Annotated in this window: 58 protein-coding genes and 1 tRNA gene (2 of these 59 cut by a window edge); 33 read left to right on the top strand and 26 right to left on the bottom strand. The window is 70.7% G+C overall.

Annotation, left to right across the window (positions count from 1 at the left end; translation table 11 throughout):
* Window positions 1-16, top strand: the final stretch of a protein-coding gene (gene mscL / locus QP089_RS14570; protein ID WP_285912113.1) for a large conductance mechanosensitive channel protein MscL. It extends 398 nt beyond the left edge of the window; only the last 16 of its 414 coding nucleotides appear in the window; the start codon falls outside the window, past its left edge; it ends in the stop codon at window positions 14-16.
* A gap of 4 nt (window positions 17-20) precedes the next feature.
* On the opposite strand, the gene QP089_RS14565 is transcribed toward mscL, so the two are convergent.
* Window positions 21-1052: a D-alanyl-D-alanine carboxypeptidase family protein gene (locus QP089_RS14565; protein WP_285912112.1), complete on the bottom strand. Its 1032-nt coding sequence runs from the start codon at window positions 1050-1052 to the stop codon at window positions 21-23.
* 81 nt (window positions 1053-1133) lie between these two features.
* Window positions 1134-1571 (bottom strand): hypothetical protein, encoded by a 438-nt coding sequence (locus QP089_RS14560; RefSeq protein WP_285912111.1) that lies wholly within the window; start codon window positions 1569-1571, stop codon window positions 1134-1136.
* A gap of 177 nt (window positions 1572-1748) precedes the next feature.
* Here QP089_RS14560 and QP089_RS14555 point away from each other — a divergent pair.
* A tRNA-Arg gene (locus tag QP089_RS14555) sits at window positions 1749-1821 on the top strand.
* Window positions 1822-1929: 108 nt separating this feature from the next.
* Here the strand turns inward: QP089_RS14555 and QP089_RS14550 are convergent.
* On the bottom strand, window positions 1930-3399 hold the full coding sequence (locus QP089_RS14550) for a site-specific integrase (protein WP_285912110.1): 1470 nt from the start codon (window positions 3397-3399) through the stop codon (window positions 1930-1932).
* Window positions 3396-4196 carry a hypothetical protein gene (locus QP089_RS14545; RefSeq protein WP_285912109.1) on the bottom strand — a complete coding sequence of 267 codons (801 nt, stop codon included), beginning with the start codon at window positions 4194-4196 and terminating at the stop codon, window positions 3396-3398. Before QP089_RS14545 ends, QP089_RS14550 begins: the two co-directional genes overlap by 4 nt.
* A 118-nt stretch (window positions 4197-4314) precedes the next feature.
* Between QP089_RS14545 and QP089_RS14540 the strand changes: the two genes are divergently transcribed.
* The 19 genes from QP089_RS14540 (at window position 4315) to QP089_RS14460 (ending at window position 13371) form a co-directional block, all read left to right on the top strand.
* Window positions 4315-4566 carry a helix-turn-helix transcriptional regulator gene (locus QP089_RS14540; RefSeq protein WP_285912108.1) on the top strand — a complete coding sequence of 84 codons (252 nt, stop codon included), beginning with the start codon at window positions 4315-4317 and terminating at the stop codon, window positions 4564-4566.
* Window positions 4563-4817 (top strand): hypothetical protein, encoded by a 255-nt coding sequence (locus QP089_RS14535; RefSeq protein ID WP_285912107.1) that lies wholly within the window; start codon window positions 4563-4565, stop codon window positions 4815-4817. The genes QP089_RS14540 and QP089_RS14535 overlap by 4 nt, the downstream gene beginning before the upstream one ends.
* On the top strand, window positions 4814-5005 hold the full coding sequence (locus QP089_RS14530; protein ID WP_285912106.1) for a hypothetical protein: 192 nt from the start codon (window positions 4814-4816) through the stop codon (window positions 5003-5005). The genes QP089_RS14535 and QP089_RS14530 overlap by 4 nt, the downstream gene beginning before the upstream one ends.
* Before the next feature lie 96 nt (window positions 5006-5101).
* Entirely contained in the window at window positions 5102-5386 is a 285-nt protein-coding gene (locus QP089_RS14525) for a hypothetical protein (RefSeq protein ID WP_285912105.1), read from the top strand.
* Between the two features lie 114 nt (window positions 5387-5500).
* Window positions 5501-6373, top strand: coding sequence for an LvrA C-terminal domain-related protein (locus QP089_RS14520; protein WP_285912104.1), 873 nt, complete (start codon window positions 5501-5503; stop codon window positions 6371-6373).
* Window positions 6370-6942, top strand: coding sequence for an ATP-binding protein (locus tag QP089_RS14515; protein ID WP_285912103.1), 573 nt, complete (start codon window positions 6370-6372; stop codon window positions 6940-6942). The genes QP089_RS14520 and QP089_RS14515 overlap by 4 nt, the downstream gene beginning before the upstream one ends.
* Complete coding sequence (gene dnaB, locus QP089_RS14510) at window positions 6939-8336, top strand: replicative DNA helicase (RefSeq protein ID WP_285912102.1); 1398 nt, start codon at window positions 6939-6941, stop codon at window positions 8334-8336. The genes QP089_RS14515 and dnaB overlap by 4 nt, the downstream gene beginning before the upstream one ends.
* Window positions 8333-8770, top strand: a complete 438-nt coding sequence (locus tag QP089_RS14505) for a hypothetical protein (protein ID WP_285912101.1) — start codon at window positions 8333-8335, stop codon at window positions 8768-8770. The genes dnaB and QP089_RS14505 overlap by 4 nt, the downstream gene beginning before the upstream one ends.
* The gene (locus QP089_RS14500) at window positions 8757-8957 is read left to right on the top strand and encodes a hypothetical protein (RefSeq protein WP_285912100.1); all 201 of its coding nucleotides are present in this window, start codon (window positions 8757-8759) and stop codon (window positions 8955-8957) included. The genes QP089_RS14505 and QP089_RS14500 overlap by 14 nt, the downstream gene beginning before the upstream one ends.
* 2 nt (window positions 8958-8959) lie before the next feature.
* Window positions 8960-9292 carry a hypothetical protein gene (locus QP089_RS14495; RefSeq protein ID WP_285912099.1) on the top strand — a complete coding sequence of 111 codons (333 nt, stop codon included), beginning with the start codon at window positions 8960-8962 and terminating at the stop codon, window positions 9290-9292.
* A gap of 75 nt (window positions 9293-9367) precedes the next feature.
* Complete coding sequence (locus QP089_RS14490; protein WP_285912098.1) at window positions 9368-9805, top strand: M50 family metallopeptidase; 438 nt, start codon at window positions 9368-9370, stop codon at window positions 9803-9805.
* Entirely contained in the window at window positions 9805-10020 is a 216-nt protein-coding gene (locus tag QP089_RS14485; RefSeq protein ID WP_285912097.1) for a hypothetical protein, read from the top strand. The genes QP089_RS14490 and QP089_RS14485 overlap by 1 nt, the downstream gene beginning before the upstream one ends.
* A gap of 86 nt (window positions 10021-10106) precedes the next feature.
* Window positions 10107-10655 (top strand): hypothetical protein, encoded by a 549-nt coding sequence (locus tag QP089_RS14480; RefSeq protein WP_285912096.1) that lies wholly within the window; start codon window positions 10107-10109, stop codon window positions 10653-10655.
* Entirely contained in the window at window positions 10645-10896 is a 252-nt protein-coding gene (locus tag QP089_RS14475; RefSeq protein ID WP_285912095.1) for a hypothetical protein, read from the top strand. Before QP089_RS14480 ends, QP089_RS14475 begins: the two co-directional genes overlap by 11 nt.
* Window positions 10862-11344, top strand: a complete 483-nt coding sequence (locus QP089_RS48800; RefSeq protein WP_353070585.1) for a helix-turn-helix transcriptional regulator — start codon at window positions 10862-10864, stop codon at window positions 11342-11344. The genes QP089_RS14475 and QP089_RS48800 overlap by 35 nt, the downstream gene beginning before the upstream one ends.
* 3 nt (window positions 11345-11347) lie before the next feature.
* Entirely contained in the window at window positions 11348-11698 is a 351-nt protein-coding gene (locus QP089_RS14470) for a hypothetical protein (protein ID WP_285912094.1), read from the top strand.
* Window positions 11698-12249, top strand: coding sequence for a hypothetical protein (locus QP089_RS14465; RefSeq protein WP_353070584.1), 552 nt, complete (start codon window positions 11698-11700; stop codon window positions 12247-12249). The genes QP089_RS14470 and QP089_RS14465 overlap by 1 nt, the downstream gene beginning before the upstream one ends.
* The gene (locus QP089_RS48795; RefSeq protein ID WP_353070583.1) at window positions 12135-12710 is read left to right on the top strand and encodes a helix-turn-helix domain-containing protein; all 576 of its coding nucleotides are present in this window, start codon (window positions 12135-12137) and stop codon (window positions 12708-12710) included. The genes QP089_RS14465 and QP089_RS48795 overlap by 115 nt, the downstream gene beginning before the upstream one ends.
* On the top strand, window positions 12655-13371 hold the full coding sequence (locus QP089_RS14460) for a hypothetical protein (RefSeq protein WP_285912092.1): 717 nt from the start codon (window positions 12655-12657) through the stop codon (window positions 13369-13371). Before QP089_RS48795 ends, QP089_RS14460 begins: the two co-directional genes overlap by 56 nt.
* 54 nt (window positions 13372-13425) lie before the next feature.
* On the opposite strand, the gene QP089_RS14455 is transcribed toward QP089_RS14460, so the two are convergent.
* The 7 genes from QP089_RS14455 to QP089_RS14425 form a co-directional block, all read right to left on the bottom strand.
* On the bottom strand, window positions 13426-13632 hold the full coding sequence (locus QP089_RS14455; protein ID WP_285912091.1) for a hypothetical protein: 207 nt from the start codon (window positions 13630-13632) through the stop codon (window positions 13426-13428).
* Between the two features lie 170 nt (window positions 13633-13802).
* Complete coding sequence (locus tag QP089_RS14450) at window positions 13803-14357, bottom strand: hypothetical protein (protein WP_285912090.1); 555 nt, start codon at window positions 14355-14357, stop codon at window positions 13803-13805.
* A gap of 73 nt (window positions 14358-14430) precedes the next feature.
* Window positions 14431-14718, bottom strand: a complete 288-nt coding sequence (locus QP089_RS14445; protein ID WP_285912089.1) for a hypothetical protein — start codon at window positions 14716-14718, stop codon at window positions 14431-14433.
* A 271-nt stretch (window positions 14719-14989) separates the two neighbouring features.
* Window positions 14990-15205 (bottom strand): hypothetical protein, encoded by a 216-nt coding sequence (locus tag QP089_RS14440; protein WP_285912088.1) that lies wholly within the window; start codon window positions 15203-15205, stop codon window positions 14990-14992.
* Window positions 15202-15396, bottom strand: a complete 195-nt coding sequence (locus tag QP089_RS14435) for a hypothetical protein (RefSeq protein WP_285912087.1) — start codon at window positions 15394-15396, stop codon at window positions 15202-15204. Before QP089_RS14435 ends, QP089_RS14440 begins: the two co-directional genes overlap by 4 nt.
* A complete protein-coding gene (locus tag QP089_RS14430; RefSeq protein ID WP_285912086.1) occupies window positions 15393-15611 on the bottom strand; it encodes a hypothetical protein in 219 nt (72 codons plus the stop codon). Before QP089_RS14430 ends, QP089_RS14435 begins: the two co-directional genes overlap by 4 nt.
* Window positions 15608-15874 carry a hypothetical protein gene (locus QP089_RS14425; protein ID WP_285912085.1) on the bottom strand — a complete coding sequence of 89 codons (267 nt, stop codon included), beginning with the start codon at window positions 15872-15874 and terminating at the stop codon, window positions 15608-15610. Before QP089_RS14425 ends, QP089_RS14430 begins: the two co-directional genes overlap by 4 nt.
* Before the next feature lie 144 nt (window positions 15875-16018).
* On the opposite strand from QP089_RS14425, the gene QP089_RS14420 reads away from it, so the two are divergent.
* Both QP089_RS14420 and QP089_RS14415 read left to right on the top strand, forming a co-directional pair.
* Window positions 16019-17287, top strand: coding sequence for an NsdA family TPR-like regulatory protein (locus QP089_RS14420; protein WP_285912084.1), 1269 nt, complete (start codon window positions 16019-16021; stop codon window positions 17285-17287).
* A 5-nt stretch (window positions 17288-17292) separates the two neighbouring features.
* Entirely contained in the window at window positions 17293-17601 is a 309-nt protein-coding gene (locus QP089_RS14415) for a 4a-hydroxytetrahydrobiopterin dehydratase (protein WP_285912083.1), read from the top strand.
* A 139-nt stretch (window positions 17602-17740) separates the two neighbouring features.
* Here QP089_RS14415 and QP089_RS14410 read toward each other — a convergent pair whose 3' ends face one another.
* The 3 genes from QP089_RS14410 to QP089_RS14400 form a co-directional block, all read right to left on the bottom strand.
* Window positions 17741-17983 (bottom strand): hypothetical protein, encoded by a 243-nt coding sequence (locus QP089_RS14410; RefSeq protein WP_285912082.1) that lies wholly within the window; start codon window positions 17981-17983, stop codon window positions 17741-17743.
* The gene (locus QP089_RS14405; RefSeq protein WP_285912081.1) at window positions 17980-18261 is read right to left on the bottom strand and encodes a hypothetical protein; all 282 of its coding nucleotides are present in this window, start codon (window positions 18259-18261) and stop codon (window positions 17980-17982) included. Before QP089_RS14405 ends, QP089_RS14410 begins: the two co-directional genes overlap by 4 nt.
* 89 nt (window positions 18262-18350) lie before the next feature.
* Window positions 18351-18761 carry a hypothetical protein gene (locus tag QP089_RS14400; RefSeq protein ID WP_285912080.1) on the bottom strand — a complete coding sequence of 137 codons (411 nt, stop codon included), beginning with the start codon at window positions 18759-18761 and terminating at the stop codon, window positions 18351-18353.
* Between the two features lie 113 nt (window positions 18762-18874).
* On the opposite strand from QP089_RS14400, the gene QP089_RS14395 reads away from it, so the two are divergent.
* Entirely contained in the window at window positions 18875-19126 is a 252-nt protein-coding gene (locus tag QP089_RS14395) for a hypothetical protein (RefSeq protein ID WP_285911577.1), read from the top strand.
* Between the two features lie 223 nt (window positions 19127-19349).
* Here QP089_RS14395 and QP089_RS14390 read toward each other — a convergent pair whose 3' ends face one another.
* The 8 genes from QP089_RS14390 to QP089_RS14355 all read right to left on the bottom strand — a co-directional run bounded on the left by QP089_RS14390 (window position 19350) and on the right by QP089_RS14355 (window position 24326).
* Window positions 19350-21317, bottom strand: coding sequence for a helix-turn-helix domain-containing protein (locus QP089_RS14390; protein ID WP_285912079.1), 1968 nt, complete (start codon window positions 21315-21317; stop codon window positions 19350-19352).
* A 2-nt stretch (window positions 21318-21319) separates the two neighbouring features.
* Complete coding sequence (locus QP089_RS14385) at window positions 21320-21679, bottom strand: TraA-like protein (RefSeq protein WP_285912078.1); 360 nt, start codon at window positions 21677-21679, stop codon at window positions 21320-21322.
* Window positions 21676-21939, bottom strand: a complete 264-nt coding sequence (locus QP089_RS14380; RefSeq protein WP_285912077.1) for a hypothetical protein — start codon at window positions 21937-21939, stop codon at window positions 21676-21678. Before QP089_RS14380 ends, QP089_RS14385 begins: the two co-directional genes overlap by 4 nt.
* Window positions 21936-22112, bottom strand: coding sequence for a hypothetical protein (locus QP089_RS14375; RefSeq protein WP_285912076.1), 177 nt, complete (start codon window positions 22110-22112; stop codon window positions 21936-21938). The genes QP089_RS14380 and QP089_RS14375 overlap by 4 nt, the downstream gene beginning before the upstream one ends.
* A gap of 141 nt (window positions 22113-22253) precedes the next feature.
* Complete coding sequence (locus tag QP089_RS14370) at window positions 22254-23033, bottom strand: DUF2637 domain-containing protein (protein ID WP_285912075.1); 780 nt, start codon at window positions 23031-23033, stop codon at window positions 22254-22256.
* Window positions 23030-23521: a DUF1707 SHOCT-like domain-containing protein gene (locus QP089_RS14365; protein ID WP_285912074.1), complete on the bottom strand. Its 492-nt coding sequence runs from the start codon at window positions 23519-23521 to the stop codon at window positions 23030-23032. The genes QP089_RS14370 and QP089_RS14365 overlap by 4 nt, the downstream gene beginning before the upstream one ends.
* Window positions 23518-23715, bottom strand: coding sequence for a hypothetical protein (locus tag QP089_RS14360; RefSeq protein WP_285912073.1), 198 nt, complete (start codon window positions 23713-23715; stop codon window positions 23518-23520). The genes QP089_RS14365 and QP089_RS14360 overlap by 4 nt, the downstream gene beginning before the upstream one ends.
* A complete protein-coding gene (locus QP089_RS14355; protein ID WP_285912072.1) occupies window positions 23712-24326 on the bottom strand; it encodes a DUF6907 domain-containing protein in 615 nt (204 codons plus the stop codon). Before QP089_RS14355 ends, QP089_RS14360 begins: the two co-directional genes overlap by 4 nt.
* Before the next feature lie 1984 nt (window positions 24327-26310).
* On the opposite strand from QP089_RS14355, the gene QP089_RS14345 reads away from it, so the two are divergent.
* A complete protein-coding gene (locus QP089_RS14345) occupies window positions 26311-29619 on the top strand; it encodes an RHS repeat-associated core domain-containing protein (protein WP_285912071.1) in 3309 nt (1102 codons plus the stop codon).
* Window positions 29620-30156: 537 nt separating this feature from the next.
* Here the strand turns inward: QP089_RS14345 and QP089_RS14340 are convergent.
* Window positions 30157-31332, bottom strand: coding sequence for a hypothetical protein (locus QP089_RS14340; RefSeq protein ID WP_285912070.1), 1176 nt, complete (start codon window positions 31330-31332; stop codon window positions 30157-30159).
* 530 nt (window positions 31333-31862) lie between these two features.
* Here QP089_RS14340 and QP089_RS14335 point away from each other — a divergent pair.
* Window positions 31863-32108, top strand: coding sequence for a hypothetical protein (locus QP089_RS14335; protein WP_285912069.1), 246 nt, complete (start codon window positions 31863-31865; stop codon window positions 32106-32108).
* 24 nt (window positions 32109-32132) lie between these two features.
* Here the strand turns inward: QP089_RS14335 and QP089_RS14330 are convergent, their stop codons facing one another.
* On the bottom strand, window positions 32133-32396 hold the full coding sequence (locus QP089_RS14330; RefSeq protein WP_285912068.1) for a hypothetical protein: 264 nt from the start codon (window positions 32394-32396) through the stop codon (window positions 32133-32135).
* Window positions 32397-32458: 62 nt separating this feature from the next.
* On the opposite strand from QP089_RS14330, the gene QP089_RS14325 reads away from it, so the two are divergent.
* Entirely contained in the window at window positions 32459-33121 is a 663-nt protein-coding gene (locus QP089_RS14325; RefSeq protein ID WP_285912067.1) for a 4'-phosphopantetheinyl transferase family protein, read from the top strand.
* Here QP089_RS14325 and QP089_RS14320 read toward each other — a convergent pair.
* Both QP089_RS14320 and QP089_RS14315 read right to left on the bottom strand, forming a co-directional pair.
* Window positions 33087-33707 (bottom strand): acyl-CoA-like ligand-binding transcription factor, encoded by a 621-nt coding sequence (locus QP089_RS14320; RefSeq protein WP_285912066.1) that lies wholly within the window; start codon window positions 33705-33707, stop codon window positions 33087-33089. The two genes, QP089_RS14325 and QP089_RS14320, sit on opposite strands and share 35 nt — an antisense overlap.
* A gap of 5 nt (window positions 33708-33712) precedes the next feature.
* A complete protein-coding gene (locus tag QP089_RS14315) occupies window positions 33713-35257 on the bottom strand; it encodes a DHA2 family efflux MFS transporter permease subunit (protein WP_285912065.1) in 1545 nt (514 codons plus the stop codon).
* A 161-nt stretch (window positions 35258-35418) separates the two neighbouring features.
* Here QP089_RS14315 and QP089_RS14310 point away from each other — a divergent pair, with 161 nt between their 5' ends.
* From QP089_RS14310 to QP089_RS14285, 6 genes are all read left to right on the top strand, one after another.
* Window positions 35419-36609 carry a cytochrome P450 gene (locus tag QP089_RS14310; RefSeq protein WP_285912064.1) on the top strand — a complete coding sequence of 397 codons (1191 nt, stop codon included), beginning with the start codon at window positions 35419-35421 and terminating at the stop codon, window positions 36607-36609.
* Between the two features lie 10 nt (window positions 36610-36619).
* Window positions 36620-38191, top strand: coding sequence for an FAD-dependent monooxygenase (locus QP089_RS14305; RefSeq protein WP_285912063.1), 1572 nt, complete (start codon window positions 36620-36622; stop codon window positions 38189-38191).
* A 46-nt stretch (window positions 38192-38237) separates the two neighbouring features.
* Entirely contained in the window at window positions 38238-38633 is a 396-nt protein-coding gene (locus QP089_RS14300; RefSeq protein ID WP_285912062.1) for an allene oxide cyclase barrel-like domain-containing protein, read from the top strand.
* A 9-nt stretch (window positions 38634-38642) separates the two neighbouring features.
* A complete protein-coding gene (locus QP089_RS14295; RefSeq protein ID WP_285912061.1) occupies window positions 38643-39884 on the top strand; it encodes a cytochrome P450 in 1242 nt (413 codons plus the stop codon).
* A gap of 218 nt (window positions 39885-40102) precedes the next feature.
* Window positions 40103-54100, top strand: a complete 13998-nt coding sequence (locus tag QP089_RS14290; RefSeq protein WP_285912060.1) for a type I polyketide synthase — start codon at window positions 40103-40105, stop codon at window positions 54098-54100.
* A 44-nt stretch (window positions 54101-54144) separates the two neighbouring features.
* Window positions 54145-56414: the 5' end (the start) of a type I polyketide synthase gene (locus QP089_RS14285; protein WP_285912059.1), read on the top strand. The gene runs 8530 nt beyond the window's last position; only the first 2270 of its 10800 coding nucleotides appear in the window; the start codon lies at window positions 54145-54147; the stop codon falls past the right edge of the window.

Here is a 56414-nt window from a genome sequence, read left to right as displayed (position 1 = left end):
GCAGATGCCGTCGTGACGGGTCAGTACTCGCTCTCGGTGCCGTACTCCCAGTGCCAGGGCTCGAACGGGTTGCTGTAGGCCCACGCCGGGTGGAACCACCCGTACTTCTTCGAGTTGGCCTTCAGCCAGTTGAACTGCACCGAGCCCTGGTTCTGCACGCCGCCGCAGACGTCGATGGCCTGCCCCTTGCCGTGGTTGCTGGTTCCGGGCACGGCCGCGAAGCCCGGCCGCCTGGCGTAGACGGACTGCTGCTCGGCCAGGCTCCGGTAGGAGTCCGTCAGGCACATGTCGCGGCCGAACTGGCGCTTGTACGCGGCGTTCAGCTTGTAGAAGGCCAGCGCCGCGTCCGCGCGCAGCTCGCGGCCCTTCTGGGGCAGCGGGCACAGGTACTTCTGCGGGATCAGCCCGTTGGGGAACTTCTTGGCGTCGGCGGCAAGGCTCTTGTCGCACCCGAGCTCCAGCCGCTTGCCCTCTGGCAGCTTCTTGAGCATCGCGCTCAGCTGGTCGGTGAGCTGCGCGGACCGCTGCTTGAGCCCGTCGATGTCCTGCTGGACGCGCGTCTGCGCGATCGCGTTGCGCGACTGCAGGTCCTGCGCGGTGGACGCCAGCTGCTGCTTGCGCCGCTGCAGCGCGTCGGCACGGTCCACAAGCTCCTGCTGCGAGCGGGCGAGCATGCTCACGTCGGCGGTGGCGCGCAGCGCCTCCTCGGGGTTCCCGCCGCCGAACACCGCCATCGACCCGGCGGCGCCGGGCTGCTGGTAGGAGGAGTTCGCCAGCCGCGCCAGCGGCTGCCGGATCTGGTTGAGCTGCGCCTCGGCGTCCGCGAGGTCCTTCAGCGTCGCCTTGAGCTTGCTCTGCGAGGCCGCGAGGTCCTTCTTGCGGCCCTCCATCTCCTTGGTGGCCGACTCGAGTTCGTCGCGGGCCTTCGCGGCGGCCTCGCGCAGGGACTTCACGTCGTCCCCGCCTTCGGCCGCCCTGCCGGCACCCTGCGGCACTAGCGTCGCCATCACCAGGACGGCCGCGGCCAGCGCAGCCGACCGGGGGTTCGGCACGGTGGTTTTCCTCCTGATGCCCGAATGCGAACAGCGGCAGCACGCTACTACAGGTTCACCGGTGAACTGGGCGTAACCGGCTCAGCGGCCCATGTGACGATGACGATGGCACCACCGGTCGAAGAACGGCACATCCGACCACGGGCAGGGCGGCCGCGACTCCGGCGGCCGCGTCGGCGCCGGCGACGGCCTCCTGCTCGGCTCCGCCGACGGCCTGGCGGCCCGCGCGGGCGCCTTCGTCTCGGCCTGCGGCCTGCTCGCCGGCGGCACGTACTGCCCGAACGTCGGCTCGGCCGAGGGCGAGACCCGCGCGGCCTTCGGGGTCGGCGTGGCCGCGCCGTCCGGCCCGTCCACGGGCTCCTCGCGTAACGCGAACGCCACCACGGTCGCCAGCACGACGGGCAGCAGGAAGGCCCCCGCGATCACCGCGCCCCGCCTCCGGCTCAGCCGAGGCGCGCGCTCCTCCGCGGCCTCGCCGGTCTCCCGGTCCCTCGGCCGCCCGCGATGCCGACCCGTCACGGCACCGAAGCGTACCCACACCGGGCCCACCCGGCCTAGAGCGCACGCGCCCCGTCTCCCACGGCCTTCCGGCACTCTCACGAGCACCCCGCCCCCCTATAACGGGGAGCGCTCAGTGCGCCCCTTCCCCTACCCTGTAGGTGCCGTCCGCTACGCTCTTCCGGCAAGCGACGACACGCCTCCGTAGCTCAGGGGATAGAGCACCGCTCTCCTAAAGCGGGTGCCGCAGGTTCGAATCCTGCCGGGGGCGCCGAGATCGGAACGCGCTGACCAGCCGAAACACACCGGCCGGGAGGCGCGTTCGTCGTTCCGGGAGATCATCACCGGGCCTCGTTGGCACATTGATGGCACCATCCGCCTACGCCCGGTTCCGGCGCGGCACGAACGCCGCGATCTTCGCCGCCGCGTCCTCGGCGAGTTCCTCGGCCACCACCGCGTACACGTCGGAGGTGAACGCCGCGGACGCGTGCCCGAGGATCTCCGACACCACCTTCATGTCGACGCCTGCGGCGAGCAGCATCGTCGCCGACCCGTGCCGCAGGTCGTGGAGCCGGACGGGCGGAAGCGCCGGCCCGGCGAGCGCCACCTCTACCTCGTGCTCGGTGACGCGCGACCGCTTCACGATCTGCTCGCGCGTCCAGCCGTCCGCGTGGTGCTTCCGGATGGCGTTGTACCGGCGGATGAGCCGGGCGAAGTGCTGCGACACCGACTCCGGCCGGAGCGCCTGGCCGTCCTCGCGGGTGAACACCCGGCCGGAGTCCGTCCACGCCTCGCCCCACGCGACGCGCTCCTCGAGCTGCTGCTTGCGCCAGACCTTCAGGACGTCGGCGGTGGCCTCGTCGAACACGACGATGCGGGCGGAGTCCTCGGACTTCACGTCGTCCAGCTCGTCATCGGGCTGAGCCTGCAGCACGTGCAGGCGGCGCCGCTCGAGGCTGACGTCGGGCCAGTCCAGGCCGACCATCTCACCGCGGCGCATGCCCCAGTACGCGCCGAGGTGCCACAGCGGGTACAGGCGGTCAGCCTCGGCGAAGTCCAGGAACGCGCCGCACTGCGCGGCAGTCCACACCATCACCCGGGCGGGGATCTTCTCCGTCTTCTCCCAGTGCGCGACGCGCTCGGGCGTCCACAGCAGCGGCTTCGCCTTGCCCTTCCGGCCGGCGCCGCCCTTGCTGCGGAACACTCCGGCGGCCGGGTTGGCCAACAGCAGCTTGGACACCATCACGGCATCGTTGAGCGCGGCGTTCAGCACGATGTGTACGCGCTTGATCCGCGACTCCGAGACGGGTCGATTGGAGTAGCGCGTTCCGTGCTTGACGGCGCGGGCCTCGAGCAGCCGGCGCAGCATCTCGGACAGCTGCTTGCCCTCGGCGTCACGGTTGATCTGCCGCATCGCGGTGTACAGGTCGCGGATGTGGTGGTCACGCAGGTCCACCAGCTTCACATGGCCGAGGCCCGGCTTGAGGTACAGATCGATGATCTCGCGGTCGGTCGCGAGGGTGGAGCGTTTCAGACCACCGCCAGTCTCGGCCTCGGACACGCGCCATTCGTGCCGCTTGTCCAGGTAGGTGCCGGTCGTCATCTTGCGGTCGTCGACATGGCCGGTCTTCCCAACCTGTCCGAGGACCTCAGCCAGCGCGGCCTTGCACTCCTTCTCGGTCTCGAACGGACCGATGCGCGGCTGGCGGCGCTTCCCGTCCGCGGTGCGCGGCGCCTCATAGCGGGCGTACCACTTACCGTGATGACGCTTAGCGAGGTCAGGGCACTTGCTGTAGAGCGGCTTCCCGGTCTCGGGGTCCCGGCAGGAACACGCCTTGTACGGCTTCATCGCTCCTCGTCTCTCAGCTGCTGCTCAGTCTTCCGACGTCCGCGGGGCTTGGCCGGCGGCAGCATCCCTCGCTCGCGCGCTTTGCCCAGGAGGCGCCCGACGTGGGCAGGGTGGTACTTCAGACGCTCGGCAACAACAGCTCTCGGAGCTCGTACTCCCCGTGCGACAGCGTCCTTGTACTCGGCGACCACGCGGTTGAGTAGTTCCTCGGCCTCCTCTCCTCTGGCTCGCTGGCCCGTCTGGCTGGTGTGGAAGTTGGTCAGGGTCTCAAGCGTGCTGCGCAAGGCGTCTTCCTGACTCGCATGCAGCCGGGCAAGATCGTCGAGCAGCTCTGGAGGTGCGGACTGCACCATCTCCGGAATGATCTCTTCTCCAAGACCTTGCGCGTACCGCCGTAGCGCCTCTTGGAACTCATGGCCGACCGCGGCCCATCGTTTGATGATCGATACTGCAGGAACAGCCTTGATCAGCTTTTGGGTGATGCCATCCCCCTGCGGCACCTCGGGCGTCGGCTTGTCCTCCCGAACGGCGTCCACGACCCTCCAGAGGATCCGGTCCAACTCTTCGACGCCGATCTTCGGACGTGCCGCATACCTCAGGTGGATGAGCCGGCCATCCCTGACCTCCCCTTCCACGCGGAAGGGAAGGCGTGGGTCTTCGACGGTGACGGACTGATAGTCCACATCGAGCATCGACGCGAACCCCAGCTTCACTCTGACCCGCGCATGCCTGGTCTCGTCTACCTCGTAGGTGACCTGGAAGGCGTGATCACTGGGCTCCTGCATCTCCTCTGTCACCTACCGAACGTAATCATGGCGCTATAAGGCCGTCAAGCAGTTGAAGCACTAGCGACCCTACATCTAGCTCTACGAGTTAGTGCTACAAAACTGGAATTGTGTTGTAGCGTTACGTCCCATGGAGATCAGAGATCTCAAGCGGCTCCACTACGTCCGCGCGGCGGCGGCGAGCGGACGAGCCCGGCAGACACGCGTCGCCGCCGAACTAACGCAAGGCGAGATCGCCAAGGCGGTCGGCGTTGCACAGCCCACCGTCGCGCAGTGGGAGAACGGGAACCGCACCCCCCGCGGCGCCGCAGCGCTTCGCTATGCGGCCGTCCTAGAGTCGCTCGAGCGCACGCTCGCGGCGGCAGCCAAGGACGCCGGATGAGCGAGGAAGCCGTTCAGTCTGGGCGCTCAGAGGAGAAGCCCAAGGCGGCCTGGACGCTCGAGGCGCTGGAAGCACTCGGCCCCGTGACGGACGTGTCGACCACGGCATCGGTCGTTGACGTCAGCGAATGGACGGTCTACGAGCGGATCCGGCGCGGCGAGTGGCAGCTCACTCGGGTCCTTCGGATCGGCCGGAAGATCAAGATTCCGACGCAGGACTTGATCAGGCTCTTGTACGGAGAAGGGGCGTGACCGCGCCCCGCGCCGTGGCGACGCCGCTTCAGCTGGTCGGCCGCCGCACGCAGACGTGGTTCATGTACGAGTGCCCGCACTGCGACGGGATCCACCTCGACCGGACCCGCGACCCCGACGCGCTCCTCAGCGCACGGCGCGGCAGCTGCGGCCGCCTGGTCGACGTGGTGATCAGCGATGCGCCCTGAACAGCGAAGCGGCTCCCAGGCCAGCCCGCCCGGAAGCCGCTCGAACACTCAGGTCGCCGCCAGCGACCCCGACCCAGCCCCCACCAGGAGCAGGAAGTGATCCTGATGCTAGCCGAACCCCCCGGCCCGCACGGCAGCCCCACGTGGAACCGCTACAGCGCTGGCCTCGCCCGGTTCGCCGTCGAGCTGGCCGCCCTCGTCCAGCAGGCCGCCGTCGCAGAGGTCGGCGGAGACCCGGCCGACCTCGCCGAGCGCCTCGAGCTGCTCCGCGCGCACCTGCACCAGGAAGTCGACAAGGCGATCGACGCCGAGGCGGTCCGGCACCCGTCCCCGCGGCGGCTCATCTTTCGCGCCCGCCACTACTTCCGGGAGAGCGCGTGACCCCGCCAGCGCCCGGGGCGCGGGCCAGCCCGCGACGCTAACGGGCCTGCCGGTCCACAGTCTGACCAGCGGCGTTCATCGCCGCGCAGCGCACTTACACGAGAGGCAACGCACGTGGAGGACAGGTACGGCGACGCGCCGTGGGTCAGCGTGCCCGCGGTGGCCTGGGTGATCGACGACGCCCCCGTCCCTGCCGACCTCATGGCGACCCTGGTCGTGATCGCCCGGCGCTGCGACCGGCACGGGCGCGGCTCTTATCAGTCGATGCCAACCATCGCCGAGAAGACCGGCAAGTCCCCGGACCAGGCCCGGCGGGACGTCAAGCGGCTGCGCGATCTCGGCCTGCTGCTGCTCGGCGACCAGACGCTGCCCGCGCAGCACGGAGTACCGGCCGGCCAGCGGCCGCCTGTGTACGACCTGCCGATGCATCTGAGGGGCCCGAAGCCGCGCAAGGGGTCCAAGAACCCGTCGGGGAAGAAGGCGACCCCTGGCATGGATGCAAGGGGTGGCATGGATGCAAGGGGTGGCATGGAAGCCCCCTTGACCCCTGGCATGGATGCCGGGGGACCCCTTGCATGGATGCCACCCAAAGAAGACCTACAACCCAAGGAACAACACCACCCCCCTACGCCCCCCGCGACGCAGGATGAAGGGGTGGGTGAGCCGCGACGCCGTCCGGGCCAGGAACACCCCGACTTCGCCGACTGGTACGCCGCCTATCCCCTGCGCCAGGCCCGCGCCACCGCCCTGAAGGCGTACGCCAAGGCCGTGCAGAAGACAGACCCGGCCACCCTCCTCGCCGCCGCCAAGCGCTACTGCGACGACCCCAAGGTCCTCCGCGGCTACGCCATGAAACCCGCCAACTGGCTCGACGGAGAGTGCTGGCGCGACGAGCCCACGCCGCCGCGCCATGACCCGCGCTACGCGCCCGGCACAGGCTCCCAGGTGCCGCCGCGTGGCTCCTACCGAGAGGACGACCCGCTGTGACCACGTTCGACGACGAAGCCGACCGCGAGCACGAACGCGACCAGCGCGAGGCGCGCGTCGCCGCTGTCCGCCGCGCCCGCCCGGAACGGTTGCGGACGCCCGGCGTTCTTCACCCCAAAGTCGCCGCGTGGGTCGACCGGCTCGCCCAGGGCAGCGCCGAGAACCTGCTGCTGCGCGGCGAAGTCGGCACCGGCAAGACGTGGTCGGCATGGGAAGCGCTCGAGCGCGCCGCCGTCTTCTGGCGCAAGAGGTGGGAGTTCGTAAGCCCGGCCGACTGGCAGGAAGTCATCGACCCGCCGACCGTCCAGGCCGACCGCGACGCGCTCCGGCGGTGGCGGGACGTCCCGCTGCTGATCCTGGACGACCTCGGCGCCGCGCAGGTGAACGAGTGGGAGCGCAAGTGCCTGCACAAGGTGGTCGATGAACGGTGGGCGCACGCCCGCCCGACGGTGGTCACCTACAACCTGCAGTCGCTCGAGACCGCGTACGGCGAACGGATCGGCTCCCGCCTGACCGGCGGCGCGACCAGGGTCGACTTCGCCGGCCCGGACCGCAGGAGGACCCGGTGACCGAGCAACTGGTCGACGACGACCTCAGCGACCCGTCCGACTACCGGCCCCCCCGTCACGATCTGGCCGCCGAGAAGGGCGTGCTCGGCGGGATGATGCTCGCGCAGGACGTGATCGCCGACGTCCTTGAGACCGGGCTTCGCCCGAAGCACTTCTATCGGCCCGGCCACCAGATGATCTATAACGCGATCCTGGACCTGTACGGCCGCGGCGACCCCACCGACGTCTTTGCCGTCGGCGGCGAGCTGGACAAGCGCGGCGAGCTCATGAAGGTCGGTGAAAGCGCCGACCGCGGCGCCTCCTATCTGCACACCCTGGTGTCCACGGTGCCCGTCGGCCACAGCGCCAGCCACTACGCCCGCACCGTGGAGACCTGGGGAAGGCTCGCCCTGCTGGCGCAGACCGGCACCCGGATCGTGCAGATCGCCCGCACTGTGACCGACGCCGACGACGCCGCCGACCTGGCGAACAAGACGCTGGAGGAGGCGACCCGCGACACCACATCGACCACCGCCCGGCCCGTTTCCGAGCTCATCAGCGACTACCTCGACCACCTCGAGAACGGCTCGGGCGACGCCTGCCTCGAGACCGGCTGGACGGATCTGGACTCGCTGCTCGGCGGTGGTCTCCGACCCGGACAGATGGCCGTGATCGGCGCCCGTCCCGGGATGGGGAAGTCCGTGGTGATGCTGAACGCCGCCTACCACGCCGCCATCAAGAACGGCCTGCCTGTGCTGTTCGCGTCGCTGGAGATGAGCCACCAGGAACTCATGGACCGGATCGTGTCCCGCGCCGCGAAGATCAGCCTGCACAAGCTCCGTACCCGCGGCCTGGACGAGGACGACTGGAGACGCTTCGCCGAGGTCATGCCCAAGCTGGGCGCCAGCCGGACGCTGCTGCTCGACGACGACCCCGGCACGGGCATCACTCAGCTGCGGACCAAGCTCCGGGCGATGCGCCGGGCCGGCGCCCCGGCTGCGCTGCTGGTCGTCGACTACCTGCAGCTGATGACGTCCGGGAAGCGGACGGAGAACCGGCAGATCGAGGTGTCCATGCTCGCCCGGTCGCTGAAGCTGCTGGCCAAGGAGTTCACCGTCCCGGTGGTCGTCGGGTCGCAGCTCAACCGGGGCGTGGAGAACCGCAACGACAAGAAGCCGCTGCTGGCCGACCTACGCGAAAGCGGTGCCGTGGAACAGGACGCGGACATCGTGATCCTGCTTCACCGGGAGGACGCCTACGACAAGGAGTCTCCGCGGGCGGGCGAGATCGACCTGATCGTGGCCAAGCACCGCAACGGCCCGACCGCGACCGTGACGCTGGCCTGGCAGGGCCACTACCAGCGCGCATCCAACCTCGGATACGAACCCGAGACCTACACGCAGGGGGCTCTGTGATCACCGTCAACACGATCCAAGCTGGCTCGCCGCACCTCAGCGAGGCTGCAGCGCAGTACCTCACCGACCTGTGGAACACCGCCTACCCGCACATGCGTACCGACCTGACCGAGGTCATCGCCGCCCACCGGAACGCCTCGCTGCGGCGCCCCGGCCGGCAGCGCACCGAGACCGCCAAGGAGATCCGGCGATACGAGAGCGTCCGCCGCGAACTCGGGCAGCTCGACCGCGGCACGCACCGCCCTTGCAGCCGGAGCGAGCCGCGCTTCTCGCTCTTCGCCGCCACGAACGCCGTCCGTCACGCCCTCGACGCCCTGCCGGTCGACAGCCCGCACGCAGGTGACATCTACCGCCTCGCCGCCGAGCTCAGCGACCTGAGGACGGCCGAGATGACCCGCATCAAGCAGGGGGAGGCCGACCATGCCGAAGCGTGATCCGGAGACCGGAGACCTCATCAACAACCTGAGCGCGACCGTCCACCTGCGCGGGCAACTGCTGCCCGGCCTCGTGGAGGTGCGCGACTGGCCCGCGATGCGCCGCTGGCTCGCCGGCGCCGAGTTCAAGGCCCTCGCCGACCGGGTCACCTCGATCACGATCACCAACCACGACATCAAGGAGTGACCATGCCCGACAACGACCTGCGCACCATCTACGAAGACACCTACCTCGCCATCCGCGCCAAGTACGGGCACCCGGACGAGCCGGTCAGCTACCGCGGGCGGCTCGGCGCCGTCGAGACCCTCCCGCCGAAGGACTGGAGCAAGACCAAGTACGCGGCCTACTTCGACGAGGTGATGCGGCTCGGGCGCTGGTTCAAGGCAGCGTCCAAGTACGCGGCCAAGAAGCGCAAGACTCACGCCGACCGCACCGCCTACCTGGAGGCATGCGACCGGTACGGCGTCGCCGGACACGACCTGCTGTTCGCCGGCGAACCCGCGCAGACGGCTCTCATCTAGTCCCCGCCCGTGAACACCGACAGCACGACGGCCGGGCGCGTCCCTACCGCGCCCGGCCTGGAGGGAAAGGTATCGATGCCGACCATCGAAGAGCGCACTCACCACGAGGCCGCGCACGGAGTCATGGCCCACTGCGTCGGCGGCCGGTTCCGCTACATCACCATGAACCCCCGCACGGACAAGGCCAACGCCCTCACCTACGGCGTCACCGTCCCCGGACAGCTCGCCATGGTCTACGTCCTGCTGGCCGGCCCACTCCTGGAGTCGGCGATCGGCGGGAAGCCGATCGGGGACGTGCTCACCCAGCCCAGCGGGTGCAGCGACTTCCTGAAGGCCGCCGCCCTCGTCGAGCAACTACCCGGCGTGGACCTCGGCGCCACGATCGCCGACATTGACCGAAGGTTCGCGACACCTACCCGCATCCGAGCGATTCAGGTCGTCGCCAAGGCCCTGCTCACCCGCACGCGCGCCCTGACCTACCGCGAGTTCGTCGAGCTGGTGGGGGCGCTGTGATGCCCGCCCGATACCTGTTGCGCGGGCAGCCCGTACGCGTCCTGGTGAAGTTCGCCCTGCCGTCCAAGCGGAACCCTGCCGTCCCGGTGCCCGCGTGGCTCTGCTGGCACACCGCCCCGCCCGGTGCACCCCGCAACGCCCTCGTCGAACGCGAGGACGGGACCCGCTTCGTCCGGCCGTTCCGCGGCCTGCGCCGCGACCTAACCGCTACCTGAAACCCGAGCGGGCCCGGCCGGTACACGCCGGCCAGGCCCGCTCTCTCCGGCCACAACTTGTCCGACAAGCAGAGGACCACGAGATCATGAACACTGGACGGATCGCCCTCCAGCTCGACGAGCTGCTGTGCGACCTCACCCCCGACCAGGCCGCCGCGCTCCGCGCCGCCCTCCCCACCGGGTTCCGCGACCAGCTCGACGCCGCCGCCACCCACACACGCCAGAGTCTCGCCGCCGCAACCGCCGCCGGCGTCCTCACCAGACACGCCCCCATCCCCACCGCCGACCACCCCGCATGGATCCGCCTCGGCATCACCGACACCCTCGTCCGCTGGCACGCCGGCAGCGCAGACACCTGTATGCACGCACCCCACCCGCTACGGCCCCGTCCAGTGTTCGCCGCCGCCTGGCGGCCCGGCCTGGTGGTCTGCGGCGCCTGCGGCCACCTGCTCGCCATCCCGCCCGACTCCGACACCGACCGCACCTGCGACGGGTGCGGAAAGGTCACCGCCGGACCGGCGCACGACGATCCGATCTACCCGCTCACCATCGTGTGCGGCGCCCTGACCTACCAGGCCGGCGCCTGCCGCGACTGCCAGTACGTAGGACAGGCGGGTGCCGACCATGACCGGTGACGAGATGGAGCGCGATCTCCGGGCCGCCGTTGACGAGCGCCTCGCCGCACGCCTCGCCGAGGCCCGCCAGCAGCGCGCCAACCGGCAGGCCCGCGCCCTCCGACACCACAAGCGCAGGAAGGCCGGCATGCGGGCCCGGCACCGCGCCAAGCTCGCCCGACTCCGCGACCAGACCACCCAGGACCCGGACGAAAGCCACCCACCCCATGCCACCACCCCACCCACCGACGACGCCGCATAGCGAGTTCTGCGACACCCACCTCATGGAAACCCCCACCAGCACCCCGACCTATGGCAACCCACCACGAGGCAACACAGGCCCCGTCTCAGAACCCCGCGGGATACACGTCATGGAAGCTGTCGAAATCCGCCCAGGTCATGGAAACCCCCGGTACCCGAGACGCGTCCGCCGCGTCGTCTCCGCCGAGCTGGCTGCCTCCCTGCGCATCTGGCGACGCCGGGCGGGCCTGTCCCAACGGCGCCTGGCGGCCGCTGTCGGATCGGGCCGCCCACACCTGGCGAACCTCGAGGCCGGCCGCCGCGCGCCGAGCCATGCCCTCGCCGATGCGCTTGCGTACGCGCTCGAGCTGACGCAGGACGAACGGGAGCGGCTGCTCGCCGAGGCCGTCCCGGACGCGGGTTGGTCGTCGCCCCGGTGGACCCGTCTCCGTCCCACATCGAAGGAGTGACCCGTGATCTCATCGCCTCTCGCCGCCCGCGTCCGCGCCGCGTTGCGTGCTCTCCGCGGCCGCACGGAACCCGCGGCCCCTGCACTCAGCCGGCTCGACCATCAAGCGCTCGCCCTGGCCGCCATCGACGCGGCCCGCAATACGCCGGACCACCTCACGTCCGAGTCCGCGGCCGCATCCGTCCTGAGCCATTTGGGCCCGTCCGACCTCGCCGCGGTCGCGGTCGAGCTGGCTCGCATGTGGTGGTTCGTGCAGCGGGTGACCGTGTTGACGCCGTCCGCCGTCGACCGGATGACAGGAGCGTTCGGGTTCGCGCTGATGCTGCAGGACCGCGCCGATAGCGAGGCCGCGTGATGGGGCGCCCGTCGAACGTGACCGACAAGCAGCGCGCCGCCGTCCTGCAGCTCGGCACCACGGGCGCGTCGCTGCGCGAGATCGCCGAGCGGACCGCGGTCAGCAAGGACACCGCCCGCCGCATCCTCGTGGACGTGTCGCACAACTCCCGGCAGGTGTCGCAGAACCCGCCGGAGGTGTCGCAGAACCCGGCGCCGGCGGCCCGGCTGTCGACCGGTGTACGCCGCGGTGATGCCGCGCCGCCCGTGCGGTGGGTCGGGCGGAACATCGACGGCGAGCCGGTCGCGCTCGATGCGGCCGGGCAGGTCGCGCAGGTCGGCGCCGTCCAGGTGGTGCGGCGCGTCCGGGTCGGTGACCGGTTCCCCACCGTCCCGCCGTGGGGTCGGGTGCTGGTCCCCGGGCGGCTGGTCGGCGAGTCCTCAGACGGTCGCCTGTTGTGCCCGCACTGCACGCGGTGGCGGACGTTGGCCGAGCTGCGCGACCCGATGAACACCTGTATCGGGGTGACGCCCAAGCCGCACGCGGTGATCCCGCTCGAGGGTCACCGGTGACCGGCACGCGGGACCCGCTACGGGTCCCGCTCCCCGGCGGCGGCTCCTACCTCACCGGACGCGGTGACGAACTGGTCGCCATCGCGCTCGAACTGCTGTGGCGCGCCGACGCCCGCGCCCGCTCCGGCGACCTCGCCCGCCTCCGCCGCACCTTCACGGAACCCTTTCCCCCTGGTGGAGGTTCCGTGACCGGAACCCCGCCACCCTCCGACGCCCCCGGTTCGGCAGGGTTCGAGTGCGTCCATGCGGCTGGGGCGGCCGAGGTCCTCGGCGTCTCCGCACGAATGGTCCGCCGGATGTGCGAGCAGGGAACCTTGGCCGCCCACAAGTCCGCAGGACGCTGGCAGATCGAACGAGGTGAGGTCCTGGCCCACGCCGCTCACCGGAGAGCAGGAGACGAAACCCATGGCGTACAACGTGATCGGCAGGGCGCTGCAAGCAGGAGTGCTGACCGAGGCTGAGCGGACCGAGGCCGTCCGCAAGTGCATGAGCGACCCGGCATACGAGCAGCGTCTTGAAGACCAGATCACCGCGAAGGCCACCACGCCGCGCGCCGCATCCGCCAGGCCGGCGCATGCCGCGGCCAGCCCCACCGGCCCGGCCGCCGACCTGCTGCGCGAGATGCCCTCGGCGTATCGGGAGGCCGCGGCCGCGGGCCCGCCGCCGCAACTGTTCCCCGGCGGCGCCGGCGGCGGGACGCTCCCGAACGTCACCGCGTCCGGGATGGACCCGGCCGAGCTGGCGTCGGTGCCGTGGTGGTGCCGTCCCGCGATCGCCGAGGCGCCCACGCTCGACCAGGCGCGGTTCCTGCTCGCGGGTGCGCGCGAGGATCCCGAGGCCGCGAACGTCGGCCACGAGTTCACCGGCGCCACGGGTTACGTCGACTTCTCGATGTCCGTCCAGTCGTGGGCGATGGCGGGAGCCTCCGTCGCCGCGGAGAACCGGCAGGTCGCCGCCGAGCGGCAGGCCCGCGCAGTGGCCGCCGCGACGCACAGGCCGGTCACGGAGCTGAGTGAGGACGAGCTGTATGAGGCGGCGTTCGGCCAGGGCGACCGGCACCGCGCGTCTGTGCGGGCCAGGCCGAGGACCGGTGACCGCGTCGGCGGCCCCTGGCACGAATAGGCGCCCGCCGGCGGCCGCTACCCGGGCAGGACGGCCGCCGGCGGGCGGTGGGTCTCAGCTCTCGCCGCGCTGCTGGGCTGCGCGCCGGTTGACGGCGGCGTTCCACTCGTCAGGCGTTAGCGTGCTTGAGCAGCGGTTCCGACAGTCGGAGGTGAGCGGGATCCGCTTCACCGGAGCGGCGGACTGGTGGGCGGGGACGTTGCGGAAGCTGGTCGGCTGCTGCGGTTCCCCGCACGCCGGACACGTCTCGTTCTGAGTCATGGGCCGGAACGTACCGGCGCCGAGTCGTTAGCGTCGCGTCCTGCCGAGGGTGTGCGGACGGCCGTTCGCCGCTGCTCCGCCGATGTGCCATTTGCGAGTAACGGGCCCACATAACCGCAGGTCGGAGGAGTGGGTACCGCAGTGTCAAAGCGGTTCAGATAGGGAGCGATTCAGCCCGTTTGCTCGGTGTGCTCGCTCCACACGCCGAGCTTGGACCGCCAGGTGATCCGCACCTGAACTTGCTTCTCTCTAGCGTCCTGCTCGAGCGCAGCGTGCATTGCGTGGGCCTCGTCCTTCGCGGCCTTCGCGCGCCGCCAGCCCTCCATCGCCTGCTTGGCCATGCTGCCCCCGCTGAGGACATCGGGAAACTCCGGCGGCTCGTCCGGGACCTCATCGAACATGCTCCGCGGCAGGTCGACCGGCGCATACTCTCCGCCAGCCCGGCGAGGCAGCCGCACGCGCACGGACGTCTTCGGCTCGACCTTGTCAGCGTCGGTCGACTCGATCTCGGTCTCGGTCCACATCTCGACGGCCACCTTGAACGCCGGATCGCGTCCGAGGTTCACCACGTCGAAAACGCCCTCCTCGACGCGTTGCACCTGCCATTGCACGTCGGAACGTTCGCGGGCGCGACGATGCGCGAGCCAGGTGAGCCAGAGGGTAGGAGCGGCGAAGGCCGCGGCCGCACACGAAGCGGCGAGGGTGACCTCGTCTGCCCATTTCATGAGCGGGACCGTATCGGGAGCGACGGAGGTCCGCACGCAGCTGACGAGGACAGCGAGTCCGTCGCCCCGGGGGCTACGGCAGGTGCGGCCGGTGCCAGTGGTGCCGGTGCCCGTCCCCCGGCAGATCGGGGACGTCGACCTCGCTGCCCGAGGGCTCCGGCGACGCCGAGGACTCGATGGTCGCCACCGGCGCCGGTGGGACCGACGTCCCGGGCGAGGACCGGCTCGAGCTCCACACCGCGTACACGACCATCAGGACCGTCACCACGACCGCGGCGACCGCGATCAGGACGAGGGCCCGTAGGCGCTGTTCTCCCGTCGGAGGGATGACCGGCTGGGGCGGAGGAACGTAGGGCGGCATGGCGGGTAGACGGACCGGCCTGCCCTGCGGTGCACACCGCGACCGAGACCGGTCACCACGACGAGGGCAAGGCGGACCGGGCGACCCCGCCAAGAGCCTTCCGGTCCGCCTCGCGTCTTCGGGCCGCGGCCCTGGGAGTCACCCCGCCAAGAGCGCCTCCCCGAGGCCGCGGCGTCTTGGTCCCGCGGTCCCGGGCCGCCGCGCGCAGACCCGGAACCGCGGTGGACGACCCGGCCGGCCTCGGGGGTGTCCCGGCCAGGCCGCCCAGCTTCTACGGCTCAACCACCTGCCGAGCCACGTACACCGGCCGCTCGTCCTCGGCGACGTCGTCCGGGACCGTCACGGTCGTCACACCGCCATCCGGGACGCGGCACCGCCATGACCCGTCCAGCTGCGGGACGAGCGTCCCGACGATCCGCTTGTCCGAGTCGAGCAGGAACCACAGGCCGCCGTCCTCGGCGAGGGCGAACCGTCCGACCTTGGTCATGAGCGCCTCTTGTCGAGCAGCAGGTACAGCTCGGCCGGGGAACCGGCCTCGAGGGTCCCGCGCGGGAGCTGCTCGCCGTTGAGCATGCCGCGGGCGGCGAACCATCGGCCGCCGACCTCGACGATCGTCCAGCCCGGGAACTCCCGGCGCATCGCGGCGACCAGGTCGCTGACGTCCTCAGCGGCGGTCATGCTGCCCGCCGGCGTGCCGCGATGATGGCCTCGCCGAGCCGTTCCGGCGTCGTCCCCTCCACCAGCGTGCGGCAGTCGACCAGCGCCCACCAGTTCCGGGTGAAGTGCCCGAACCACGCGACGACGCCGTACCGCTCGCGGAACCGTCGTGTCTCGGCCTGGTGGATCGGTTCGGCGCTGAACGCCGCGGTGTCCTCGAACGGCCCGAGGGTCATGGCCGCACCCTGTTGAGCTTGGCGTCGGAGCTGATCGCCGCGTCGACCAGCTCGCGGAGGATCTCGCCGTCCTTGGCGCGGATCGCCCACGCCCCGCCGAGGTCCTTGACCGGCAGCTTCCGCTTGGCCACCCACGGGTGCGGGTTGCGCGGCGCGAACGTGAACGTCCACCCCGGGAAGTCCTGGCGTAGACCGGCGAGGAGTATCTGCCCCATCTGCTCGGCGCTCGGCGGGGTGGCGGGCGCCGCCTGGTCGGTGTCCATGTCGTCTCCGCTGCTGCGATGCACTTACGCGGTCACGCCTAGTGAATCTGTGGCAGGCGCCACACCGGGAGGGGGAGACTGGGGAGTGAGGGGAAGTCGCGGGAAGGCGCTTCTTCCCATGTCCGGGCGAAGGGTGCATCGCGCATGTCCACCGCCGAGAGGAACCCGGTCGCGGTCGCGATCGGTGCGCGGCTGCGCAGGCTGCGCGAGGAACCGCGAGACAAGTACGGCCGCGCGAGGTACTCGCGTGCGAAGTGGGCGATCCTGCTGCGCGGCGCCGCCGGCCCGGACGCAGACGGTCTGCCCGCCGTGACGAGCCTGGCCAAGATGATCCAGCAGTGGGAGCGCGGCGACTGCATCCCCGGCCCGATCTACCGGCCGCTGTACGCCCGCGTCACCGGCAAGACCGAGGCCGACCTGTTCGGGAGCGAGACGGGCGCCGACATCGCCCGCCGTGATGCCCTGCTGCTCACCGCGGCCGCCGGGGTGGCTGTGCCTCGGCGGCCCGCCGGACCGGTCGCGCCCGAGCTGGCGGACTACTTCGCCGAGCAGCTCGCCGGCCACTACCGCGCCGATCGCTACCTCGGGCCGCTCCGCCTCATCCCCACCGCGCTCGCCCAGTACGACCTGCTGTGCGACCTGGCGAACACCGCGCGCGGGACAGTGCGGCCGCGGCTGTGGTCGCTGGCGGCCGGGTACGCCGCGTTCCTCGGCTGGCTCTATCAAGACGGCGGCGACATCAACCGGTCGGTGTACTGGCACGACCTGATGCTCGAGCGCGCGCACCGCTCGCATGATCCCCAGCTTGTGGCGTTCGCGCTGCACAACAAGGCGATGCTGCACGCCGATCTCCTCGACGGGCCCGGCGTCCAGGACCTCGCCGGCGCCGCCCTGGTCCACCAGGACGCCCTCACGCCCAAGGTTCGGGTGTTGGCGCTGCAGCAGGCCGCGCACGGCGCTTCCCTGGTCGCTGACGACGACGCGGCGGACGAGTGCGCCCGGCTGCTGGACGAGGCCGGCGCCCTGGTCGACCAGGTGGACGACGACTATCCGTGGGGCACGGCGTGCCTGACTCCGCACTACATCGATATCCAGCGCGCGACCTGCCTCGTACGGCTCGGCCGGGCCGAGGACGCGCTCACGATCTGGGAAAGGATCATGCCGGAGCTGGCGGCCGCCGGCGCGCGCCGCGACGTCGGGGTGTTTCAGGCCCGGCAGGCGCAGGCGTACGCCCTCGCCCGGGAACCCGAACGCGCCGTGACGATCGCCGGGGAGGTCGTCCAGGCGGCCGAGGCGACCGGCTCGGTACGGATGCGACGCGAGCTGCAGGGCCTGCAAGCGCGCATGAGACCGTGGGCGAGGGAGCGGCCCGGCCGGCTGCTCTCGGAGATGCTCGCTCCCCTTGGAGGATGACTCACGTGACGCTCAGGACGCCCCTCACCGCCGAGCAGGTCGCCGGACGCCTCACCGACACCGGATGGTCTGGGGACACCGCCGAGATACACCGCACGTTCGCGGTCGAGTACGACGTCGCGATGCGGATCGTGGCCGAGGTCGCCGCCGCGGCGATCGAGCTGGAGCACCGGCCCGACATCGATATCCGGTGGGACCGGCTGCACTTCTCGATGACCACGCACACCTCTGGGGACGTGGTGACCGAGCTGGACTTCAAGGCGGCCGAGAGGATCAACGAGATCGCCGCACGGCACGGCGCCGAGCCGGTCTAGGCTGGACGCGCGATGCACCGGGCCTCGCCCCTACCTTCCTGGGGGCGGGGCCCAGTCTCGTTCTCAGGCCCGCGGAAGGCCCGCACCCGTGGCGATGGTGCGGGCCTTCCTGCTGGAGGGTTGCGAGGCCGCTGGGGGCTCAGCGTGCGAGGCGCCCGGCCTCCGGGGCGAGGTCGGGGACCGCGTACAGGTGACGGCGGCGGCCCCGTGGGGCCGGGACCGAGGGCGCCTCGGTGGCGGCCGCGGGCACCGGGTCGCAGGTCAGCAGCTCGGTCTGCAACCGCAGCACCTGGACGACGTCTCGGAGGGTGAGGTGGATCTGCTCGAGCTGCTCGGCGATCGTCTGCTCGCCCGGCTCGGTCGCGGCCTGGTCGGCGCTCACGATGCGGTCCCCTCGGCGGCAGCCACCTCGTACAGCCGCTCGCGGACAGAGCGCCACTCGCCGCGCTCGAGGTCGGCGAGCCCGGTCCGCAGAAGCGGCTCCCAGTCGCGGCGCTCGGCGGTCGGGCTGCAGACCTCCAGCAGGTCGAGCAGGGTCTCGCCGGCGGCCGCGCCGCCCTGGGCGCGCAGGTGCCAGTAGAAGCCGCAGAGCCGCCGGAACAGCGGGTCTCGCCGGTCGTGCTCGTCCCCCGCTCGGGGGGCGTCGGTACCCTCGGTCATGGATCGGACCTCCTCGTCCGGTCAAGGGCCCGGCCGGTGTTGCAGTCACCGCGTCCGGGCCCGCCTTGTGTGGTGGCGGGGGGCGTGGGTCAGGCCGCGAGGATCGCGGCGGTGTGGTCGAGGATGTTGGCCGCGATCAGGTGGTTGCACCGGCTGAGGCGCTGCCCGGCCTTGCAAGTGCACGACTGCTCGACGGTGTCGACGTAGTAGGTCGAGACGCCGTCCGAGCCGTTGGCGAGGTACGCGCCCTCGTGACGGAGCGGGATGATCGCGCCGTCGAGGATGAGCTGCTCGGCCTTGTCCAGGACGCGGGCGCCGTCCTTGAAAGCGGAGACGTCGGCGGCGGCGGTCGCGGTGGCGAGGGCCTGGCGCTCGGCGTCCTCGCGGCGCTCGATGCGCTCGCAGCGGGTCCCGATACCGGCGGCGACTCGAGCGGGGTTGGTGAGCAGGGCCCGGCACCGGCGGCAGTGCGCCGTCGTGGTGGTGGTCCGCTTCGCCATGTCCCGCTCCCGTTCGCTCGCCCTAACCGCGTAGGAACAGAGTAACGGGCAACTGTGTTCCTACGCAATACTCTGTGCCAGAATCCCCGTAGGAACACGGAGAGGATCACGGCATGGGCGACGAGACCAGCAACGCCGAAGGCCAGACGTACATCACGCGGTTCCGCATCCCCCGCCCGATGTGGGACGCGTTCGGGCGCGTCAGCACACGCCTCGGCAGCAACCGGACCGCGCGGCTGCTCGAGCACGTGCGCGCCGACATCGAGGCCCACGGCGACGACCAGGACCGCGCCGACCTCGCCCGCGCGGACGAGGAACTCGCCGAGCGGCGGTCACGGAAGGGCGGCCGGCCTCCCAAGTCGTGACCGCCTCGCACACAGCACAACGGCGCCTCGCTGGCCATGGTGACCGGCGGGGCGCCGTCGTGTTGCACTCAGGCGGGGGTCGGGGGAGGGATACACAGGTCAACGGGGGTGCACACCCGGTGTTGCACCCGGGCGTGCACCCCCGTGTTGCACCCGCGTGAGCACCCGTGTTGCAGCATGATCAACATGGGTGCGTGCGGAGCCCACGCGCAGCCGTGCGCGCCTACGCGGGCACCGGCGCCGGACGCTGCAACAGCGTGTGCCGCTGCGCCTCGTCGTCGTACCCGAGCACTCCCTCATCGCGGAGCTTGCGCAACAGCCGCTGCACCGTCTGACGGGACGCGCCGGCCGCCGTCCACACCGGCGCCAGGTCCTTGGTAGCGAAGTCCTCGCGGCCCTCGTCGAGCCACGTCGCCAACTGCGACAGCAGCGCCGTACGCAGCTCCGCCGCGGACAGCCGCTCGGACGGCTGACCGAACGTGAACTCCTGGTCCTCGGGGTCGTCAGTGATCGGGTCGTCGATGCTGCCCGTCACCTCCGGGTCGGGGTCCTCGGTGTCGACGGTCGGGGACCAGTCGTCGCGATCGATGTCGTCGTGGTCGTCGTCGCTGCTGTCCTTCATGGTCGGGGGTGATACCCACGACGACACGATGGCCGCGGTGAACTCGTCGATGGTCTTGGCCGCCGCCGGCCACTGCTCGGCGTGCGCCCTCAGCGCGTCGGTGTCGGGCGTGACGCCGTCCGGCTTCAACCATGCGAACGTGCGCAGCGGCATCGCGATGCGGGCCCTGTCGATGCTGGGGGCGTCCAGGTAGGCCATGCCGGGCTGGGAGGACCCCCACAGCTCCGGGCGGGCGCCTGCGTCGTCCTGTGCCTCCGAGAGACCGAACGCCGCGTCCTGGGAGTTGGCGACACCGAAGCACAGGTTCGCCAGCTGCCCGCGCGCGATCGTCGGCATCTGCGTCCAGTCCGAGCGCTGCAGGGACAAGATGATGCTTCCGCCGGCGGACCGGATCGCCTTGAGCAGCTTGAGGAACGTCTCGATGTCCTTGTCGCTCAGGGCGTCGAAGATGTCGGGGACCTCCTCGAACCATCCGACCTGGTAGGTCAGGCCGCACCCCGGCTCCCAGTTCGCGAACCCCCGCGCCGACAGCCAGTCGGTACGCGGCTTGAGCTGGGAGTGCATGTCGTTGATCAGCGACCGCACCCCGCCCTTGGTCGTCTCGAACCGATGCAGCGCGGGACGCAGCGGCCCCAAGCTCTGGTCGCCCTTGGTGATGTCGGCTGCGAACACCGCGGCGTCATGGCGGGTGACGATCTCCGCCAGGTAGTTCCACGCCGCGCCGATCGACTTGCCGGCGCCGGTCTTGCCCATCGCCTGGACGTGGTGCCCGATGAGGATGTGCTCGACGTCCTCGCCGTCCTGCCACACCGCCGGCCGCAACGGCTCGGCGATCGACCCGCCTGGCCGGGACGGGCCCGGCCACGGGATCGGCGACCGCATCACCCGCGGGTCGGAGAACGTGACGTGCGCCAGGTCCGCCCGGTCCAGGTTCGGCGCGACCGTCATCGTGCCCGGCGGCAGGCCCATCGCGCCCTCGATGTGCTCGGTCTTCTTCTGGATGTCGGCGACGACCTTCTCACCCGCCGGCAGCGCCATCGCCGCCTCGATCTTGCGTTCCCCGGCCTTCACCGTCGCCATCCGCGCGCCGTCCAGGTTGGCCTTGTCCTTGCTCTGGTCGAACAAGAAAGCCAGCGCGTCGGTGACGCCGCGGCCGCCCTGCCTGGAGCGGATCACCGTGCGGATATTCCACGCCGCGGCCGTGACCAGCCCACCGGCCACCCAGAACCACAAGATGACGGGCTGGGTGAACCCCGCGACCGAGCACGCCGTGACCCACATCGACACCGCCGCGGTGGTGGCGGTCGCCGACCCGCGCCCCAGGAACCCGCGTTCGTGTGCGACCAGCCACGTCACCCCGGTCAGCAGCACCGATCCGAGCGTGAGCCCGATCGCCGACCAGGCCACCGCCGAGCCGCGACCGAACAGCATGTGCAGCGCCGTCCCGACTCCGGCGATCAGCGGCCAGAGCAGCCACGGCGGAGCCAGCGTCATCAGCTTGGACGCCTGCGCGGCCTTCACCCGCTCCCAGGACGAGTCCTCGGTAAGCGCGATCTGCTTCGTCGACATGATCAGTCTTCCTTGAAGTCGAAGATCCGGGTCGGCTTGCGCGGCGGGTTCAGCACGTCCGCGAACTCCTTGCGGAACTGCGCGTGGAACCGCACCATCTCCGCGCCCGCGGCCTTGGTGTGCTCCCCGGCCCGCTGCAGACGCTTCTTGACGCGCCGCGCCCGGAGCCGGACGTCCACCCCGAACAGCAGCGGGTTGCCCTTCTGCGACCCGACCAGCGCCGCGTACACCTCCTCGGAGGCGAGCTCGAACTCGATGGTCAGGTCACGGCAGATCGCGCGGCCCGCCTGCGAGTACTCGGTGATGGACTTGGAGCCGGTGAACGGGATGTTCGCCAGCTCGGGGATCCGGTCCTTGCTCACCGGGCCTCCTCGGAGTCGTCGACGTCGATGTCGTGGGCGTGGTGGTAGCCGAGCCGGTACCGGTCGGCGATGCGGCGCCCGAGCCTGCGCAGCCACCCGGGCGGGGTGCCGAACAACGCGGACAGCAGCACCGCCGGCGCCGCCGCGGCCGTCCGGGTCACCGCGGCCAGCACGGCGACCAGGCCGCGCAGCACGGCGACCAGGCGCCGCCACAGCGACGGGTCACGGCGGATCGGGCGGGGAGTCGTCGAGATCGTCACCGGCCCCGCCTCCAGGTGATCGGGGACCGGAACCGCGGCGTCCGCACGTTGGTGCCGAGGTAGAAGCCGGCGCCGATCAGCCCGGCCGCCGCGGCGACGGGTACGGGCGCGGCGAGCAGGTACGTCAGCAGCAGGTACACCCCGCCGCCGACGATGCCCGCGAGCATCAGCAAGTCCAGGACGGTCGGCCGCCGGGTACGGCGTACTCGCCGCGTACTCCTGCGAGGGGACATGATGGAACTTCCTTCTGTGTGAGGGAGCCCGGCCCCGGGCGGCGTCTTGGTCGATGAGCGCCCGGGGCCAGGTCAGGGGCGTTACTTGGTGGCGAGTACGGCGAGGTAGTCGCGTACCTGCTGGGCGCGGGCCTGACCGCAGCCGAGGGCCTCGCGGATCGGCCGAACGCCCGGAATACGGCCGCCCTGTAGGTACTCGGCGAACTCCTCCCGAGCCCGCGCGAGTACGTCGGCGGGTACCTCGGGTACGGTCGCCTCCGCCTCGTCGTCCGGACCGCGGTCAGCCTCGCCGTCCCGGTCGTTCCCGGGCGCCTGGTCGTCGTCCTCGGACGCCTGACCGTCCCGCTCGGGTATAGGCACGGGTACGGTCTCCAGTTCCGGCAGCGGCCACCACGGCAGCGGTACAGCCCGCGTTCCTCCGGCGGTGGAGGAACGCAATTCGTCGCGCTGAACCGCCGCTACCGCGTCGTCCGGCACGTCCCGGCCGCGCCGGATCATGCCCATCAGCAGCTCGACGACGACCACGAGCGTGACCGCCGGCCACGCCGCGATGATCGCGCCCACCGGGCCGTGAGCGATGCCGTGCAGGACGTTGACTGCGACCGTCGCCCCGATGCCCAGGGCGAGCGCGGGACGCGCCAGGAACGGCACGGGGGCGCGTTGGCGGGCCGCGTCCAACAGCACCATGCTGGCGACGAAGACCAGGCCGTCGATGGTGAGCGGGACCAGGCGGCCGGTGCTGCCCGCCTCGCCGTGCGCCCGCGCCACATCGAGCGCGTGCCTGTAGGAGATGTAGGCGGCGATGGCGCCGATGCCGACGACGACCGCGGCCGTGCTCGCGCGGATCGCAGAGATCCTCATCGGCCGGCCTCCTCGTTGGGGAGGTCCATGACGGTGCGGCGCAGGTCGCCGAGCGTCTTGGCGGCGAGGGCCTGCGCGAGGCGCTCCTCCATCTCCGCCTGGTCCAAGCGGCCGGCGGCGAAGTGGGCGTGCAAGACGGTCACGACGACGTCCCGCTCCGCGTCGCCGATCCGCCGCCGTTCCATGTCGGAGTCGTGCGGGCCGCGGTGCAGGATCAACGTCACCGCGCTCTCGTCCCGCATCGGGTGCAGCGCCTCCTGGCGCTTCTGCTCGCGCAGCTCGCGTGCATCGCGGCGCCGGCGGGCTCGCCAGTCCAGTTCGCGGAAGCTGAGGACCACCACACCGGCGGACGCCGCGAGCGGCCACAGGATCGGCACGGCCACGTACGTCGTCGCCATCCGGTACAGCAGGTAGCCGATCACGCCGACGGCCACCAGGCACAGGGCGCCACCGAGGGCGTCCCAGAACGCGGGATCGCGGTCGTTCATCGGCCGGCCCCCTCGTCGATCGCGGCGAGGACGTGCTCGAGCGCGGACTCCAGCCGCCCCCACCACCCGGCGGACTCGACGCCGTTCCCAGTCGGTTGCGTGGCCTTGGACTCGGCGAGGGCGCGGCGGGCCCGCTCGATGAACGGGTGCCCGGCGAGCTGCCCGCCGGTGTCGGGGTTCAGCGGCGCGGTCATCGGCCGTCCTCCCCGCTCTGCTCGGGACGCCCGTCGACGGCGGCGCGTCCGGCGCGGGCGACCAGGCCGACGACGACCGCGACGGTCTCCGGTTCCCACCCGGCCAGCCACGCGAGGATGCGGCGGTCGTGCGCGCCGAGGCGGACGCCGGCGGCCATGCATGCCGCGTTCAGCCGTGCCTTGTTGAACCGGCCCATGGTGCCGAGGTCGGTCACGTCCCCGTACGCCTCGCGCACGGTGTCGGCGGCCTGCTGCTCGTCCTCGTACGGCCCGACGTCGGACGGGAGTCCGGTCGCCTGGTCGCCGCGGAGCCGCGCGGCCGCGCGCGTCAGCAGCTCGGCGAGCGCGTCGGCCTCGTCCGCGGTGACGTCCAGCCCATCGACCTCGCCGCCGTGCTCGCTGTAGGGGGCAGTGTGCGGCCACCGGACCGCGACGCCAGCCGAGAGACCCGGCTCCCCTCCGTGGGTCTCCTCGGCGCGCAGGGACACCGTCAGGGCCTCGCCCTGGGCGCTGGTCGTGCCGACGTCCGCGCGGTGCCGGATGAACAACGTCGTCGTGTCGTGCTCGCCCGTGCACCAGGGGAAGGCGCAACGGGCCGTAGGGTTCTGCATTGGGTTCGACCTCCACGGGGTCGGATCAAGGCCCCGGCCGGTGCTTTGATCACCGCGTCCGGGGCCGCCTCATGTCTGGGCGGCGGGCGCGCCCGAGGGCGCACCGGACCTTGATCGGGGGGCCGCGCGGGTGGTGCCGTGATGGCACGCTGATGGCACTATCGGCCACTCGGTGCACTTCACCAGACCACAGCAGACCACACGACACATAGCCGCTGAGCTGCGAAAACCTCGCTAGACCGATCTTCTCCAAGCCCGCCCTCACGGCGGGGATCACCCTCCTAAAGCGGGTGTCGCAGGTTCGAATCCTGCCGGAGGCGCCACCAAGAAGACGGCTTTGACCTGCGAAAACGCCTCCGACCACAGCCGGGAGCGTTTCGTTCGCCAAGATCATTCACCACGGGAACTCACCGAGGTCCGCAAGCAGATCGAATACGCGCGCCGCATCGGCGACACCCGCGGACTCCAGCTGTACCTGAGGCGTCTCGTGGGTGACTGCCCGGCCCGACCCGGCACCTCCAGGATGCCGACGCCCTGAACCATCTCCTCACCGAGTACGCCGAGCACGTCCGCAAGCACCACCAGGAAAGGGACCCGGGCAGGTCTGTAGCTTCTACTGCTACCTCGCCTCCCTGGCGGCGTTCCCGCGCAACCGGGTACCGCCGAGGTCTTTTCAGAGCCGCAAGGCGACACCATCACCCAGGTCGACGAGGACGCACGGACTACGAGAGGCTCTACCGCACGCTGGTCAAGCCGGCCTCGGGCAGCCCGAGCCGATCTACGCACCCATACCCGCTCTCTCGGCCCAGGTTCTGGCGATCGCCCTGTGCGAACACTCGGTCGAGAAGCGCCCGAACGGGTGCCATGGCTTCCACATCGAGGAACGCTGGCGGCGCGCTGGAAGCCGCCACGCAGGCGGGCAGGCGGGCACCATCGGTTCGTTACTGGAAAACCGACGACGGCCGCCTCTACTGGGACTGTGCTCCCAGGTGTGGTCACCGGCACCGCCGCGCCCCGGCCACCGAGGCGGGAGCTGCCGCTGAACGTAAGTGCGCCTCCTAGCAGCGGGAAGTACAGATCGTGACTCGTTGTGCGAGTCGGCAGGGCAAGGCTCCTCGCAACGAGCTACTCGACAACCGGCTGAGCCTGCTCCTCTTCACTGTTGCGAGTGCGAGCCTTCCATGCGGCGATGACGTCGGCGAGGCGGGTCCGCAGGTGGTCGCAGGCCAAGTGATCTTGGCGTGCCCAACTCGTCCACCCGCTCCTCGAGCCCACCAGCCTCCCAAAGTGTGATGCAAGTCACAGATGTGACCTGCTGGGGCCGTCGTGCTGCAGGTGCAGCGTCCGCGTCAGTGAAAGTTTCGCCGCAAGCAGCCGTCTTTACCTTGCGTTTGCCTTCGCGTTGCGAGCCATCCCTCGTCTCCAGGCGCTGCGCTCACAGAGTGTCACTCTCGTTAACCAAAAAGGGTCTTTACTAGTACCTGACCGCGGCGCATGATCTCTGTTGTTGTTCCTTGCTATCTGGAAACTACTGGACTGCACCCCGCAGAACAGGAGACAGGGAATGCCCATCGTCACCGTAGGCGTGCCAGGGCGATTCAGCCCTTGAGGCGTGTCGATCCGGTGATCGTTGATCCGGCGTCTTTAACGGCTCCCCAGCGTCTTGGTCGGGCCTGCGTGGTGTGTCATAAGCGGTTTCCGTTGCCGCGCGTGCAGGTAGGCGCGCTGCCCGATGGAACCACCGTGCTGGCCTGCGAAGACTGCGCCGCCGTCATCCATCCTCGCCGTTAACTCCACTCCTGCCGCGCTCATTGCCCGACAGGCGATTCACCCTGCCCTGAAACACGGGCCTCCCATTACCTGAGCACGTTCTCCGCGACGGTCCTTTCGCATGCCCTAAAAACCCCTCGCAGAAAGAGCAAGACGCGACCACGGAAGCAGCCCGTCAATGGCGTGTTCTCCCATGCCCAAAAAGGAGTATCGAGTGTCACGTCGTGTTATGGCGTGTGTCACCGCATCGATCCTGACGGCCGCCACTTTGGTGGCCGTGCCCGGTGCCGCTGACGCCAAGCCACGCCCCAAGGCCACACCGTTCCAGTTCCAGCACCTGTATCCCGAGATCGGCTCGCCGCACGCCGACAAGCCCAAACTCGGACCGTCCAAGCGCGGACCGGTACGCCTGGTCTCCCCCAGCACCGTCGGCGACCCCGCCCGCACGAAGATCCCGACCTACGCCCCTACCAAGACCGCTCCCAACCCGGGCGGGTCTGCGACTCCCAAGGCCGCCGCCGCGGCGGCGGCGTCGGTGCCGGTGGGGATCGGACCGGTCCGCAACGGCACGTTCCTGTCGTTCAACCTGGCCGACAACCTGCAGTTGAAGGTGAACGTCGGATCCGGCGACGCGATGGTCCGCTCCACCGACATGTCGCTGCCGGGAATCGGCGGCAACGTCACCGTCGGCGCGGTCTACAACAGCCTGCTGCACGCCGCCGACGTCCCCACCGGCGTCATCTCGCCCGGCTGGCGGACCAGGCTGGGTGAGGACGTGCGGCTGTACAAGAACAGCGACAACTCCGTCACCTACGCCGGGCCCGACGGGGTGTCGGGGGTGTTCACCCCGTCCGGGTCGGGTTACAGCACGCCCAAGGAGTTCAAGGGTGACCTGACCAGCCAGTCCGGTGGCGGCTGGAAGTACCTGGACCACGGTTCGGGGCAGCAGAGTTACTTCGACTCCTCCGGGCTGCCCTCCAAGGTGGTGGACCGCAACGGCAACACCACCGACTTCAGCTACACCGGCGGGCATGTGTCGGCGATCACCTACAAGCCCAAGGGCGAGTCGACCGGTCGGCAGATCAAGGTGGGTGTGTATGACGGGCCGCTGACCAGCTATACCGAGGACGACGGCAACGGCGGCCAGCGCATCGTCGTCTACACCTACGACGCCTCGCGCCGGCTCGGCCAGATCCAGGAGGCCGCCGGTGAGGTGACCAAGTTCGGCTACGACAGCGCAGGGAACCTGTCGTCGATCACCAACGGCAAGGGCAAGACCACCAACCTGAGCTACGACTCGGGCCACCGCGTCCAGGCCGTCACCCAGCTCGGGGAGTCCTCCTCCCAGATCACCCGGCTGGCCTACCCCTCGGCCACCCAGACCCAGGTCGCCGACCCCAACACCGACCAGTCCAAAGCGGTCGCCGACGTCCCGCACACCACCTACACCATCAACGACAACGCCCGGGTCACCAAGACCGTCGACCCGGCCGGCAACACCCGGTCCAAGACCTACACCCCCTTCAGCGACATCGCCTCCTACACCAACGCCAACGGCGGCCTGACCACCAACACCTTCGGCGCCAACAACGGCGAATCCCTCACCAAGACCGTCTCCCCGACCGGGGCGTCGGCGTCGCTGACCTACGGCAACTCACCCACCAGCCAGAACCCCACCGCGGCCTACCAGCCCTCGGCCGGCACCGACACCCAGGGCAACTCCACCACCTACACCTACAACGGCGCCGGCAACCAGACCTCGACCAAGAACGCGCTGGCCGCCACGGCGAAGGTGTCCTACAACGACGACGGCACCGTCAAGGACTCCACCGACCCCAAGAACGACACCAACTCCACCACCTACTCCTACGACGGCCACCACCAACTCGCCGCCGTCACCCCGCCGTCCGGCAACACCCTGAAGAAGAAGACCTCCACCTACGACGGCTACGGTCGCGTCGCCACCGTCACCGACGGCAACGGCAAGAAGACCAGCTACACCTACGACGATGACGACCGCGTCCTGACCATCGCCTACTCCGACGGCACCCCGACCGTGACCTACACCTACGACAAGGCCGGCAACGTCCTCACCCGCACCGGCGCCGCCGGCACCACCACCTTCGGCTACACCGCCCGCAACCTCGTTGCAGCCCGCCAGTCGGCCTCCGGCGGCGGGGAGATCGACTGGCAGTACGACGCGGCCGGGAACCTGGTCAACCAGCTCGACGGGCGCGGCACCGACCACTACGTGCACTCGGTCCGCAACCTGCTGGCCTCGATGACCGACGCCACCGGCAAGCAGTGGACCTTCAAATACGACGACGACGGCAACCGCACCGACACCTACTTCAACTACGCCTCCAGCGGACCGTCCTGGTCGATGCACACCGTCACCAGCTACGACAAGTCCGATCGCGTCACCCGCGTCAAGACCACTGGCAACTCAGCCAGCAACCCGGCCATCTCCGACCTGTCCTATTGCTACGCCAAACACGTCGACGGCCAAGGCTGCTCCACTGCTACCGGTGACGACACCGGCCTGCGGCAATGGTCCACCGACAACGCCGCGAACAAGTCCAGCGTCTACACCTACGACAAGGGCAACCGGCTCACCAAAGCCACCGGCGTCAACGGCCACGACTACGGCTACGCCTACGACGACGACGGCAACCGCACCAGCCAGACCGTCGACGGCACCACCACCCAAACCCTCACGTTCAACTCGGCGAATCAGATCACCTCATCGGGGTACGGCTACGACGCCGCAGGCAACCAGACCTCCTCCCCGACCGTGACCCAGATGACCTACAACGCCGCGCAGCAACTGACCCAGACAAAGGTCGGCAACACCACCACCGCCTACACCTACGCCGGCCCCGACCAAAGCGAACTCGTCAAGGTCGGCGGCACCAGCATCGTGTACGGGACAGCCACCACCCCGATCTCTTACACCTCAGGTGGCGTCACCACTTACATCGAACGCGATGACTCCGGCACACCCCTGGCCGCCAACGTCACAGGCACCGAAACGGCCTACGCCACCGACGGCCTTGGCTCGGTCGTGGCCACCGTCAACCCCGCGGGCGTCAAAGCAGGCGGCTACGCCTACACGCCCTACGGAGAACAATCCGGCAAAACCAACGGTGACCCGAACCTTCTCGGCTACACCGGCGCCCTATCCGACCCCGCCACCAACAACCTCTACCTCTCCCACCGCTACTACACCCCCGGACAAGGGAGCTTCACCCAACAGGACACCATCACTAGACTCGCCGACCCCACCAACGGCAATCTCTACTCCTATGCAAGCGACAACCCCACAACGTTCATCGACCCCACGGGGCAGAGTTGCACCTCGGGAGTGCTGTGGATGACCGGTGGCATCCTGGCGCTCGGAGGCGCCATCCTTACCGCGCCACCGACCGGTGGAGGATCCCTCGTCGTTGCCGGGGCCTTCGTCGCGGCGGCCGCTGGGACGACGGATTACGCAACGAGCTGTCTGGGTATTCCCATTCCCTGATCCGGTGATACGACGACCCCGCGGCATGGCGCCGCGGGGTCGTCCACTCGGAGGAACCGTGAAAATCAGAAGGCCAGAAAAGAAGATCGCAACCAGTTGGGCACTTTCCCTTGCAATCGTGCTTGCATCAATGCCTATCGGTATTTACTTCGGAATTCTCCCGTTCGCCATAGTATTCACAGTCGGCGCAATAGGTTTCGTCGGCCTTGGTTTAGCGATATTCTCACGTTATGATCGGGAGGAGATCGAAATCCGCCACTCATGGAAGCATCGTCACTCGCGAAATTCCAAGTGATCTCGATACGCACACAGATGGTGCGCGCGAGGAACAGGCCGGCCCACGAGCGCACGAACCTCCGTTGCGACAGCATCGGAGTGGCTGGTGGGCCCGGCCGTCAGCTGGAGCATGGGCGAGTCTTACAGGGTGTGCTGGGGCGGCGTTGGTGGGCTGGCAGGGTGCGTTGGTTCGGTTTTCGGGCTTGAGCTTCTGGGGGCTACCGGCGGGGATGTATTCGGCGGCGGTTCCTGTGCCGGGGGTTAGTCGACTGACACGGGGACGTCGGGGTCGGTGACGATGGTGTTGGCGGAGACGGAGGGCGCTCGCTTGACTATGGGAGTGCCGCTCGCCTGAATGTCGTGGATACGGATTTTGGAGCCGCCGCCGATGTAGATGTGCGGGGCACCGGCCGCGGTCTTGTTGGGCTGGGAGCCGTCGCCGTCGCTGAACATCGGGCCGTCTATCAGGATGTTGGTTCCGCCGGTGATCGTGAGGATGCCCTTGTCGTGGGCGGGGTTGGTGTGGCCGGTGGAGTTCGGCTGCGACATGCCGCCGTAGAACCAGCAGTCGCGGACCCGGACGAACTTTCCGCCGGTGATGAGGAGCTGGCTGCCCCACGTGGGATTACCGGCCTGGGCTTGGGCGTCGAACCGGACACCGTCCAGGATGATGCCGCGGCCGCCGTCGAGGCGTATTCCGCAGATGTTGGATTTCGCGGTGATGAAGATGGGGCCGACGACGGTTTTGGTGATGTTCGGCAGCCATACGTGGTAACGGTTGCCGCCCCCCATTTTCGGGGAGTCGATGAGCATCCCGTCGGTCCAGTATGTGTTGTCGCTGCCCCACAGTTTGAAGGGGGTGTCGTAGCTGTTGTTGACGTCCCAGAAGCCGGAGAACGTGACTGCGGTGTGGGCACCCCACATCACGTGTCTGAAGAGGTTGAACGCCAGGTTCTCGAAGTGCGACGCCCACAACACGGGGCCGGTGTTGCCGTGGTCGACGAAGAACGTGGTGTCCGAGTCGCCTTCGAAACTCAGGTTGCCGATGTAGAGACCTTTGGTCTGGCCCGAGGGCAGGTCGAGCCACCCGGATCCTGGGACGCTGATCCTGACGCGCTGGTTGTAGCGGAACTCGTTGCCGGTGATGGCGCCTTTGAACGCGAGCCCGTTGAAGACTTGACGGGTCTGTTTGAACTCCATGGAGCGCTGCCCGAGCACGATCGCCGGCTTGTACGTCTGCTGGGATACGTAGGACAGTGCGTGGGCTAGTTTGGCGTCGTCGTTGGCTCCGGGGAACGAGTCCAGTGGGACGCCGCGCGCGATGGCCTCGTTGTTGATGCGGGCTTTGACGGCATTCAGTGCACCGTTGACGGCGGTGTCCCACGTGTTGCCGCTGCCGTCTGGGTCAGGCAGGGCTATGTCGAACGGGACGCCCATGTCTCTCCTTATCCAATTACGTCAGGCGCCACCGGTCAGGTGCCGGGCGTCGGCGCCGCCATTCCCCGTTGGTTTGGGCGTAGAGCGACGAAGACGTCGGTGTCGGCGGACAGACCCGAGTCGGTCTGTCATGGTCCGTCCGCGTTGTGGCGGGGCGCGTGGACTCGCGGTAAGGGATCCTTCGGCGGTCCAATCAGCCGAGGTCACATGGCTGCGCGGCCCGATGAGGGTGACGGTATCGGCGACCGCCGGGGAGGCGAAATAGACGGCCGGCCAGGTGGGAGCCGCGTTCGGGTTACCAAACCGGATCGCATCGGCCACGGCATCGACCGAGCCCGGCCAGCGTGACCGGTGGCTCGTCCTCGTCGTCTCCGGCGTGCACCGTCCTCTGGCAGCGGGCGTCGGTCGCGAACGAAGAGCACCTTGAGTGATTCACCGAACGCCGCTCGTTACATTCATGTAGCCGCAAGGCGTGCCTCGCCCCTGGCCTCTCCTGCCGTCATAGCAACACCAACGGACTCGGAGACCACGTGCCCAACTACATGCTTCTCGCAGTTCTCGGAGCGGCCATCGTCCTCTTCGGGTTCTGGCTGCTCACTCGTCCCAGCTGCAGCCAAGCGGGCGGCAATATCACGAAGGCCCTCCCCGGGGCTTCTCGTCGTGCTGGCGTGCACCTCTCGGAAGGAGGAGTCGCGTTGGTTAAGCTCACCGACGTTCCGACCGGCCCGGACTTCAAAGCCCCGATGTACGTCAAGTTCTGGAGCTCACAGAGTTGACGCACAGACGCCCAGAGGGGCGGATTAGCGGCCGCGGCCCTGGTTGGTGATCTGGTCCCAGAGGCGCGACTCGGTCTCGGTCGGCGGGTGGCCCGACCAGCCCTCCGGGTGACCGGGCGGCAGCGTCACCTTCGCACGATCGGGTTCCGGCGGGGGCTCGGGGGCGGTCTCCGGGGCGGGCGGCTCCGGCATGTGCGCAGGCCAGTGGCCTTCGGCGATCACCTGGAGCCGCGCGGCGGTGAGCAGCCAGCTGAGCGTCGCTCGGAGCAACCGGTAGGGGCTCGGCATGCCGGGATCGTGAGCCGTCCGGCTAAAGCCGCTCTTTAGGCGTGCGCGGAAGGCTCGGTCCGGTGATCGAGGAGATCCTGCCGCCCACGGCCGTCTCCGCCGAGGAGTTCGGCGACGTCGCGGCCCGGCTGTTCCCCGCGGAGGAGGAGGCGGTGGCCCAAGCGGTGGAGTCGCGCCGCCGGGAGTTCGCCACCGTGCGCGCCTGCGCCCGCGCCGCGCTCGCGCGGCTTCAGGTGGCACCGGGCCCGCTCGTGCCCGGTCCGCGCGGGGCGCCGTCGTGGCCGGACGGCATCGTGGGCAGCATGACGCACTGCGCCGGCTACCGGGCGGCCGCCGTGGCGCGCGCCGGCGACCTGGCGGCCCTCGGGGTGGACGCCGAACCCGACGAGCCCCTGCCCGACGGTGTGCTCGACGCGATCGCCTCGCGCGAGGAACGGGAGCGGCTGGCCGTCCTGGCCGCCCGCTCGCCCGGTACGGCCTGGGACAGGCTGCTGTTCAGCGCGAAGGAATCGGTCTACAAGGCCTGGTTCCCGCTGGCCGGGCGGATGCTGGACTTCACCGAGGCGGTGGTCGCCGTGGACGCCGCCGCGGGCTCGTTCTCCGCGCGCCTGCTGGTCCCCGGGCCGGTGCTGGACGGCCGCGTGATCACCGGCTTCGCCGGCCGGTGGCTGGTGCGCGGCGGCCTGGTCGTCACGGCGATCGCGGTTCCGCCCTCGGGTCGCTGAGGATGTCGAAGGCCGCGTCGATCAGCTCGCGCAGGTCCTGCCTGCCGTCGTTCTCCGCCCAGGCGCGGAACGCCGCCGTCATCGCGGCGACGGCCGCGGCGGCGATGACGCGGGTGTGCAGGGCGTCGGGGTCGTGCCCGGGATGGGCGGCCAGCGCCCCGGCGATGAGGCGCTCGTCGGCGTTCTTGTGCTCCCAGGAACGGGCCCGGAGCGCGGGCGTGTCGAGCACCAGGCGCATGCGGGTCAGCATCCCCTCCCGCTCGGCGGGGTCGGGCGCCACCTGGTCGTCCTGGGTGAGGGCGTGCCGGATCATGTCCAGCGGGGGCTCGCCGGAGGGCCGGGCCGCGATGCGCTCCGCGAGGGTCTGGTCGTAGTCGTCGTAGTCGACCACGTCCTCCTTGGTCGGGAAGTACCGGAAGAACGTCATGTGCGAGACTCCGGCCGCGGCGGCGATCTCCTCGACGGTGGTGGCCTCGAAGCCCTTCTCCAGGAACAGGCGCATGGCCTGTTCCTGGAGCATCCGGCGGGTCTGCGCCTTCTTGCGCTCCCGCCAGTCGGACGTGGATGAGGGTGACGCGGTGCTCATGGACGCTATTGTGCGACACCCGCGGGCTCGGCCGTCCCCTCGGACGCGACCGTCTCCGCGGGGCGGGCCGGCAGGAACCAGAGGCACAGCAGGGCGCCGACCGCGCACAGGCCCGCGGTGCTGAGCAGGGCCGCGGACATGCCGTCGCTGAAGGCGGTGTGCGCGGCGGCCCGCAGGCCCGCGCCGGCCGGGCCGAGCCGGCCCGCGACCGCGTCCGCCCCGGTCACCGAGTCGCGCGCGGCGTCCGCCGCCTCGGGCGGCAGGCCGTGCAGCGCCGGGTCGAGGTGCCGGACGTAGACCACCGACAGGATGCTGCCGCCCGCCGCGTACGCCAGCGAGCCGCCCACCTGGCGCAGCGTGTTGGTCACCGCCGCCCCCGCGCCGGCCTCGCCGCCGCCGACGGCCGCGATCGCCGAGTCCATGGCGACCGCCAGCGCGCCGCCGCTGCCCGCGCCGAAGATGACGAAGCCGGTGGCGAACAGCGCGTAGGAGCTGTCCGGCGTGACCAGGGAGAGCACGGCCAGCCCGGTGCCGAGGACGAGCAGCCCGCCCACCACGGCGACCTTGGTGCCCCAGAGCTTGTCGGCGAACGGGCCGACCGTGCCGCCCAGGAACATCCCGGCCATCACCGGGATCATGCGCAGGCCGGTGCCGATCGAGCTGTCGCCGACCACGGACTGCAGGTAGATCGGGGCGAGGAACAGGACCACCGAGAGCCCGATGGTCGCCACGACCGTGGCCAGGGTGCCCCAGGAGAAGCGCGGGTTCCGGAAGAGCGTGAAGTCGACGAGCGGGTGCGGGACGCGGCGCTCCCAGAACAGGAAGGCCGTGATCAGCACCAGCGCGCAGGCGAGGGTGCCGATCGTCGAGCCCGCGTCCCAGCCGTGCTCGGGGCCGTTGATGACCCCGTAGACGAGGGTCACGATGGCGCCGACGGCCAGCAGGGCGCCGACGACGTCCAGCCGCGGGGCGGCCGGGTTGCGGGTCTCGGGGAGGGTGAGCAGGCAGCCGGTGAACGCGACCGCGATGATCGGGACGTTCACCCAGAAGACCGAGTGCCAGGAGAAGTGCTCCAGCAGCAGTCCTCCGGCGATCGGGCCGAGCGGCATCCCGCCCGCGACGGCCGCGGTGCTGATCCCGATCGCCTTCGGCCGGTCCTCGTCGTCGAAGATCGCCGCGGTGATCGCCAGCGGGATCGGCAGCAGGATGCCCGCGCCGACGCCCTGGACGGCCCGGGCGGCGATCAGCTCGCCCGCGGAGCCGCACAGTGCCGACCAGATCGAGGCCCCGCCGAAGATGACCAGGCCGGCGAACAGCAGCAGCCGGCGTCCGAAGCGGTCGCCGAGCACGCCGGCGGGCAGCATCGCCGCCGCGCCCGCGAGCGTGTAGGCGTCCATGATCCACTGCAGCTGGGCGGTGCTGGCGTGCAGCGAGGTCGCGATGGTCGGGAGGGCGACGGTGAGCACGGTGAAGTCCACCGCCACCACCAGGATGCCCAGGGACATGAAGGCCAGGCCCCACCAGCTGCGCCGGCCGGACGACGTCGCCATGATCACTCCTTACGTTAACGACTAACACTTTAGAGACTAACATCATGGCTCGCGCCCGCGCTGTCAAGCGCGGGACGGCCGCGGCAAGGCCGGGACAAGGAGCGCTTTAGACCCGGACGGAACCGTGACCGGGGAGAAGCCGCGGCGGACCGAGGAGGGACATGACGGCCGGCTCCGAACCGCTCCAGCTCCCCATCGAGCGCACCCGGGTGCTCGACATCGCCCCCGAGTACAAGCAGCTCGCGGCCGAGGAACCGGTGGCCAGGGTCCGCACCCGGACGGGCGACCCCGCCTGGCTGGTGACCGGCTACGCCGAGGCCCAGGCCCTGTTCGCCGACAGGCGCGTCGGCCGCTCGCACCCGGATCCGGCGAACGCGCCCCGCCTCTCGGACTCGGCGATGGTCGGCGGACCGCGCGAGGGATACGAGACCGAGGAGCAGGACAACCAGCGGATGCGCCGGTTGCTGGCGCCCGCGTTCTCCCCGCGCAGGATGAACGCGCTCAGCGAGCACATCCAGGCCCTGACCGACCGGATGCTCGACCGCATGGCGGGCCTCCGCCCGCCGGTGGACCTGCACGAGGAGCTGTCGTTCCCGCTGCCGATCCTGGTGATCTGCGAGCTGCTCGGCGTCCCGTTCGACGACCGGGACAAGTTCCGCGCATGGTCGCAGGCCGCGGGCGACCTCAGGGACCCGGTCGCCGCGGCGCAGGCGCGCGACGCGCTGTCGGCCTACACCTTCCCACTGATCGGCGAGCGGCGCGCCTCCCCCGGCGACGACGTGCTCTCGATCCTGGTCGCCGGCGGCGACGACGTCGACGACGAGGAGATCGCGAACATCGCGGGCGGCCTGCTGTTCGCGGGCCACGAGACGACCTCGGCGCGCATCGACTACGGCACGCTCCTGCTGCTCGCCCACCCGGACCAGCGCGACCTGCTGGTCAACGACCCCTCGCTCGTGCCGACCGCGGTCGAGGAGATCATCCGCTGCAGCATCTTCACCGACCACGGCGTGCCGGCCTACACGCGCGAGCCCGTCGAGGTCGGATCCGTGACGATCGACGCCGGGGAACTGGTCGTCATCTTCCCCGACGCGGCCAACCGGGACCCCCGCGTCTTCCCCGACCCCGACCGCTTCGACATCACCCGGCGACCCGAGTACGGGCATCTGACGTTCGGCTACGGGCCGCACTTCTGCATCGGCGCCGGCCTCGCCCGGCTCGAGCTGCAGGCGGTGTTCGGACGGCTGTTCCAGCGCCTGCCCGGCCTCCGGCTCGCCGTCCCGCTGGAGGAGATCCGCATCGCCGAGGACCGCTTCCTCGAAGGAATCGCCGGCGTACCCGTCACCTGGTGAGGAGACATCCATGACCGACGACGTGATCGTCGCCGGCGGCGGGCCGACCGGCCTGATGCTGGCGTGCGAGCTCCGGCTGGCCGGCCTGCGCCCCGTGGTGCTGGAACGGCTCGCCGAGGTGAGCACCGTCCCGAAGGCCAACGGGCTGGGCGGGCAGATCGTGCACATGCTCGACCACCGGGGCCTGCTGGACCGGTTCCGCGAGCGCGCCGAGCGGGTGGGCCCGGCCCCCTTCTTCCAGTTCGGCGCGCTGCCGATGGACCTGACCCGGCTCGGGACCAACCCGCTGCACGTGATCGTGCTGTCGCAGCCGGGGATCGAGCGGCTGCTCAACGAGCGGGCCGTCGAGCTCGGCGTGGAGATCAGGCGCGGCCACGAGGTGACCGGCGTGACGCAGGACGCCGAGCAGGTGCGGCTCGCGGTGCGCGGGCCTGACGGCGACCGCGAACTGCGCGCCCGCTACGTCGTCGGCTGCGACGGCGCGTCGAGCCTGATCCGCAAGCAGAGCGGCATCGGCTTCCCCGGGACCACCGACCACCACACCCGCACCCACATCCTCGCCGACGTCGTGGTCGACGACGCCGTCATCGCGCCGGACCGTCCCGGCCTGGTGCTCGCCGGCCTCGGCGCGGTGCCCTACGGCGTCACCCGCACGGCCAGGGGCGTGGTCGCGATCGTCTCGTTCCGGCCCGGCATCCACCGGCTGGCCGTCATCGAGTGGTCCGAGGAGCCGGTCCACGCCGACGAGGGGCCCGCCGACCTGGCCGAGCTCGACGCCGCCGTCGAGCGGGTCCTCGGCGCGCGGGTCCCGATGAGCCGGCCGGAGTGGCTGGTCCGGCTGGTGAACAACACCCGGCAGGCCGACCGCTACCGCGCCGGGCGGGTGCTGCTGGCCGGAGACGCCGCCCATGTCCACTCCGGCCTCGGCGGGCCGGGCCTGAACCTCGGCCTGCTCGACGCCATCAACCTCGGCTGGAAGCTCGCCGCGCAGGTCCAGGGCTGGGCTCCGCCCGCGCTGCTGGACACCTACCACGCCGAACGCCACCCCGTGGGCCGGCGGGTCCTCATGCAGTCCAAGGCGCAGGCGGCCCTGCTCGGGCCGGGCGAGGACATCACCCGCCTGCGCGAGCTGTTCGGCGAGCTGCTCGAACACGACGGCGTGCTGAGCCACATGGCCGACATGATGGCCGGCGCGGACGTGCGCTACGCGCCGTCCGGCGGCCCGGCGGACGGCGCCGCACCCGCACCGGACCGGCAGCCGCATCCGGCGGTGGGCGGGTGGCTGGCGGACTTCCCGCTCACCATCGGCACGGAACGGACCCGCCTCGCCGACCTCATGAACCGCGCCAGGCCGTTGCTGCTCGACCTCGGCGGGCCGGACCGGCTCGCCGACGCGGCGAGCGCCTGGAAGGACCGCGTCGACATCGTCACCGCGGCGGGCACGCCGCCCACCGACCCGGCCCGCGCGCTGCTGGTACGGCCCGACGGCTACGTGGCGTGGGCCGCGGCGCCGGACACGGCCGGCGAGCAGGCCAGGGCCACCCTGCTGGACGCGCTGACCACCTGGTTCGGCCCGGCCTGAGAAGGCTCCACCGAGTACGGAGAAAGGGATGGCAGTGGAAATCAAAATGGTTGAGAAGACCATCAAGTACTACTGCAACATGGAGGTGGACCCGGACAAGGTCCCGGTCGGCTGGACGTCCATCTACTTCGACAACCTCTACGACTCCGAGGACAAGGAGCAGATCGGCAGCGCGTCCGGGGTCAACCAGGCGATCTACGTGCGCGAGTCCGACGGCCACATGATCCAGTACGTCACCCACCAGTTCCAGCTGGCGGACGGCACGCTGGCCGCCGAGGGCCCGATCGACCGCGAGACGGTCAAGGCGCGGGAATGGGTGAGCATCCCGGTCAAGGGGACCAGCGGGCTCTACCTCGGCATGTCGGGACTGTGGACGTGGCGGCTCTACAGCTACACCGACCCGCTCATCCCGGGCTACTCCAACATCGTCCTGGGGCCGTGAGGAGCCGGCATGAGCGCGGTCGAGGACGATGAGCCCGCCGTCCGGAGCTTCCCGATGCCGCGGCGGTGCCCGTTCGCCCCGCCGCCCGAGTACGCCGAGCTCCGCGCGGCGGGCCCGGTGGCCCGGGTCGCGCTGCCGAACGGCGGCACGGCCTGGGTGGTGACGCGGCACGCCGAGTCGGTGCGGCTGCTCACCGACCCCCGGGTGAGCACCGACCCGACGCTGCCGGGCTTCCCCAGCGTCGCGCCGGACGAGGGCCCGCCGCTCAGCCGGGAGGAGAAGAAGAGGATGTCGCGGCGGGGGCTGCCGCTGAAGGTCGACCCGCCCGAGCACAGCGGCTACCGGCGGATGGTGATCCCCGAGTTCGGCATGCGCCGGGTGCGCAGGCTGCGCCCGGCCATCCAGGCCATCGTGGACGGGCTGATCGAGGACCTCCTGGCCGGGGACCGGTCCGCCGACCTGGTCGCCGAGTTCGGGCGGCCGCTGCCCTCGCTGGTGATCTGCGAGCTGCTCGGCGTCCCCTACGACGACCGGGACTTCTTCCAGGGCTGCACCCGTCGCATGATCGACCTGCCCACCGACCCCGGCGACGCCATGGCCGCGTTCGGCGAGATGCAGGCCTATCTCGAACGGCTGGTGGACGAGGCCGAGGCACGTCCCGGCGACCACCTCATCGGGCGCCTGCAGACCCAGCGCAAGGCCACCGGCGAGCTGGACCGCGACGTGTTCATCGGCATGATCTTCCAGCTGCTGGTCGCCGGGCACGAGACGACCGCGAACATGATCCCCCTCGGCGCGCTGACCCTGCTGCGGCACCCCGACCAGCTGGCCGAACTGCGCGCCGAGCCCGACCGGTGGCCCGCGGCGGTGGAGGAGCTCGTGCGCTTCCACTCCATCACCGACTGGGCGGTGATGGACCGCATCGCCAAGGAGGACATCGAGATCGGCGGCCGGGTCATCCGGGCCGGCGACGGCATCTTCCTGCTCGGCGCGTCCGCCAACCACGACGAGCGGGTGTTCGAGCGGGCGGACGAGTTCGACGTGCGCCGCGGCGCCCGCAACCACCTCGGCTGGGGGCACGGCATCCACCAGTGCGTCGGCCGCAACCTCGCCCAGGTGGAACTGGAGATCGCCTACCGGACCCTGTTCGAGCGGCTGCCCGGGCTGAGGCAGGCGACGACGGTGGACGAGCTCTCCTTCAAGTACGAGGGACAGGTGTTCGGCCTGCACGCGCTCCCCGTCACCTGGTAGCCGCCGCCCCCGCACGGCGGAGGGGACGGCGGCCGGGTCCGGTCGCCGTCCCCTCCGCCGTGCGGTCGTCTGGCGTGCGGCCGTTCGGCTGTGCGGGGCTTTAGCCCGTGGCAAGCCGTCCGTTAGCCCCCGCCGCGACGGTGGGGACGGCATGCGGAGGCCGCCGCGCGGCCGCCGTCGTGCTCGCATCGTTCACACGGAGGAGGATCTCGGCCGCCATGACGAGCGAGGTTGACCTGGACGCGATCGCCATCGTGGGCATCTCCTGCCGGTTCCCGCAGGCACCGGATCCGCGGTCCTTCTGGCGGTTGCTCCGCGACGGCGCCAGCGCCGTCACGCCGGTGCCGCCCGGCCGCTGGGACCCCGCCGCCGCGGGCCCGGCGCACGGGGCCTTCCTCGACGACGTGGACCGCTTCGACCCCGGGTTCTTCGGCATCTCGCCGCGCGAGGCCGTCGCGATGGACCCGCAGCAGCGCCTCATCGCCGAGCTCGGCTGGGAGGCGCTGGAGGACGCGGGCATCGTCCCCGCGGCCCTGCGCGACAGCGCCACCGGCGTCTTCGTGGGGGCCATCGCGGGCGACTACGCGGACCTGCCCGGCTCCGAGATCACCCAGCACACCCTGACCGGCGTCCAGCGCGGGATCATCGCCAACCGGCTGTCGTACCTGCTCGGCCTGCGCGGCCCCAGCATGACCGTCGACGCCGCGCAGTCGTCCGCGCTCGTGTCGGTGCACCTGGCCTGCGAGAGCCTGCGCCGGCGCGAGTCGTCGCTCGCGCTCGCGGGCGGCGTCAACCTCAACCTCTCCGCCGCGAGCGCGGCCACCGTCGAGCGCTTCGGCGCGCTCTCCCCGGACGGCCGCTGCCACACCTTCGACGCGCGAGCGAACGGGTACGTGCGCGGCGAAGGCGGCGGGCTCGTCGTGCTGAAGCCGCTGGCGCAGGCCGTCGCCGACGCGGACCGGATCCACGCGGTGATCCTCGGCAGCGCCGTCAACAACGACGGCGCCACCGCCGGGCTGACCGTGCCGAGCCCGGACGCGCAGGCCGCGGTCGTGGCCGCCGCCTGCCGGCGCGCCGGAGTCGACCCCGCGCAGGTCCAGTACGTCGAACTCCACGGCACCGGCACCAAGGTCGGCGACCCGATCGAGGCGGCCGCGCTGGGCCGCGCCCTCGGCGGCGCCCCGGAGCGGCCGGGGCCGCTGCGGGTGGGCTCGGTCAAGACCAACGTGGGCCACCTGGAGGGCGCCGCGGGCATCGCCGGGCTGATCAAGACAATGCTGGGCATCCGGCACCGCGAGCTGCCCGCGAGCCTCAACTACGAGTCCCCGAACCCGGGCATCGACCTCGACGCCCTCAACCTGCGCGTCCAGTCCGCCCGCGGCCCCTGGCCGCACCCGGAACGCCCGCTGGTCGCGGGAGTCAGCTCGTTCGGGATGGGCGGCACCAACTGCCACGTCGTCCTGTCGGAGCCGCCGTTCCCGGAGCATCGCGATGACGGCGCGCCCGCCTCGGACGGCCTGACGGTATTGCCGATCTCCGCCAAGTCCGCCGAGGCTCTGCGCGGTCAGGCGGCCCGGCTGCGCGATCACCTCACCGACGAGCCTGTGGACCGGGTCGGGTATTCACTGGCCACCACCCGCACCACTTTCACGCACCGCGCCCTGCTTTTCTCTGATCATCACGAGGCGCTGGCGGCGCTCGCGGGCGGGCAGCCCCACGCCGGCATCGCGTCCGGGGTCGCCAGCTCCGGGAAGGTCGCCTATCTGCTCACCGGACAGGGCAGCCAACGCCCCGGCATGGGTTCGCAGCTGTACGAGACCTTTCCTGTCTACGCCGAGACGTTCGATGAGATCAGCGAACTCATCGGGTTGGATCTGCGGGGCGTGGATCCCGATCAGCTCAATCAGACGCTTTACACACAGACCTGCCTGTTCGCTCTTCAGGTTTCTCTCGCCCGGCTCCTGGAGAGTTTGGGGTTGCGGCCGGACTATCTGCTCGGTCACTCCATCGGGGAATTGGCCGCCGCACATCTCGCTGGTGTGCTCACCCTCCCCGATGCCTGCACCCTGGTCGGGGCTCGTGCTCGTTTGATGCAGGACCTGCCCGGTGGCGGCGCCATGGTCGCTGTTCAAGCCACCGAAAGTGAAATCGACGCGGAACTGATTGCTGCTATCAACACTCCCGATTCCCTCGTCATCTCGGGAGACGATGACGTGGTCAGCGGGGTCGCCGAGGAGTTCAAGGCACGGGGGCGCAAGACCAAACGGCTCACCGTCAGTCATGCCTTCCACTCCCGCCACATGGACGGCATGCTCGACCAGTTCCACACCACCGCCGCGTCCCTGACCTACCGTGCTCCCGTCATCCCGGTGGTCTCCAACCTCACTGGCGAAATCGTTCAACAATTCGACGCCGACTACTGGGTCCAGCACGTCCGCCAGGCGGTTCGCTTCGCCGACGGGGTCACCACACTCCACCAGCACGGCATCACCACGTACGTTGAGCTGGGGCCCGACCCCGTCCTGACGGCGCTCGCCCAAGAAACCCTCACCGACGGCGATGCCGCATTCGTCCCGGCGCTGCGAGCCAAGGAAGCTGAACGGCGGACTGTCCTCACCGCGATCGCACACGCGCCGGAACCGAATTGGGAAGGGTTCTTCCCCGAGCCGCACCCCGCCACCGTCGAGCTGCCGACCTACGCCTTCCAGCGGCAGCGTTACTGGCCGGGAATCGCCGAGCCCGTGGCGGAGGCGCCGCAGGACTCGTGGGCACGCCGCATCGTGAATGCGCCCGAGGCCGAGCAAGACCGTCTCCTCCTCGAACTCGTACGGGCGAACACGGCGACGGTTCTTGGACATGGCAGCTCATCGGCCGTGGAGAGCGGCCAGGTCTTCAAGGACCTGGGCTTCGACTCGCTCATGATGGTCGAGCTGCGCGATCGACTGAATGCGGCAATGGGCCTGAAACTCCAGACGGCGGAACTGTTCAGCAACCCGACCTCGGCTGCGTTGGCGCGTCGGCTGCGCGAAATCCTGGCCGGCGGGGATGGCCCCGGCCCGGTGGCATCGCGGCGTGTGAACGACGACGAGCCGATCGCGATCGTTGCGATGGCATGCCGGTATCCGGGCGACGTCCGTACTCCCGATGATCTGTGGAACCTCGTCGCCGCCGGAACGGACGCCATCACGGAGTTTCCGGCGGACCGCGGCTGGAACATCGAGGAGCTCTTCGATCCCGATCCCGACGCGGCGGGGAAGACCTACTCGCGGCATGGCGGCTTCGTTCACGACGCGGCCGACTTCGATCCCGAGTTCTTCGGCATCAGCGCCCGTGAAGCTCTTGCGATCGATCCTCAGCAGCGGCTTCTGCTGGAGACCGCCTGGGAGGCGCTCGAAAGAGCGGGCATCGACCCTGCGACGCTCCGAGGCAGCCGGACAGGCGTCTTCACCGGTGTTGTGGCTCAGGACTATGGCAGCAGGCTCCACGAGGCGGCCGAGGGCCTGGGCGGTTACCTCCTGACCGGGACGACGACCAGCGTCGCGTCCGGCCGGATCGCCTACACGCTGGGCTTTGAAGGCCCGGCACTGACCGTCGACACCGCGTGCTCGTCGTCGCTGGTCGCCCTCCATCAGGCCTGCCGGTCGCTCCAGCAGGACGAGTGCGGTCTCGCTTTCGCGGGCGGCGTGACCGTGATGCCCACACCTGGGATGTTCCTGGAGTTCAGCCGTCAGCGAGGACTCGCGCCCGACGGCCGCTGCAAGGCGTTCGCGGCGGGTGCCGATGGAACCAGCTGGGCCGAAGGCGCGGGATTGCTGCTCCTTGAACGCCTGTCGGACGCCCAGCGCAACGGACACCCCGTACTCGCGGTGGTGCGCGGGTCGGCGATCAACCAGGACGGTGCCAGCAACGGCCTCACCGCTCCCAACGGCCGGTCCCAGGAATGGTTGATCCGAACGGCGCTGGCAACGGCCGGCCTGGCCGCCGCCGATGTCGACGCCGTCGAGGCGCATGGCACAGGGACGGCTCTCGGCGATCCGATCGAGGCTCAGGCGCTGCTGGCCACCTATGGGCAGGACCGTGAACGGCCGCTGTGGTTGGGGTCGATCAAGTCGAACCTTGGCCACACGCAAGCCGCCGCGGGTGTTGCCGGCGTGATCAAGATGGTCATGGCCATGCGGCACGGTCTTCTGCCGCAGACGTTGCATGTCGACCAGCCCAGCCCGCACGTCGACTGGAACAGCGGCAAGGTCCACCTGCTGACCGAACCGGTGCCCTGGAAGGAGAACGGCCACCCGCGCCGCGCCGCCGTCTCCTCCTTCGGCATCAGCGGCACCAACGCCCACGTCATCCTCGAACAACCACCCGCCACCGAAGAACCCGACACAGGACACACACCAGACCCAATCATCTGGCCGATCTCCGCCAAATCCCCCGCCGCTCTACGCGACCAGGCGGCCCGGCTCCGCGATCACCTCACCGACGAGCCTGTGGACCGGGTCGGGTACTCACTGGCCACCACCCGCACCACCTTCACCCACCGCGCCCTCATCCTCGACAACCACCACGAAGCCCTCGCAGCGCTCGCGGACGGCCAGCCCCACCCCGGCCTCGTCCACGGCACAGCAGGCACGGGCAAGGTCGCCTATCTGCTCACCGGACAAGGCAGCCAACGCCCCGGCATGGGTTCGCAGCTCTACGACACCTTCCCCATCTACGCCGAGACGTTCGACCAGATCAGCGAACACATCGGCCTGGACTTGCGCGGCGTCGACCCTGATCAGCTCAACCAGACCCTCTACACCCAGACCACCCTGTTCGCCCTCCAGGTCTCTCTCGCCCGGCTCCTAGAAAGCCTCGGCCTGCGGCCTGATTACCTGCTCGGTCACTCCATTGGGGAACTGGCCGCCGCACATCTCGCCGGCGTGCTCACCCTCCCCGACGCCTGCACCCTCGTCCAGGCTCGCGCCCGCCTAATGCAAGACCTACCCGGCGGCGGCGCCATGATCGCCATCCAAGCCACCGAGGATGAAATCGACGCGGAACTGATCGCCGCCATCAACACCCCCGACTCACTCGTCATCTCCGGCGACGACGAAGAAGTCAGCAGAGTCGCCGAAGAGTTCAAAGCACGGGGACGCAAAACCAAGCGACTCACCGTCAGCCATGCCTTCCACTCCCACCACATGGACGGCATGCTCGACCACTTCCACACCACTGCCGCTTCCCTGACCTACCGCGCTCCCACCATCCCGGTCGTCTCCAACCTCACCGGCGAAATCGTTCAACAATTCGACGCCGACTACTGGGTCCAGCACGTCCGCCACGCGGTCCGCTTCGCCGACGGCGTCACCACACTCCACCGGCACGGCGTCACCACATACGTCGAACTGGGGCCCGACCCCATCCTCACCGCGCTCGCCCAGGAAACCATCACCGACGCCACGTTCGTCCCCGCGCTGAGGGCGAAGGAGGCTGAGCATCGGACGGTGCTCACGGCGGTCACACACGCGCCGGACCCCCAATGGAGTGCGCTCTACCCAGAGCCCCGGCCCACGGTCGCGCTTCCCACCTACCCCTTCCAGCACGCTCCGTATTGGCTGCCGGTCTCGGCGGGTGGCGCGGACGTGAAGGGGCTGGGGCTGACATCCACCTCGCACCCGATCCTGCAGACGTCGACCCGGCTTCCCGACGACACGTACCTGCTCACGGGACGGTTGTCGGTTCGGGACCATGCCTGGCTGGCGGACCACGTCATCGACGGCGCGGTGCTTGTTCCGGGAACGGTGCTTCTCGAACTCGCGCATCACGCCGGGCTGCAAGTGGATCTGGCTCAGGTCGCCGAACTGGTGCTCAGCGAGCCGCTCGTTCTGGGGCACGACACCGTGACGGTCCTGCATGTCACTGTCGGCGGCGAGGACGAGCGCGGGCGACGGCCGATCACGATCGCGTCCCGGAACGAGCAGGACGCGCACGAGTGGACCGGCCATGCGACCGGGTTCCTGGCCGCCGCGGAATCGTGGAGCACCGAGCCCGTGGCGTCGTGGCCGCCTCCGGGCGCCTCCGCGATGGAGTTGGGCGACGCGTACGAGCGCTTGGCCGGGCTGGGATACGAATACGGCCCGGCCTTCCGGGGATTGAGCCGAGCCTGGGAGCACGACGGCGAGATCTATGCCGAGATCGAACGGATCGCGGATGACGACGGCTTCTCCGTCCATCCCGCGCTCCTTGATGCGGCTCTCCACCCGTTCCTGCTCACCGGGTCGTCGGATCGGCTTCGCCTGCCGTTCGCCTGGACCGGGGTCACCCTCCATGAGACGACGGCGGCGACCTTGCGTGTCCGCGTCGTCCCGCACGAGGACGCCACCACGATCAGCATCACCGACGCGACCGGCGCGCCCGTCGCGGCGATCGGGGAACTGGCCGTTCGCCCGGTGGCCGCCGCACGGCCCCAGCACCTGCATCGGCTCGAATGGCGGCCGATGCGGACGCCGCCCGAGCCCGTCGCCGCTCCGTTGCCGGTCTACCGGGCCCCGCATCTCACGGCGGCGCTCCAGGAGGCCGGTCTGCAGGCCTACGACCTGGCCGACCCGGCCGCGCTCACCGAGCCGACAACCGTTCTGACCGGGCCGCCTCCCCCCTCGGACCACACCCCGGCCGAGGTTCACCACGCCGCCGAGCACGCTCTCGTCCTTCTCCAGGGGTGGCTGGCCGCCGACCGCCCGCACGGGCTCGCGTTCGTCACCACCGACGCCACCACGACCGACCTCACGACCGCACCGCTGTGGGGGCTCGTCCGCTCCGCGCAGACCGAGAACCCCGGCGCCATCACCCTGATCGGCACCGACGCGGAATCCCGGCATCTGCTCCCCCATGCCTTGCAGGCCGGTGCCCCCCAGATCGCCCTCCGCGGTGGCGTCCTCCACACCCCGCACGTCACGCGGGCGACCGAGTGGCCCGCCACCGCCGAACCGTTCAGGCCGGACGGCACCGTGCTCATCACCGGTGGGACGGGAACCCTGGGCGGCCTCGTCGCGCGCCATCTCGTGACCGACCACGGCGTCCGCCATCTGCTCCTGGTCAGCCGAAGCGGCACCGGCGCCGCCGGTGCCGGCGCGCTCGTGGACGAACTGACCGGCCTGGGCGCCGAGGTGCGCGTCGAAGCGTGCGACACCTCGGACCGCGACCGGCTGCGGCGAGTGCTGGACGGCGTTCCGGACGGCCATCCGCTCACCGCGGTGATCCATGCCGCGGGAACCCTCGACGACGCGACGTTCACCGCGCTCACTCCGGAAGGGCTGCACGGCGTCCTCGAGCCCAAGGTCGACGCGGCGTGGAACCTGCACGAGCTGACCCGCGACCTCGACCTGACGTCCTTCGTCCTCTTCTCGTCGGTCACGGCCACGTTGGGCACGGCCGGGCAGGCCAACTACGCGGCGGCCAACGCCTACCTGGACGCGCTGGCCGGGCACCGGCGCGAGCTGGGACTTCCCGCCGTCTCGCTCGCGTGGGGACTGTGGGCGGAGTCCGCCGGGATGGCGGGCAGGCTCGACGACGCCGACCTCGCCCGGATGAACCGGACCGGGATCCTGCCCCTGCCCACGGAGCAGGCGCTCGCGCTGCTCAGCGCGACGATCGGCAGCGGCTCCGCCCACCACATTCCGGCGCGGCTCGGCGCCGCCGACCATCCGATGCTGGCCGCGCGTCCCCGGCCCACCGCCGACGAACGGCCCCTCGACCGGCAGCTCGCCGACCTCCCGCAGGAGCGGCAGCGCGAGGCGCTGCTCCAGCTCGTCCGCCGGCACACCGCCACGGTCGTCGCGCATCCCGAGCCGGAGAGCATCGACGCGGACCAGGCGTTCAAGCAGCTCGGCTTCGACTCCCTCACCGCGGTGGAGCTGCGCAACCGCCTCAACAAGGCGACCGGCCTGAACCTCCAGTCGACCGTCCTGTTCAACCATCCGAGCCCCGCCGCGCTGGCCGAGCACCTGCGGCAGGAGCTCTTCGGACGGCGCGCGGCCGCCACCGCCGCCATCGCCTCTACCGACCGAACCGCCGCGCCCGCCGACGACCCGATCGCCATCGTCTCCATGGCCTGCCGCTACCCCGGCGACGTCCGCACGCCCGAGGAGCTGTGGTCGCTGGTCGCCGACGGCCGCGACGCCATCGTCGAGTTCCCCGGCGACCGCGGCTGGGACCTGCGCGCCCTGTACGACCCGGACCCCGACGCGGTCGGCACGTCCTACTCCCGGCACGGCGGCTTCCTCAGCGACGCCGGTGACTTCGACCCCGAGTTCTTCGGGATCAGCCACCGCGAGGCGCTCGCGGTGGAGCCCCAGCAGCGGCTCCTGCTGGAGACCGCGTGGGAAACGCTGGAGAACGCCGGCATCGAGCCCGCGGCCCTGCGCGGCAGCCAGACCGGAGTCTTCGTCGGCGTGATGTACGACGACTACAAGCCCCGGATCAGCGCGTCGCAGGAAGGCTTCGAGGGCTACTTGGCGACGGCGATCACCAGCAGCGTCGCGTCCGGCCGGATCTCCTACACGCTCGGGCTGGAAGGACCGGCCGTCACCGTCGACACCGCGTGCTCGTCCTCGCTGGTCGCCCTCCACCAAGCCTGCAACGCTCTCCGCACCGGCGAATGCACGCTCGCCCTGGCCGGCGGCGCCACCGTCATGGCCACGCCGAGCGTCTTCATCGCCTTCAGCCGCCAGCGCGGCCTTGCCGCCGACGGCCGCTGCAAGTCCTTCGCTGCGGGCGCCGATGGAACCAGCTGGGCCGAAGGCGCTGGATTGCTGCTCCTTGAACGCCTGTCGGACGCGCAGCGCAACGGACACCCCGTGCTCGCGGTCGTGCGCGGGTCGGCAATCAATCAGGACGGTGCCAGCAACGGTCTCACTGCACCCAACGGCCCATCGCAGGAACGCGTCATCAGGACGGCCTTGGCCGCCGCAAGGTTGTCGACGAAGGACGTGGACGCGGTCGAGGCGCACGGTACGGGGACGACGCTGGGCGACCCGATCGAGGCTCAGGCGCTACTCGCCACCTACGGGCAGGACCGCGAACAGCCGCTGTGGTTGGGGTCGATCAAATCGAACCTTGGCCACACGCAAGCCGCCGCAGGTGTTGCTGGCGTGATCAAGATGATCATGGCCATGCGACACGGTCTCCTGCCGCAGACCTTGCACATCGACCAGCCCAGTCCCCATGTCGACTGGGACAGCGGCAAGGTCCACCTGCTGACCGAACCGGTGGCCTGGAAGGAGAACGGCCACCCGCGCCGCGCCGCCGTCTCCTCCTTCGGCATCAGTGGTACCAACGCCCACGTCATCCTCGAACAACCACCCGCCACCGAAGAACCCGACACAGGACACACACCAGACCCGATCGTCTGGCCGATCTCCGCCAAGTCCCCCGCCGCCCTGCGCGATCAGGCCGCCCGGCTCCGCAATCACCTCACCGACGAGCCTGTGGACCGGGTCGGGTACTCACTGGCCACCACCCGCACCACCTTCACCCACCGCGCCCTGCTCTTCGCCGATCACCATGAGGCGCTGGCAGCCCTCGCGGACGGCCACTCCCACCCCGGCCTCGTCCACGGCACAGCAGGCACGGGCAAGGTCGCCTATCTGCTCACCGGACAAGGCAGCCAACGCCCCGGCATGGGCCAAGAGCTGTACGACACCTTCCCCATCTACGCCGAGACGTTCGACCAGATCAGCGAACACATCGGCCTGGACCTGCGCGGCGTCGACCCCGACGACCTCAACCAAACCCTCTACACCCAGACCAGCCTGTTCGCCCTTCAAGTCTCCCTCGCCCGGCTCCTGGAGAGTTTGGGGCTGCGGCCGGACTATCTGCTCGGCCACTCCATCGGGGAACTGGCCGCCGCACATCTCGCCGGCGCCCTCACCCTCCCCGACGCCTGCACCCTGGTCGCCGCCCGCGCCCGCCTGATGCAAGACCTGCCCGGCGGCGGCGCCATGATCGCCATCCAAGCCACCGAAAACGAAATCGACGCGGAACTAATCGCCGCCATCAACACCCCCGACTCCCTCGTCATCTCCGGAGACGACGAAGAAGTCAGCAGAGTCGCCGAAGAGTTCAAAGCGCGAGGACGCAAGACCAAACGGCTCACCGTCAGCCATGCCTTCCACTCCCACCACATGGACGGCATGCTCGACCACTTCCACACCACCGCCGCTTCCCTGACCTACCGCGCTCCCACCATCCCGGTCGTCTCCAACCTCACCGGCGAAATCGTTCAACAATTCGACGCCGACTACTGGGTCCAACACGTCCGCCACACCGTCCGCTTCGCCGACGGCATCACCACACTCCACAAACACGGCGCCACCACCTACATCGAACTGGGACCCGACCCCGTCCTCACCGCCCTGGCCCAAGAAACCCTCACCGACGCCACCTTCACCCCCGCACTCCGCAACGGACACCCCGAAACCCACACCACACTCACCGCCGCCGCCCACGCACCCAAACCCGACTGGGCGCGCCTCTATCCGGCGCCTCATCCCCGGCCGGTGCGGCTTCCCACGTACGCCTTCCAGAACCGGCCTTACTGGCTGAACCAGACCGCGGAACGGCAGCCGTTCTCCGCCGCTCTCGATCTTCCGGACGGGCGGCACCTGTTCCACGCGCTGCTGTCGGTGGACGAGCAGCCCTGGCTGTCCGATCACACCATCGCGGGCTCGCCGCTCGTCCCGGGGACGGTGTTCGCCGAGGCCGCGCTGCAGGCAGGTCGTCGTTGCGGGGCCGAGCATCTCGAGGAACTCGTCCTTGAGGCGCCGCTGCCGTTGCCCGATGACGGGGCGGTGGAGCTACAGATCGCGGTCGAGGCGCCCGGGGAGGCCGGGCGCAGGCCGTTCGAGGTCCATGCCCGGGTGGAGGGTGACGAGTCCTGGACGCGGCATGCGACCGGTGTCCTGGCGCCACCGGCGCCCGCGGCGCCGGCGTCGCTCGACCAGTGGCCACCGGCCGGCGCGGAGCCGGTCGACCTGGACGGTTTCTACGACGGTCTCGCCGAGGTCGGCTACGAGTACGGCCCCGCCTTCCGTGGCCTGACGGCGGCCTGGCGGGACGGCGACGAGATCTACGCCCAGGTGGGGCCGGTGACCGGCGTGGACGGCGCGGGCCATCTCGTGCATCCCGCCCTGCTGGACGCCGCGCTGCACACGTTCCTGATCGGCGGTACCGGCGGGACGTTGCGGTTGCCGTTCGTCTGGAACGGTGTCTCGGTGCACGCTTCCGGGGTCACCGGCCTGCGGGTGCACAGGTCGGGTGGCAGTGTCACGGTCACGGATCCGGCGGGCGCGCCCGTCGCCGCGATCGACGCTCTGGACATCCGGGCACTGCCCGCCGGGGGCCTCGTCCCGCAGCGGCACCTGCACCGGCTCGAATGGCGGGCGCAGCCGGAGCCTGCCGACGCGCCGGTGTCCGTCGTTCCGGTCTTTGACGCGCCGCACCTCACCGAGGCTCTCCAGGCGGCGGGTCTGCCCGCGTACGACCTGACGGACCTCGCCGCACTCACCGAGCCGACCACGGTCCTCACGGCGCCGCGGCCCGGCACCGTCCACACTCCGGCCGAGGCACACCAGGCCACCGAGCGGGCCCTTCGCCTGCTCCAGGACTGGCTGGCCGGCGAGACCCCGCACCGCCTCGCCGTCGTCACCGCGAACGCCGTCGCGGTCCGGTCCGGGGAACGGCCCGACCTCACGACGGCTCCGCTGTGGGGGCTCGTCCGCACCGCCCAGACCGAGAATCCGGACGCCATCGTCCTCATCGACACCGACGACGACCACGCCTCGCATCGCATGATTCCCGGCGCCGTCCATGCCGGGCATCCGCAGCTCGCGATCCGCAACGGCACGCTCTGCACGCCGCACATCGTCCCCGCCACGGCGGACGGGGAGATCACGCCGCCGCCCGGGGACGCGTGGCGGGTGGACGTGGTCGGCCGGGGCACGCTGGAGAACCTGCGGGCCGTGGACAATCCCGACGCGCTCCGCCCGCTGGAGCCCGGCGAGGTCCGCATCGCGGTCCGCGCGGCCGGGATCAACTTCCGCGACGTGGTGATGGCGCTCGGCATGATCCCCGGGGAGCGGCGGCTCGGGCAGGAGGGCGCCGGGGTCGTCACCGAGGTGGCGGCGGACGTGACCTGGCCGGCCCCCGGCGACCGGGTGATGGGGGTGTTCCCGGGCTCGTTCGGCCCGGTGGCCGTGACCGATCACCGCATGCTGGCGCGGGTGCCCGCGGGCTGGTCGTTCGTCGAGGCCGCGTCCGCGCCGACGGTGTACCTGACCGCCTACCACGCGCTGTGCGGGCTGGCCCGCGTCCGCCCCGGGCAGAAGGTGCTCGTCCATGCCGCGACCGGCGGGGTCGGGATGGCGGCGCTCCAGCTCGTGCGGCATCTGGGCGCGGAGCCGTTCGGCACGGCGAGCCCGGAGAAGCAGAGCGTGCTGCGCGGGCTGGGGCTCGACGACGACCACATCGCCTCGTCGCGGACGCTGGAGTTCGAGCCGCGGTTCATGGACGCCACGGACGGCACCGGCGTGGACGTCGTGCTCGACGCGCTCGCGGGCGAGTTCGTGGACGCCTCGCTGCGGCTGCTGCCGGGCGGTGGCCACTTCCTGGAGATGGGCAAGACCGACGTCCGGGACCCGGCCGAGGTCGCCGCCGCGCATCCCGGGGTCTCCTATGCCGCCTTCGACCTGGCGGAGCTGCCGGCCGGCCTCGTCCAGGAGATGCTGGCGGCGCTCGGGGACCTGTTCGAGCGGGGCGTGCTGCGCCCGCTTCCGGTGACGGCGTGGGACGTCCGGGAGGCGCCCGAGGCGTTCCGCCTCATGAGCCAGGCGCGGCACACCGGCAAGCTGGTGCTGACCATGCCGCCCGTCCTGGACCCGGACGGGACGATCCTGATCACCGGCGGCACGGGCGCCCTCGGCGGGCACGTCGCCCGCCACCTGGTCGCCCACCACCGGGCACGGAGCCTCGTCCTGGTCAGCCGGCGCGGTCCCGAGGCCGACGGCGCCGCCGACCTGCACGCCGAACTCACCCGGCAGGGCGCCGCCGTCACCGTCGCCGCCTGCGACACCACCGACGCGCAGGGCCTCGCCGACCTGTTCCACAAGCACCGGCCCACCGCCGTCGTCCACACCGCGGGCGTCCTCAACGACGCCACGCTCAGCGCGCTCACTCCCGAGCAGCTCCACGCCACCCTCCAACCGAAGATCGACGCCGCGTGGAACCTGCACACCCTCGCCCGTGACCACGACGTCAGCCACTTCGTGCTCTTCTCCTCCATCACCGGGACGGTGGGCACGGCGGGCCAGGCGAACTACGCGGCCGCCAACGCCTATCTCGACGCCCTGGCCCGGCACCGCCACGCCGAGGGACTCCCGGGCACCTCGCTGGCCTGGGGGCTGTGGGCCGAGACCAGCGGGATGACCGGCCATCTCGGGCAGAGCGACATCGCCCGGATGGACCGCACCGGCATCGCGCCGCTCGGCACCGAGGAGGCCCTCGCGCTCTTCAGCGGCGCCCTCGCCGGGCCGCGGGCGTTCCTCATCCCGGCGCACCTGAGGACGCCTCGGCGGCCGGCGGCCACCGCGGCGCCCGGGGCCGCGTCCGGTGGCGCCCCGGAACCGGCGGCGGGCGGCGCGTCCCTCGCCGACCGGCTCGCCGGGCAGACGCCGGGCAGGCGACGGCACATGCTGCTGCACCTCATCCGGACGCACACGGCGACCGTCCTCGCGCATCCCGACCCCGAGTCGATCGACGCGGGGCAGGCGTTCAAGCAGCTCGGGTTCGACTCGCTCACCGCCATCGAGCTGCGCAACCGGCTCAACAAGGCGACCGGGCTGCGGCTCCCGGCGAGCGTCCTGTTCGACTACCCCACCCCCACCGCGCTCGCCGAGCACCTCCAGGCCGAACTGGTCGACGACGACGCGCCCGACCCAGAGCCGCCGGTGCTCGCCGACCTCGACGGCCTCGAACGGGCCCTCCAGACGGTCCCGCTCGACGAGGCCGTGCAGGCCAAACTCGCGGCGGGCCTCCAGCGGCTGCTGGCCCGGGTCCTCGGCGCGGAGGAGGACGAGGCCGGCGGGCGCACGGGCGACGGCGCGGCGGTGGACCGGGCGCTGGAGTCCGCCAGCGACGACGAGATCTTCGACTTCATCGACAACGAACTCGGCACGAGCTGACCGCATCGACGGCGGCCCTGGGATCGCGAAGGCGTGCAACTGACATGGCGACGAACGAGGACAAGCTCCGCGACTACCTCAAGCGCGTGACCTCCGACCTGCACCAGGCTCAGCGGCGGCTCCGCCGCATCGAGCTGCGCAGGCGGGAGCCGCTGGCCATCGTCGGGATGGCGTGCCGCTATCCGGGCGCGTCCGACTCCCCCGGGGCGCTGTGGGACCTGGTCGCCGCGGGCGGCGACGCGGTCACGGAGTTCCCCGCCGACCGGGGCTGGGACGTGGAGCGCCTGTACGACCCCGATCCCGACACCGCCGCGGTCGGCAGGACCTACACGCGGCACGGCGGCTTCGTGCACGAGGCCACCGGGTTCGACCCGGCGTTCTTCGGCATCAGCCCGCGCGAGGCCCTCGCCATCGACCCGCAGCAGCGCCTGCTCTTGGAGATCGCCTGGGAGGCGCTGGAGGACGCCGGGATCGACCCGACGTCGCTGCGCGGCTCGCAGACGGGCGTGTTCGCGGGCGTGGCGGGCCAGGAGTACGTGTCGCTGTGCCACCGGGGCGCGGAGGGCGTCGAGGGGTACCTGCTCACGGGCACGACCACCAGCGTCGCGTCGGGCCGCATCGCCTACACGCTCGGCTTGGAGGGCCCGGCCGTCACCGTGGACACCGCGTGCTCGTCGTCGCTGGTCGCGCTGCACCAGGCGTGCCAGTCCCTGCGCGCCGGCGAGTGCACGCTCGCGCTGGCGGGCGGGGCCACGATCATGGCCGGGCCGGGGATGTTCCTGGAGTTCAGCCGGCAGCGCGGGCTGGCGCCCGACGGGCGGTGCAAGCCGTTCGCCGCGACCGCCGACGGCACCGGCTGGGCGGAGGGCGCCGGGATGCTGCTGCTGGAGCGGTTGTCGGACGCGCGGCGCAACGGCCACCCGGTCCTGGCCACGATCCGCGGGTCGGCGGTCAACCAGGACGGCGCCAGCAACGGCCTCACCGCGCCGAACGGGCCGTCGCAGCAACGCGTGATCAACGCGGCCCTGGCCAGTGCGGGGCTGAACACCGCCGACATCGACGCGGTCGAGGCGCACGGCACCGGCACCACGCTCGGCGACCCGATCGAGGCGCAGGCTCTGATCGCGACCTACGGGCAGGACCGCGACCGGCCGCTGTGGCTGGGTTCGGTGAAGTCGAACATCGGTCACAGCCAGGCCGCGGCCGGGGTCGCCGGGATCATCAAGATGGTGATGGCCATGCGGCACGGCCTGCTGCCCAAGACCCTCCACGTCGGCGAGCCGACGCCGCACGTGGACTGGTCCGCCGGGAAGGTCCGCCTGCTCACTGAGCCCGTCCCCTGGGAAGAGGACGAGCGTCCGCGCCGTGCCGCCGTCTCGGCGTTCGGGATCAGCGGCACCAACGCGCACGTCATCATCGAGCAGGCGCCCGCGGCGGAAGTGACCCCGGCCGAGGAGGCGGGCGGGGACGGTGGGGCGCGGGAGAAGCGCGCGCAGGACGGCCAGGCACAGGCCGGCGGGGAACCGGCGGACCGTCCGGTCGCGTGGCCGCTGTCCGGCCACACCGAGGAGGCCCTACGCGCTCAGGCCGGACGGCTGCGCGAACACCTGGCCGGTCATCCCGAGCAGACCCCCGCGCAGGTGGGCCGGGCGCTCGCCGCGCGGGCGAGCCTCGATCACCGTGCGGTCGTCCTCGGCCGCGAACGCGGCGACCTCATCGAGGCCCTGGGCGCGCTCGCGGAGGATCGGCCGGACCCCCGGCTGATCAGGGGTACCACCTCGGGCGCCGCGAAGACGGTGTTCGTGTTCCCCGGGCAGGGGTCTCAGTGGGTTGGGATGGCCACCCAGTTGATGGACGAACACCCCGCGTTCCGCGACCACATGCACGCCTGCGCCGACGCCTTGGCACCCCACACCAACTGGTCCCTCATCGACACCCTCAACGACACCCACCACCCCCACCTGGACCGCCTCGACATCGTCCAACCCGCCCTGTTCGCCGTTATGACCTCCCTAGCCCACCTCTGGCAAACCCACCACACCCACCCCCACGCCGTCATCGGACACTCCCAAGGCGAAATCGCCGCCGCCTACACCGCAAAAGCCCTCACCCTCACCGACGCCGCCACCATCATCGCCCTCCGCAGCAAAGCCCTCACCACACTCTCCGGCCAAGGCGCGATGATGTCGGTGCCCCTCCCGGCCGCCGAGGTGGCCGAGCGGATCACGCGCTGGGGCGACCGGCTCGGCGTCGCCACCGTCAACGGCCCGTCCTCGACCGTGGTCGCGGGCGATCCGATCGCGGTCCAGGACCT

The organism is Actinomadura opuntiae (genome assembly GCF_030283205.1).
In the GTDB taxonomy this organism is placed as follows: domain Bacteria; phylum Actinomycetota; class Actinomycetes; order Streptosporangiales; family Streptosporangiaceae; genus Spirillospora.
Note: the sequence above shows the minus strand (reverse complement) of the source record. Positions and strands in the feature narration are given on the sequence as shown.

Coding starts and splice junctions, on each gene's coding strand:
- QP089_RS14550 (WP_285912110.1), bottom strand. CDS start 3,399: ATGAAGCCGTACAAGGCGTGTTCCTGCCGGGACCCCGAGACCGGGAAG.
- QP089_RS14435 (WP_285912087.1), bottom strand. CDS start 15,396: ATGACCGCCGCTGAGGACGTCAGCGACCTGGTCGCCGCGATGCGCCGG.
- QP089_RS14310 (WP_285912064.1), top strand. CDS start 35,419: ATGACGGCCGGCTCCGAACCGCTCCAGCTCCCCATCGAGCGCACCCGG.
- QP089_RS14485 (WP_285912097.1), top strand. CDS start 9,805: ATGCCCGCCCGATACCTGTTGCGCGGGCAGCCCGTACGCGTCCTGGTG.
- QP089_RS48800 (WP_353070585.1), top strand. CDS start 10,862: ATGCCACCACCCCACCCACCGACGACGCCGCATAGCGAGTTCTGCGAC.
- QP089_RS14460 (WP_285912092.1), top strand. CDS start 12,655: ATGGCGTACAACGTGATCGGCAGGGCGCTGCAAGCAGGAGTGCTGACC.
- QP089_RS14420 (WP_285912084.1), top strand. CDS start 16,019: ATGTCCACCGCCGAGAGGAACCCGGTCGCGGTCGCGATCGGTGCGCGG.
- QP089_RS14395 (WP_285911577.1), top strand. CDS start 18,875: ATGGGCGACGAGACCAGCAACGCCGAAGGCCAGACGTACATCACGCGG.
- QP089_RS14330 (WP_285912068.1), bottom strand. CDS start 32,396: ATGCCGAGCCCCTACCGGTTGCTCCGAGCGACGCTCAGCTGGCTGCTC.
- QP089_RS14500 (WP_285912100.1), top strand. CDS start 8,757: ATGCCGAAGCGTGATCCGGAGACCGGAGACCTCATCAACAACCTGAGC.
- QP089_RS14495 (WP_285912099.1), top strand. CDS start 8,960: ATGCCCGACAACGACCTGCGCACCATCTACGAAGACACCTACCTCGCC.
- QP089_RS14405 (WP_285912081.1), bottom strand. CDS start 18,261: ATGACCGAGGGTACCGACGCCCCCCGAGCGGGGGACGAGCACGACCGG.
- QP089_RS14490 (WP_285912098.1), top strand. CDS start 9,368: ATGCCGACCATCGAAGAGCGCACTCACCACGAGGCCGCGCACGGAGTC.
- QP089_RS14290 (WP_285912060.1), top strand. CDS start 40,103: ATGACGAGCGAGGTTGACCTGGACGCGATCGCCATCGTGGGCATCTCC.
- QP089_RS14430 (WP_285912086.1), bottom strand. CDS start 15,611: ATGACCCTCGGGCCGTTCGAGGACACCGCGGCGTTCAGCGCCGAACCG.
- QP089_RS14300 (WP_285912062.1), top strand. CDS start 38,238: ATGGTTGAGAAGACCATCAAGTACTACTGCAACATGGAGGTGGACCCG.
- QP089_RS14455 (WP_285912091.1), bottom strand. CDS start 13,632: ATGACTCAGAACGAGACGTGTCCGGCGTGCGGGGAACCGCAGCAGCCG.
- QP089_RS14360 (WP_285912073.1), bottom strand. CDS start 23,715: ATGACCGCGCCGCTGAACCCCGACACCGGCGGGCAGCTCGCCGGGCAC.
- QP089_RS14480 (WP_285912096.1), top strand. CDS start 10,107: ATGAACACTGGACGGATCGCCCTCCAGCTCGACGAGCTGCTGTGCGAC.
- QP089_RS14355 (WP_285912072.1), bottom strand. CDS start 24,326: ATGCAGAACCCTACGGCCCGTTGCGCCTTCCCCTGGTGCACGGGCGAG.
- QP089_RS14365 (WP_285912074.1), bottom strand. CDS start 23,521: ATGAACGACCGCGATCCCGCGTTCTGGGACGCCCTCGGTGGCGCCCTG.
- QP089_RS14465 (WP_353070584.1), top strand. CDS start 11,698: ATGGGGCGCCCGTCGAACGTGACCGACAAGCAGCGCGCCGCCGTCCTG.
- QP089_RS14370 (WP_285912075.1), bottom strand. CDS start 23,033: ATGAGGATCTCTGCGATCCGCGCGAGCACGGCCGCGGTCGTCGTCGGC.
- QP089_RS14540 (WP_285912108.1), top strand. CDS start 4,315: ATGGAGATCAGAGATCTCAAGCGGCTCCACTACGTCCGCGCGGCGGCG.
- QP089_RS14315 (WP_285912065.1), bottom strand. CDS start 35,257: ATGGCGACGTCGTCCGGCCGGCGCAGCTGGTGGGGCCTGGCCTTCATG.
- QP089_RS14440 (WP_285912088.1), bottom strand. CDS start 15,205: ATGACCAAGGTCGGACGGTTCGCCCTCGCCGAGGACGGCGGCCTGTGG.
- QP089_RS14535 (WP_285912107.1), top strand. CDS start 4,563: ATGAGCGAGGAAGCCGTTCAGTCTGGGCGCTCAGAGGAGAAGCCCAAG.
- QP089_RS14475 (WP_285912095.1), top strand. CDS start 10,645: ATGACCGGTGACGAGATGGAGCGCGATCTCCGGGCCGCCGTTGACGAG.
- QP089_RS14305 (WP_285912063.1), top strand. CDS start 36,620: ATGACCGACGACGTGATCGTCGCCGGCGGCGGGCCGACCGGCCTGATG.
- QP089_RS14445 (WP_285912089.1), bottom strand. CDS start 14,718: ATGCCGCCCTACGTTCCTCCGCCCCAGCCGGTCATCCCTCCGACGGGA.
- QP089_RS14295 (WP_285912061.1), top strand. CDS start 38,643: ATGAGCGCGGTCGAGGACGATGAGCCCGCCGTCCGGAGCTTCCCGATG.
- QP089_RS14390 (WP_285912079.1), bottom strand. CDS start 21,317: ATGTCGACGAAGCAGATCGCGCTTACCGAGGACTCGTCCTGGGAGCGG.
- QP089_RS14450 (WP_285912090.1), bottom strand. CDS start 14,357: ATGAAATGGGCAGACGAGGTCACCCTCGCCGCTTCGTGTGCGGCCGCG.
- QP089_RS14400 (WP_285912080.1), bottom strand. CDS start 18,761: ATGGCGAAGCGGACCACCACCACGACGGCGCACTGCCGCCGGTGCCGG.
- QP089_RS14425 (WP_285912085.1), bottom strand. CDS start 15,874: ATGGACACCGACCAGGCGGCGCCCGCCACCCCGCCGAGCGCCGAGCAG.
- QP089_RS14340 (WP_285912070.1), bottom strand. CDS start 31,332: ATGGGCGTCCCGTTCGACATAGCCCTGCCTGACCCAGACGGCAGCGGC.
- QP089_RS14320 (WP_285912066.1), bottom strand. CDS start 33,707: ATGAGCACCGCGTCACCCTCATCCACGTCCGACTGGCGGGAGCGCAAG.